The sequence below is a fragment of the Azospirillum aestuarii genome (assembly GCF_016632405.1).
Lineage (GTDB): Bacteria > Pseudomonadota > Alphaproteobacteria > Azospirillales > Azospirillaceae > Azospirillum > Azospirillum aestuarii.
This window is the reverse complement of record NZ_JAEPIV010000001.1, coordinates 739,543-796,551: the sequence shown is the minus strand read 5'-3', so window position 1 is coordinate 796,551 and position 57,009 is coordinate 739,543. Positions and strand designations below refer to the sequence as shown.

The 57,009-nt window shown below is 67.7% G+C and carries 50 protein-coding genes (1 of these 50 only partly in view); 24 read left to right on the top strand and 26 right to left on the bottom strand.

The window, feature by feature from the left end; all coding sequences use genetic code 11:
* Positions 1-141: 141 nt before the first annotated feature.
* Together JJL56_RS03655 and JJL56_RS03650 are read left to right on the top strand one after the other, a co-directional pair.
* Positions 142-2,526, top strand: coding sequence for a Tex family protein (locus JJL56_RS03655; RefSeq protein WP_200484208.1), 2,385 nt, complete (start codon positions 142-144; stop codon positions 2,524-2,526).
* A 107-nt stretch (positions 2,527-2,633) separates the two neighbouring features.
* On the top strand, positions 2,634-3,743 hold the full coding sequence (locus JJL56_RS03650) for a sensor domain-containing diguanylate cyclase (protein WP_145623547.1): 1,110 nt from the start codon (positions 2,634-2,636) through the stop codon (positions 3,741-3,743).
* A gap of 25 nt (positions 3,744-3,768) precedes the next feature.
* On the opposite strand, the gene JJL56_RS03645 is transcribed toward JJL56_RS03650, so the two are convergent.
* From JJL56_RS03645 to JJL56_RS03620, 6 genes are all read right to left on the bottom strand, one after another.
* Positions 3,769-4,404 (bottom strand): LysE family translocator, encoded by a 636-nt coding sequence (locus JJL56_RS03645; protein WP_145623548.1) that lies wholly within the window; start codon positions 4,402-4,404, stop codon positions 3,769-3,771.
* 89 nt (positions 4,405-4,493) lie between these two features.
* Positions 4,494-4,814 (bottom strand): hypothetical protein, encoded by a 321-nt coding sequence (locus tag JJL56_RS03640; RefSeq protein ID WP_145623549.1) that lies wholly within the window; start codon positions 4,812-4,814, stop codon positions 4,494-4,496.
* Positions 4,815-4,853: 39 nt separating this feature from the next.
* Positions 4,854-5,180, bottom strand: a complete 327-nt coding sequence (locus tag JJL56_RS03635) for a hypothetical protein (RefSeq protein ID WP_247889288.1) — start codon at positions 5,178-5,180, stop codon at positions 4,854-4,856.
* Positions 5,181-5,221: 41 nt separating this feature from the next.
* Entirely contained in the window at positions 5,222-6,016 is a 795-nt protein-coding gene (locus JJL56_RS03630) for a hypothetical protein (RefSeq protein ID WP_247889289.1), read from the bottom strand.
* A gap of 31 nt (positions 6,017-6,047) precedes the next feature.
* A complete protein-coding gene (locus tag JJL56_RS03625) occupies positions 6,048-7,004 on the bottom strand; it encodes a YqaJ viral recombinase family protein (RefSeq protein ID WP_200484207.1) in 957 nt (318 codons plus the stop codon).
* Positions 7,005-7,345: 341 nt separating this feature from the next.
* Positions 7,346-7,981 carry an XRE family transcriptional regulator gene (locus tag JJL56_RS03620; protein WP_200484206.1) on the bottom strand — a complete coding sequence of 212 codons (636 nt, stop codon included), beginning with the start codon at positions 7,979-7,981 and terminating at the stop codon, positions 7,346-7,348.
* Positions 7,982-8,202: 221 nt separating this feature from the next.
* On the opposite strand from JJL56_RS03620, the gene JJL56_RS03615 reads away from it, so the two are divergent.
* The gene (locus JJL56_RS03615; RefSeq protein ID WP_014197078.1) at positions 8,203-8,523 is read left to right on the top strand and encodes a heavy metal-binding domain-containing protein; all 321 of its coding nucleotides are present in this window, start codon (positions 8,203-8,205) and stop codon (positions 8,521-8,523) included.
* Between the two features lie 103 nt (positions 8,524-8,626).
* Positions 8,627-9,823: an E22 family MetX-like putative esterase gene (locus JJL56_RS03610; RefSeq protein ID WP_200484205.1), complete on the top strand. Its 1,197-nt coding sequence runs from the start codon at positions 8,627-8,629 to the stop codon at positions 9,821-9,823.
* Positions 9,824-9,871: 48 nt separating this feature from the next.
* Here JJL56_RS03610 and JJL56_RS03605 read toward each other — a convergent pair whose 3' ends face one another.
* The 3 genes from JJL56_RS03605 to JJL56_RS03595 form a co-directional block, all read right to left on the bottom strand.
* Positions 9,872-10,324: a hypothetical protein gene (locus tag JJL56_RS03605; protein WP_200484204.1), complete on the bottom strand. Its 453-nt coding sequence runs from the start codon at positions 10,322-10,324 to the stop codon at positions 9,872-9,874.
* Positions 10,325-10,546: 222 nt separating this feature from the next.
* Positions 10,547-10,951 (bottom strand): response regulator, encoded by a 405-nt coding sequence (locus JJL56_RS03600; protein ID WP_200484203.1) that lies wholly within the window; start codon positions 10,949-10,951, stop codon positions 10,547-10,549.
* A 17-nt stretch (positions 10,952-10,968) separates the two neighbouring features.
* The gene (locus tag JJL56_RS03595) at positions 10,969-12,780 is read right to left on the bottom strand and encodes an extracellular solute-binding protein (protein ID WP_200484202.1); all 1,812 of its coding nucleotides are present in this window, start codon (positions 12,778-12,780) and stop codon (positions 10,969-10,971) included.
* 209 nt (positions 12,781-12,989) lie between these two features.
* On the opposite strand from JJL56_RS03595, the gene JJL56_RS03590 reads away from it, so the two are divergent.
* Entirely contained in the window at positions 12,990-13,610 is a 621-nt protein-coding gene (locus JJL56_RS03590) for a glutathione S-transferase family protein (protein ID WP_345772541.1), read from the top strand.
* 59 nt (positions 13,611-13,669) lie between these two features.
* On the opposite strand, the gene JJL56_RS03585 is transcribed toward JJL56_RS03590, so the two are convergent.
* From JJL56_RS03585 to JJL56_RS03575, 3 genes are all read right to left on the bottom strand, one after another.
* Positions 13,670-14,776 (bottom strand): TRAP transporter substrate-binding protein, encoded by a 1,107-nt coding sequence (locus tag JJL56_RS03585; protein ID WP_145623558.1) that lies wholly within the window; start codon positions 14,774-14,776, stop codon positions 13,670-13,672.
* 167 nt (positions 14,777-14,943) lie between these two features.
* Entirely contained in the window at positions 14,944-16,569 is a 1,626-nt protein-coding gene (locus JJL56_RS03580; protein WP_200484200.1) for an alpha-glucosidase family protein, read from the bottom strand.
* A gap of 74 nt (positions 16,570-16,643) precedes the next feature.
* Positions 16,644-16,955 carry a hypothetical protein gene (locus JJL56_RS03575; RefSeq protein ID WP_145623560.1) on the bottom strand — a complete coding sequence of 104 codons (312 nt, stop codon included), beginning with the start codon at positions 16,953-16,955 and terminating at the stop codon, positions 16,644-16,646.
* Positions 16,956-17,086: 131 nt separating this feature from the next.
* On the opposite strand from JJL56_RS03575, the gene JJL56_RS03570 reads away from it, so the two are divergent.
* The gene (locus tag JJL56_RS03570) at positions 17,087-18,205 is read left to right on the top strand and encodes a DNA topoisomerase IB (protein WP_145623561.1); all 1,119 of its coding nucleotides are present in this window, start codon (positions 17,087-17,089) and stop codon (positions 18,203-18,205) included.
* A 3-nt stretch (positions 18,206-18,208) separates the two neighbouring features.
* On the opposite strand, the gene JJL56_RS03565 is transcribed toward JJL56_RS03570, so the two are convergent.
* Entirely contained in the window at positions 18,209-19,198 is a 990-nt protein-coding gene (locus tag JJL56_RS03565; RefSeq protein ID WP_145623562.1) for a small ribosomal subunit Rsm22 family protein, read from the bottom strand.
* A gap of 178 nt (positions 19,199-19,376) precedes the next feature.
* Here JJL56_RS03565 and JJL56_RS03560 point away from each other — a divergent pair, with 178 nt between their 5' ends.
* Complete coding sequence (locus tag JJL56_RS03560; protein ID WP_200484199.1) at positions 19,377-19,727, top strand: hypothetical protein; 351 nt, start codon at positions 19,377-19,379, stop codon at positions 19,725-19,727.
* Between the two features lie 26 nt (positions 19,728-19,753).
* Here JJL56_RS03560 and JJL56_RS03555 read toward each other — a convergent pair whose 3' ends face one another.
* Together JJL56_RS03555 and JJL56_RS33615 are read right to left on the bottom strand one after the other, a co-directional pair.
* Positions 19,754-21,703 (bottom strand): methyl-accepting chemotaxis protein, encoded by a 1,950-nt coding sequence (locus JJL56_RS03555; protein ID WP_345772540.1) that lies wholly within the window; start codon positions 21,701-21,703, stop codon positions 19,754-19,756.
* A 268-nt stretch (positions 21,704-21,971) separates the two neighbouring features.
* Complete coding sequence (locus JJL56_RS33615; protein WP_200484198.1) at positions 21,972-23,051, bottom strand: transglycosylase SLT domain-containing protein; 1,080 nt, start codon at positions 23,049-23,051, stop codon at positions 21,972-21,974.
* A 341-nt stretch (positions 23,052-23,392) separates the two neighbouring features.
* On the opposite strand from JJL56_RS33615, the gene JJL56_RS03545 reads away from it, so the two are divergent.
* From JJL56_RS03545 to JJL56_RS03535, 3 genes are read left to right on the top strand one after another with little or no spacing between them, the layout of a single operon-like run.
* Complete coding sequence (locus tag JJL56_RS03545; protein ID WP_200484197.1) at positions 23,393-24,052, top strand: TetR/AcrR family transcriptional regulator; 660 nt, start codon at positions 23,393-23,395, stop codon at positions 24,050-24,052.
* A complete protein-coding gene (locus JJL56_RS03540) occupies positions 24,049-25,209 on the top strand; it encodes an efflux RND transporter periplasmic adaptor subunit (protein WP_200484196.1) in 1,161 nt (386 codons plus the stop codon). The genes JJL56_RS03545 and JJL56_RS03540 overlap by 4 nt, the downstream gene beginning before the upstream one ends.
* Before the next feature lie 10 nt (positions 25,210-25,219).
* The gene (locus tag JJL56_RS03535; protein ID WP_200484195.1) at positions 25,220-28,351 is read left to right on the top strand and encodes an efflux RND transporter permease subunit; all 3,132 of its coding nucleotides are present in this window, start codon (positions 25,220-25,222) and stop codon (positions 28,349-28,351) included.
* A 4-nt stretch (positions 28,352-28,355) separates the two neighbouring features.
* On the opposite strand, the gene JJL56_RS03530 is transcribed toward JJL56_RS03535, so the two are convergent.
* The gene (locus tag JJL56_RS03530; RefSeq protein WP_145623568.1) at positions 28,356-29,105 is read right to left on the bottom strand and encodes a sulfite exporter TauE/SafE family protein; all 750 of its coding nucleotides are present in this window, start codon (positions 29,103-29,105) and stop codon (positions 28,356-28,358) included.
* A gap of 101 nt (positions 29,106-29,206) precedes the next feature.
* Here JJL56_RS03530 and JJL56_RS03525 point away from each other — a divergent pair, with 101 nt between their 5' ends.
* Positions 29,207-30,097 carry a LysR family transcriptional regulator gene (locus tag JJL56_RS03525; protein ID WP_200484194.1) on the top strand — a complete coding sequence of 297 codons (891 nt, stop codon included), beginning with the start codon at positions 29,207-29,209 and terminating at the stop codon, positions 30,095-30,097.
* 10 nt (positions 30,098-30,107) lie between these two features.
* On the opposite strand, the gene JJL56_RS03520 is transcribed toward JJL56_RS03525, so the two are convergent.
* Entirely contained in the window at positions 30,108-33,230 is a 3,123-nt protein-coding gene (locus JJL56_RS03520; protein ID WP_200484193.1) for an efflux RND transporter permease subunit, read from the bottom strand.
* On the bottom strand, positions 33,227-34,411 hold the full coding sequence (locus JJL56_RS03515; RefSeq protein WP_345772539.1) for an efflux RND transporter periplasmic adaptor subunit: 1,185 nt from the start codon (positions 34,409-34,411) through the stop codon (positions 33,227-33,229). The genes JJL56_RS03520 and JJL56_RS03515 overlap by 4 nt, the downstream gene beginning before the upstream one ends.
* Positions 34,412-34,574: 163 nt before the next feature.
* On the opposite strand from JJL56_RS03515, the gene JJL56_RS03510 reads away from it, so the two are divergent.
* The 8 genes from JJL56_RS03510 (at position 34,575) to JJL56_RS03475 (ending at position 42,009) form a co-directional block, all read left to right on the top strand.
* Positions 34,575-35,537: a LysR family transcriptional regulator gene (locus tag JJL56_RS03510; RefSeq protein ID WP_145623572.1), complete on the top strand. Its 963-nt coding sequence runs from the start codon at positions 34,575-34,577 to the stop codon at positions 35,535-35,537.
* A gap of 43 nt (positions 35,538-35,580) precedes the next feature.
* Complete coding sequence (locus JJL56_RS03505; RefSeq protein WP_200484191.1) at positions 35,581-36,444, top strand: putative hydro-lyase; 864 nt, start codon at positions 35,581-35,583, stop codon at positions 36,442-36,444.
* Position 36,445: 1 nt separating this feature from the next.
* The gene (locus JJL56_RS03500) at positions 36,446-37,432 is read left to right on the top strand and encodes a TRAP transporter substrate-binding protein (RefSeq protein WP_200484190.1); all 987 of its coding nucleotides are present in this window, start codon (positions 36,446-36,448) and stop codon (positions 37,430-37,432) included.
* Positions 37,433-37,590: 158 nt separating this feature from the next.
* Complete coding sequence (locus JJL56_RS03495; protein WP_145623575.1) at positions 37,591-38,100, top strand: TRAP transporter small permease; 510 nt, start codon at positions 37,591-37,593, stop codon at positions 38,098-38,100.
* A gap of 3 nt (positions 38,101-38,103) precedes the next feature.
* Positions 38,104-39,405, top strand: coding sequence for a TRAP transporter large permease (locus JJL56_RS03490; RefSeq protein ID WP_145623576.1), 1,302 nt, complete (start codon positions 38,104-38,106; stop codon positions 39,403-39,405).
* A gap of 11 nt (positions 39,406-39,416) precedes the next feature.
* Positions 39,417-40,139 carry a 5-oxoprolinase subunit PxpB gene (pxpB, locus tag JJL56_RS03485; protein ID WP_200484189.1) on the top strand — a complete coding sequence of 241 codons (723 nt, stop codon included), beginning with the start codon at positions 39,417-39,419 and terminating at the stop codon, positions 40,137-40,139.
* Positions 40,136-41,233 (top strand): 5-oxoprolinase subunit C family protein, encoded by a 1,098-nt coding sequence (locus tag JJL56_RS03480; protein WP_200484188.1) that lies wholly within the window; start codon positions 40,136-40,138, stop codon positions 41,231-41,233. The genes pxpB and JJL56_RS03480 overlap by 4 nt, the downstream gene beginning before the upstream one ends.
* Positions 41,230-42,009: a LamB/YcsF family protein gene (locus JJL56_RS03475; RefSeq protein WP_145623578.1), complete on the top strand. Its 780-nt coding sequence runs from the start codon at positions 41,230-41,232 to the stop codon at positions 42,007-42,009. Before JJL56_RS03480 ends, JJL56_RS03475 begins: the two co-directional genes overlap by 4 nt.
* Positions 42,010-42,019: 10 nt before the next feature.
* Here the strand turns inward: JJL56_RS03475 and JJL56_RS03470 are convergent, their stop codons facing one another.
* The 7 genes from JJL56_RS03470 to JJL56_RS03440 form a co-directional block, all read right to left on the bottom strand.
* Positions 42,020-42,427, bottom strand: a complete 408-nt coding sequence (locus JJL56_RS03470; protein ID WP_186452812.1) for a response regulator — start codon at positions 42,425-42,427, stop codon at positions 42,020-42,022.
* Entirely contained in the window at positions 42,420-43,997 is a 1,578-nt protein-coding gene (locus tag JJL56_RS03465) for a sensor histidine kinase (protein WP_200484187.1), read from the bottom strand. The genes JJL56_RS03470 and JJL56_RS03465 overlap by 8 nt, the downstream gene beginning before the upstream one ends.
* Before the next feature lie 219 nt (positions 43,998-44,216).
* Positions 44,217-45,824: a peptide chain release factor 3 gene (locus JJL56_RS03460; RefSeq protein WP_145623580.1), complete on the bottom strand. Its 1,608-nt coding sequence runs from the start codon at positions 45,822-45,824 to the stop codon at positions 44,217-44,219.
* 132 nt (positions 45,825-45,956) lie between these two features.
* Positions 45,957-46,262 carry a hypothetical protein gene (locus JJL56_RS03455; RefSeq protein WP_200484186.1) on the bottom strand — a complete coding sequence of 102 codons (306 nt, stop codon included), beginning with the start codon at positions 46,260-46,262 and terminating at the stop codon, positions 45,957-45,959.
* Between the two features lie 61 nt (positions 46,263-46,323).
* Positions 46,324-46,746: a hypothetical protein gene (locus JJL56_RS03450; RefSeq protein ID WP_200484185.1), complete on the bottom strand. Its 423-nt coding sequence runs from the start codon at positions 46,744-46,746 to the stop codon at positions 46,324-46,326.
* 118 nt (positions 46,747-46,864) lie between these two features.
* On the bottom strand, positions 46,865-47,881 hold the full coding sequence (locus tag JJL56_RS03445) for an aspartate-semialdehyde dehydrogenase (RefSeq protein WP_200484184.1): 1,017 nt from the start codon (positions 47,879-47,881) through the stop codon (positions 46,865-46,867).
* Positions 47,882-48,166: 285 nt separating this feature from the next.
* Positions 48,167-50,665, bottom strand: a complete 2,499-nt coding sequence (locus JJL56_RS03440) for a glycogen/starch/alpha-glucan phosphorylase (RefSeq protein ID WP_145623582.1) — start codon at positions 50,663-50,665, stop codon at positions 48,167-48,169.
* A 288-nt stretch (positions 50,666-50,953) separates the two neighbouring features.
* Here JJL56_RS03440 and JJL56_RS03435 point away from each other — a divergent pair, with 288 nt between their 5' ends.
* The 5 genes from JJL56_RS03435 to JJL56_RS03415 all read left to right on the top strand — a co-directional run bounded on the left by JJL56_RS03435 (position 50,954) and on the right by JJL56_RS03415 (position 56,894).
* A complete protein-coding gene (locus JJL56_RS03435) occupies positions 50,954-52,159 on the top strand; it encodes a peptidase C39 family protein (protein WP_247889294.1) in 1,206 nt (401 codons plus the stop codon).
* A complete protein-coding gene (locus JJL56_RS03430) occupies positions 52,159-53,640 on the top strand; it encodes a RimK family protein (RefSeq protein WP_200484182.1) in 1,482 nt (493 codons plus the stop codon). The genes JJL56_RS03435 and JJL56_RS03430 overlap by 1 nt, the downstream gene beginning before the upstream one ends.
* A 537-nt stretch (positions 53,641-54,177) precedes the next feature.
* Positions 54,178-54,585 carry a sigma-70 family RNA polymerase sigma factor gene (locus JJL56_RS03425; protein WP_247889295.1) on the top strand — a complete coding sequence of 136 codons (408 nt, stop codon included), beginning with the start codon at positions 54,178-54,180 and terminating at the stop codon, positions 54,583-54,585.
* 333 nt (positions 54,586-54,918) lie between these two features.
* Positions 54,919-55,146, top strand: coding sequence for an anti-sigma factor family protein (locus JJL56_RS03420; RefSeq protein ID WP_246653896.1), 228 nt, complete (start codon positions 54,919-54,921; stop codon positions 55,144-55,146).
* 263 nt (positions 55,147-55,409) lie between these two features.
* Positions 55,410-56,894, top strand: a complete 1,485-nt coding sequence (locus JJL56_RS03415; protein WP_200484181.1) for an alkaline phosphatase D family protein — start codon at positions 55,410-55,412, stop codon at positions 56,892-56,894.
* Positions 56,895-56,948: 54 nt separating this feature from the next.
* Here JJL56_RS03415 and JJL56_RS03410 read toward each other — a convergent pair whose 3' ends face one another.
* Positions 56,949-57,009, bottom strand: the 3' portion of a protein-coding gene (locus JJL56_RS03410) for a hypothetical protein (RefSeq protein ID WP_109069503.1). It continues 338 nt past the right edge of the window; the window shows 61 of its 399 coding nt (coding positions 339-399); the start codon falls outside the window, past its right edge — the gene reads right to left on this strand; it ends in the stop codon at positions 56,949-56,951.

The following is a 57,009-nucleotide window of genomic DNA, read 5'->3' as shown; positions in this document are numbered from 1 at the left end:
CTTTTTCGCAAGGGCCGGGCTGCGGATTCGCGCGTCCGATCCGGACCGGTCTCCCCACCCTCTCCCAGATCGGCACTGGCCGGGCAGGGCCGCTTCGCGCTATAGGAGGCCCCCTTCCCTTTCACCAGTAACCGGTCCTCCATGCCGTCCACGTCCATCAGCCAACGCATCGCCGACGAGCTTTCGGTCCGCGAATCCCAGGTCGCCTCGGCCGTCAAGCTGCTCGACGAAGGATCGACCGTCCCCTTCATCGCCCGTTACCGCAAGGAGGCCACGGGGGGGCTCGACGACACGCAGCTGCGCACGCTGGAGGAACGGCTGTCCTACCTGCGCGAGCTTGAGGACCGGCGCGAGGCGATCCTGTCCTCCGTCCGCGAGCAGGACAAGCTGACGCCGGAGCTGGAACGGCAGATCCGTCAGGCCGACACCAAGACGCGCCTGGAAGACCTCTACCTGCCCTACAAGCCGAAGCGCCGCACCAAGGCGCAGATCGCCCGCGAGGCGGGGCTGGAGCCGCTGGCCGACCGGCTGCTCGCCGATCCGTCCCGCCAGCCTGACGCCGAGGCCGCCGGCTTCGTCAGCGCCGACAAGGGGGTGGCCGACGTCAAGGCGGCGCTGGACGGCGCCCGCCACATCCTGGTCGAGCGCTTTGGCGAGGACGCTGAACTGGTCGGCCGGCTGCGCGCCGCCATGGCCGACAAGGGCGTGGTGACCTCAAAGGTGATCGAGGAGAAGCGGGCCGAGGGCGCCAAGTTCTCCGACTATTTCGAGTTCGACGAACCCTGGGCGAAGGTGCCCTCGCACCGGGCGCTGGCGCTGTTCCGCGGCCGGACGCAGGGCGTGCTGGACATCCGCCTGGACCTGCCCGTCGAGGAAGGCCAACCCCACCCGGCAGAGCGCACCATCGCCGCCCACACCGGCATCCGCGACCAAGGCCGCCCGGCCGACAAGTGGCTGTCCGACGTGGTGCGCTGGACCTGGAAGCTGAAGATCGGCCCGCATGTCGAGACCGACCTGATGGGCGACCTGCGGGAGCGCGCGGAGGACGAGGCGATCCGCGTCTTCGCCCGCAACCTGCACGACCTGCTGCTGGCCGCCCCCGCCGGCCCGCGTACGACCATCGGCCTCGACCCCGGCATCCGCACCGGCGTGAAGGTCGCCGTGGTCGACGCCACGGGCAAGCTGGTCGACACCGCCACCGTCTACCCGCACCAGCCGAGGAACGACTGGGACGGCTCGATCGCCGCCATCGCCGCCCTGGCGGTGCGCCACAAGGCGGAGCTGATCTCCATCGGCAACGGCACGGCGAGCCGTGAGACGGACAAGCTGGTCGCCGACCTGTTCAAGCGCCATCCGGAGCTGAAACTGACCAAGCTGGTGGTCAGCGAGGCCGGCGCGTCGGTCTACTCCGCTTCCGAAACCGCGGCGGCGGAGTTCCCGAAGCTGGATGTCAGCCTGCGCGGCGCCGTCTCCATCGCCCGTCGTCTTCAGGACCCGCTGGCCGAGCTGGTGAAGATCGAGCCGAAGTCCATCGGTGTCGGCCAGTACCAGCACGACGTGTCCGGCGGCAAGCTCGCCCGTTCGCTGGACGCGGTTGTGGAGGATTGCGTGAACGCGGTGGGCGTGGACCTGAACATGGCGTCCGTCCCGCTGCTCACCCGCGTGTCCGGCCTGAACGAGACGATTGCCCGCAACATCGTGGAGCACCGCGACCGCAACGGCGCCTTCCGCTCGCGCAAGCAGTTGCTGGACGTGGCGCGCCTCGGCCCGAAGACCTTCGAGCAGGCCGCCGGCTTCTTGCGCATCCGCGAGGGCGACAACCCGCTGGACAGCTCAGCCGTCCACCCCGAAGCCTACCCGCTGGTCGAGCGCATCCTGAAGAAGACCGGCAAGGATCTGGGCAGCGTCATCGGCGACGCCCGCTTCCTGCGCGCGCTGAACGCCGAGGACTTCACCGACGAGCGGTTCGGCGTTCCGACCATCGAGGACATCCTGAAGGAACTTGAGAAGCCGGGCCGCGACCCGCGTCCGGAATTCAAGACCGCCACCTTCCAGGAGGGGGTCGAGGAGCTGAAGGACCTCCAGACCGGCATGGTTCTGGAAGGGGTGGTGACCAACGTCACCGCCTTCGGCGCCTTCGTGGACATCGGCGTGCACCAGGATGGTCTGGTCCACATCTCGCAGCTTTCCACCAGCTTCGTGAAGGACCCGCACACCGTCGTGAAGGCCGGCGACATCGTGAAGGTCAAGGTGATGGAGGTCGACATCCCGCGCAAGCGCATCGGCCTGACCATGCGCCTGACCGACGACGCCCCGCGCCTGGAGAAGGGTCAAGGCCGGGGAGAGGGCCAGCGGGGAGACAACCAGCGTGGCGATGACAGGCGCCGGGACGACCGCCGCGGCCCGCCGCCCGGCAAGGGCGGCCCCGCTCCGAAGCCGGCCCCCAAACCCGCCAAGGCCCCGGAGCCGATCAACAACGCCTTCGCCGAAGCCTTCGCACGGGCGCAGGCCGGAAAGAAGCGGTAACGGCTCCGCACACGTGGGGCGGGTATCGGACACACTCCGGTACTCTCCCCATGGACGGTTCGTGCGCCAAAGGCTAGTGTGCACCGACGCCAACCGCACATGCACCCATGCTCACCTCGGCAACCCGAATCGTCGGCCTGTACACGGGCCTCGCCACCGCGTGGGTGGTGGGGTCCGACCGCGTTCTGGACGCCGCCGGGCTGGGCGAAGTGGTCCTGATCCAGAACGTCAAGGGCACGGCCTTCGTCCTGTTCACCGCCCTGGCCCTGTGGGGCTTCCTGCGCCAGGAATTCCAGCGCCGCACCCGGTCGGAGGATGCGCTGCGCTCCACATTGGAGCGGTTGGCCCAATCGGAAGCCGATCTCCGCTCGGTCATCGAGAAGCTGCCGGACGCTTTCTTCCGCACGGACCTGGACGGTCGGGTCAGCATGGCCTCGCCCCAGTTCGCGCGGGAGTTCGGGCTGACTCCCGAGACGGTGATCGGTACCCGCATCGCCGACCATTACGTGGAGGAGGACGGGCGCGCCAAGTTCCTTACGGCTCTGGAGGAATCAGGCGGCGAGGTCCGCGACCACCGCATGCCGATGCGGCGGCAGGACGGCACCACCTTCTGGATTTCAGCGAACGCCTACATCCGCCGCGATCCCGCCGGACGGCCTATCGGGGTCGAGGGGATCGCCCGCAACACCACAGCTCAGCACCATCTGGAGGAGCGGTTGCGCTACCTCGCCGGGCACGACGCGCTGACCGGACTGTGCAACCGCATCCGTTTCGAAGACCGGCTGGAACACGCCATCGCCCGCGCCAGGCGCGAGGACAAGAGCTTCGCCCTGCTTTTCCTCGACCTCGACGGGTTCAAGGAGGTCAACGATACCCACGGGCACCAGAAGGGCGATGAGGTGCTGGTGATCACCGCGCAACGCCTGTCCGGCGCCCTGCGCAACAGCGACACCACCGCCCGCATCGGCGGCGACGAATTCGCCGTTCTGCTGGAAGGGGACATTTCCGTCGAAAACGCCCGGGCCGTGGCGGAAAAGGTCATTGACTCCATCGACCGGCCCATTGCCGGCCTGGACCTGTCGGTGTCGGCCAGCGTGGGCATGGCCTTCTTTCCGTCGGACGGCGCCGATGCCGGCGTTCTGTTGCGCTGCGCCGATCAGGCCATGTACCGCGCCAAGCGCCTGGGAAAAAATCGGCTGGAGCTGGGCACCGCCTGACCCGGACGGGTGGGAACGGAGAGCTTCAGCCTGGTTTGGCGACATCCATCACCAGCCGAATGCCCAGCGCCCCGATGACCGTGGCGGCCAACCGGTCGATCCACGCCTTGGACCGCAGATAGACGGCACGCGGCCGGCCGGCGGAAAAAGCCACGGCGACGATGGCGTACCAGCCGGTCTCGACCAGAAACACGGCGGGCGGCAGGGCCAGCAGAATCCAAGTCGGCGGGGATGCCGGCAGAAGGGCGGCGAAGATGCTGGCGTAGACGATGGCGGTCTTCGGGTTGCTGATCTGCGTCGTCAGACCGATGCCAAAGGAGCGCAAGGTGCCGCGAGAATTGGCGGTCCCATCCGGAACGCGTATCGGCTCCGCCGCGCCCTGCCAGATCCGCACCGCCAGATGAACGAGATAAAGGCCGCCCGCGACTTTCAGGATCAGATGGAGCCACCCGACCTGGATCAGCAGGGCGTGCAGACCGAGGAGGGCCAAGGTGGCGAAGACCACGCCGCCGATGCCCATGCCAAAGGCGGCGGCAAGCCCGGCGCGACGCGACACGGCGATGGAAGTGCGGGCCACCAGGACGAAGCTGGGGCCGGGGCTGATGGCGCCGATGGCCAGGGCGCCGAGAACGCTCAACAGGGAAAGAACGGACCCATCCATGGCTGCGGCTCCGCCGATCGGGAAAGCCGCAGTTTATGGATGGCGAACGGGATCGTCAGCCGGCAAAATGGTCGCGGCGCCCTGCCCGCTCATTCCGCGGCCATCAGAAAGCTCGTGCCATGATGGGTGCGCGGGGGCATGTCAGGGAGGCCGATCGTCCGCCCGACCTCCTCGGTCGTCGGCCGGCGCCGGTAGGTCTCCACATAGCGGTCGAGGGCGGCGAGGCATTCGGCGATCGAACCGGAACCGACCGCCCGGCAGTCCTCGAAGGCGTGCGGGTCGGGGCGGAACCAGTGGGTGATGTAGCCGTCCTCGGTTCCGTTCAGGGTGAGCGTCAGGGCAAAGCGTCCCTCATGCCCGATCCGGGCGTGGGCCGCGCGCAGCCGGGACTGGACCTCTTCGATGGTCATGGCGCGTGCTTCCTTCTTAATCATCAGGCGGCCTTTCGATCACGCGGCGTTGCGGAGCAGCCCGTCTTCCAGGCTGCGCGCCCATTCGGCGTCGCGGGCCAGCGATTCGACCAGCAGACGGGCCGGGCCGGCGGTGTCCGCCGGGGTGTCGGGACGGAGCAGCCCCGCCAGCCGCATGGCCAGCGATTCCGCTTCCGCCTCGACCCAGCGGGCATACTGCTTCCGGCGTTCCGCCTCGTTCCAATACCAGCGCGGAAGCTGGGGGTAGCTGCGCTCCATCTCGCCTTCCCAGGCGCTCATGCGGAACAGACCGCTGGGGGAGCGTTCGGCGTGGGTGTGTTTGGTGGTGGTGCTTGCGGGTGTCATCGGCAGAGCGTCTCCCTTCCACGCCGCAGGACGGGCGTGGATCAGGCGGCCTCCAGATCGCCGCCCTCTTCGTCTTGCTTCAGGATCTCCGCCTTCTTCTGGGCGAAGAGGCTGGTGATGCGGTGCTGGGCCGTGCGATCGACCGTGCCGATCTCGCGCAGGCGCGTGCCGGCGCCGGTGCGCCACAGCTCCTCCAGGTCGTCCAGGTCCAGGCAGGCGCCGAGCCGCTTGCGGATTTCCTCCTCGAAGGCGGCGATGGCGGACGGCTGCAGGTCCGGGTTGGACTTCGCGGCGTAGAAGGCCTCCGCCTCCTCCCGGTACTTGCTGTCGTCGAACTGGCCCATATGCACGTCGGCGGCGAGGCCGAGCTGGACGAGGCATTTGCCCACCGCGTCGGTCATCGACATCTTGAAGCACTCGTCGTCGGGCGCCTCGATGCCGTTGCGGCGGCGGACCATCTCCGTGCCGCCCCACTGCGGACCGGTCCAGCACTTCTCGCCCGTCTCCGGGTCGAGGTACCAGACGCGGGCACAGATGAAGACCATGCGTTCGGCGATGGTCCAGTCCATCTGTTCATAGCCCCAACCCTTGCCGACCGGACCGAACACCTCGGTCATCATCATCAGGCGCCAGGTCGGGTCGATCTGCGTGCCGCGGAAGCCGCCGGAGCGGGTGAAGGGCTTGGTCGCCTTCGGGTCCGTCCGCTTCAGCCGGTTCCACAGATGCATGGGGTCCGGGGCGGCGGGGTCCACGGTGGCGGTCGGGGAACCCGCGATCTTCGGGGCGGCCGTGCTGACGGTCTTCTCGGTTTCGGCAACGGTGTCGGTCTTGCTCATGCGTCCCATGGTCGTCGGGTTCCCCTTTTGGTCAGTAGCGTTCGTCTCTCCCCTCACCCCAGCCGCCGCTGAGCACAGCGTCCAGGCTCGGGTCAGGGGACGGATCGGCCGTGGCGGGCTGCCACGGTTCGGCGGTGTCAAGCGCCCGCCGGGGCGGCGCGCCGTAGCGCAGCGACAGCCGCCCCTCGCGGTCGCGGGCGAGGTACAGGCCACGGCCCGCCTCCTCTCCCGCCCCGTCGGCCATCGTGACGAAGGCGATGCGCGCGTCGGCGGGCATCAGCGCCTTCAGGGCGGCCTCCGCCTCCCGGACGGCGAGGGCAGCGGCGCGGCGGTCCACCAGCTCCGCGGCCAGGGCGGCGAAGCGGTTGTGCCGGGCCATGTCGACCACCCGGCGGGTTTCATAGACCGGCCCCTCCGCCGGCAGCGGGTCGCCGGGCTCCACGTCGTTGGCGACGTGCCACCAGAAGGCATCCAGCGTCTCCATCAGCCGCCCGCAATCCGCCTCCCGCCGCGGCACGCGGACGAGCGTGTGGCCGGTGGGGCGCAGGATCGACAGAATTGCCCGCTCCAGCCCGGTAACCACCAGCTGGTGCTGGACCTGCCAGTGATAGCGCTGGGCCAGTTCCGCGTCCGTTTGGAAGCCGCCGGTGAATTTCGCCTCCACCAGCGTGTCCGGCGCGCCGCTGTCCGTGTCGCCCTCCCAGGTCAGGAAATCCGGGTGCGCGACCATCCAGTCATGCTCCGGATGGACCCAGGTCCGCTCCGCCGGCACGCAGGGAAGGCCGGTGACCTTCTCCACGAACCGCGGGTGAAGATGCTCGGTCGCGATGCCGATCTGCACCGCGGCGAAGAGGTCCAGGTCGGCCGGCGCCGAACGCCCCGTCTTCTCGCGCCACAGGCTCAGCCAGTCGCCCGCCATGACGCGGGTGGTGTCGGAAGACCCGATACGCCCTGCCCGCGCGGCGCGCTGCGCGTCCGTAATCGCCATTCCCCTGCCGGCCCCCAGCCATTTCTCTGCGTCTTCTGGCTTCGAGTCGATGCGTCTTCGCAGCGCTCTCGCCGTTAACCATAACCCGTAGCGTGAATATGGGCTGCGAACATGCAGGATTCAAGAACAAAAAGAGAACCTGCGGCTCGGCCGTAGGATCGAATCTTCAAACCTTTTCAAAAAACTAAGTAGAATGCAGCGTAGCCGCGGTCCCGCTGTGACCGAATCGGGCGACTCGGGACAAATGGGTATGGATTCGTGAGGTCAAAGGGGGGCGCGGAAAAGAATTTCACCGGCCAAATTGGCGGTTTTTCTTTCAGATTCCCGCCAAATACGAGTGATCAAGCGCGCAGGCAGCGCGTGATGTGAACCGCGACACCCGCGACGTTGGCGCGGTCGATGGGCGTCGGGCGGCAACCGGGATCGGTGCTGACCGGCAGCAGATGCGGCGGGAAGAAGCGATAGCCGCACACCGTTCCGTCGCCCACCGTGACCACCACGTCGCCGGCCTGCGGGGCCAGCACGTCCAGCGGTTCCAACACCACGCAGTCGTCCGGGAGGACGCCGGCGGCGTTCAGGCTGGAAGAGGCGATGGTCAGCGCGAAGGCGCGGCGCGAGGCCGGGCGGTCCATGGCGATGCCCCGCGCCCCGCCCGTCAAAGCCGCGGCGATGAAGGTCTCCCCGGCTCTCCGCCCCAATTCCAGAAAGTTCTGCACCTGCTCGACCGACAGCAGCGGCACCCGTGCAACGGCTATGTAGGCGGTCTCATCGAGGAAGCGCGGCTCGGAGCCGGCGACGCGGGCCAAGCGGCCCAGGGTCTCCGCGCTGGGAACGCTGCCCCGCGCCGGGTCCCGCAGGAAGCGCGTGATGTTGGTCGGCGTGACCTCGGCCAGCCGTGCCCAGGCCCCGGCGCTCCACCCCTGGGCCTCCATCACGCCGGTCATCCAGCGCAGGATCGCCCGTCGCGTGTCGTCCATACCGCCGTCCTCCCCGCCGAAAGAGCGCTCTTATAAGAGAGAACGTTGGATGAACGCGCAAGGTTTCTTCGCTTATGTCGCAATTTCGCCGAGGATGCGCTGCGATTTCGCAGTATCGCATCGGACTCACCCTTCCCTCCGGCTGCGCTCTTCCCCCGCCCATTGCGACTCGCCGTGCGCGCCGCCATCTGGAGGGCGCGAAACCACATCCGGAGGAACCAATGATCGTTACCAGCACCGACACCGTCGAAGGCCGTCCCGTCACCCAATATCTCGGCATGGTCGCGGGCGAGGCGATTTTGGGCGTGAACATGTTCCGCGACCTGTTCTCCGGCATCCGCGACATCGTCGGCGGCCGTGCCGGCGGCTACCAGAACGCGCTGCGCGACGCCCGCGAGGCCGCCTTCGCCGATTTGCAGGACGCCGCTCGGGCGCTGGGCGCCGACGCCATTGTCGGCGTGGACATCGATTATGAGGTGCTGGGCAAGGAGAACGGCATGCTGATGGTCTCGATCAACGGAACCGCCGTCCGGCTGGGCTGAGTTCCCCCAACCGTTTAGGCCGATTGCCCGCCTGGACGGGCGGGCGCACCCCCTTACACTCCCTCCCCGCATCGATAGGGACCTGAGAAACGGGAGGGACGACATGCGTTCTCTGGCGAAACGGCTCGGCGGCCTGGCCCTGGCCGCCGGGCTCTTCTGCACGGCGCCAGCTCTGGCCTTCGAAGGCCTCGTGGAGAAGAAGGTGTTCGAGATGCCGTCCTACACCACGGTGGGCGGCGGCACGATCAAGAACGTCCGGATCGGCTGGGAAAGCTACGGCAAGCTGAACGACGCCAAGGACAACGTCATTCTCGTCACCCATTTCTTCAGCGGCAACAGCCACGCCGCCGGGAAGTACAAGATGGAGGACCCGGCCCCCGGCTATTGGGATTCCATCATCGGGCCGGGCAAGCCGCTGGACACCGACAAATACTTCATCATCAGTTCCGACACGCTGGTGAACCTGTCGCCGAAGGACCCGACCGTCGTCACCACCGGCCCGGCCAGCGTCAATCCCGACACCGGCAAGCCTTACGGCATGAGTTTCCCGGTCGTCACCATCCGCGATTTCGTCAATGTTCAGAAGGCATTGCTGGACAGTCTTAATGTGAAATCCCTGCACGCGGTGATGGGCGGCTCGATGGGATCGCTCCAGGCGCTGGAATGGGGCGCGTCGCATCCGGAGATGGTCAAGCGCGTGGTCGCGGTGATCGGCGGGGCCGAGGCCGATCCCTTCCTGATCGGCTGGCTGAACCTGTGGGCGGCCCCCATCCGCGTCGACCCGAACTGGCAGGGCGGCGATTACTACGGCAAGGCGGAGCCGAAGGCCGGGCTGACCGAGGCCTTGAAGCTGGTGACCCTGCACGCCCGTCATTGGAAATGGGCCGATGCCACCTTCGGCCGCGGCTGGGCGGAGGAAGGAAAGGACCCCGCCGCCAGCATGAACAACCAGTACGCCATCGAAGCGTGGCTGGACAAGGCGGCGGCGGCACGCGCCGCGGTCAGCGACGCCAACCACTTCCTGTATCTGGTGAAGGCCAACCAGACCTTCCTGGTGGGCGGCGGTGGGGCGCTGGACGAAGGTCTGGCGAAGATCAAGGCGCCGGTGCTGCTGATCCCCTCCGCCGACGATCTCGTCTTCCCGCCGGAGCGCGCCATGCACCCGCTGAAGGAGCGGCTGGAGAAGCAGGGCGTCGCGGTCACCTACACCGACGCGATCACCACCAGCCTCGGCCATCTTGACGGCATCGCCAACATCGCCAAGGCCGGGGACACGATAGCGGCGTTCATGGCGAAGTAACGAACGCCACCGCCCCGTCTGGCGAGGGCCGCCCGGCGGGGCATTCCGTCAGTGGCCGACGTAATGCGGCATCAGCTTGGCCTGTTCGCCGACAAAGACGTTGCAGCGGCTGTCCTGACCGTCGAAGAAATACACCTGACCGGCCTGGCGCTTATTCTGCGGGTCCGACAGGTTCGCCCCGCCGGAGAAGGCGACGCCATAACGTTTGTCCGGGGTCCGTGCCCAGTAGATCCCGTCCATCTCCTGCCCAAAGGCGCCGCGCTGGCACAGGCGCGACAGGGCGGCGTCGTAGCGGGTCAGCCCGTTCAGCCCCATCGGCAAATTGTAGACCGCTTGGCTGCGCACATGGCGGGTGCGGGGCGGAATGACCTCTTGGGGAATCGAGGAGCGGCTCAAGGCGCGCAAGTGGCTGGGATCGGTGCGCTCCACCCGTATCGTGTCCGCCACCGCGGGCACAGCCAGCAGCCCTAGCAGCAGCGGAACGGCGGCGATGAACTTCATGGGTTGCGTGGTGAAAAGGCCAAGGACGGCAGGACCATAGCACGGATTGCCCATCGGTGAGGAGCGGCTGCCGACCGATAAGCCAACGGCAGATGATGAAATCATTCGTTTTCAAATGACTAAGAGAATTTCCTTAGCGTCGATACGAAGAATTTCGAACGCCTTGCCTCTTCAGGACATGATTTAGAAAAATCCATCAAAACATTGATTTAAAAGAGATTTTCATATTCGTTCCCCTTTGCCATCCAGATAGCGGGTGATCGTCGCCAGGAAGTCCTTCGGCTGGATCGGTTTGGGCACATGCCCGTCGAATCCGGCGCCGGAAAAGCGCAGCATGTCCGTAGGCGTTGACAGGTTGGTGACCGCGACGACCAGCGTGCGCGCCAACGCCCGGTCAGTGCGGATCATCCGCACCAGTTCGACGCCGGAGAGGCCGGGCATCACCACGTCCATGATCACCAGATCGGGCTTCAGCGCGCGCATCAGGTCCAGCACGCCCCGCGGGTCGTCCGTCTCCACGACGCGGTGGCCACCCTCCTCCAAGCAACGCACCAGCAGTTTGCGCATCAGCGCGTTGTCATCGACGACGAGGATGGTCCGCGTCTTGTCGAACGAATAAGCCCCCATCGCTTCCCTCCCGCTCGTCACGGCGTCTTGCCGGTGCCGGCGGACGAGGCGTCCGACAGCCACCAGGAGTCGAAGGAGAGCGAATAGGGCGGCACGGTGTCGGGGCGCTTCAACCGGCTCCAATAGGCCACACGGTAGACGCCGGAGTACCAGTGCGGCACCACGTAATGGCTCCACAGCAGCACCCGGTCCAACGCCGACACCGCGGCCTTCAGATCCTCCTGGCTGTTGGCGCGGACGATCTCGCCGATCAGATGATCGACCGCCTCGCTGCGTACCCCGGCCAGATTCTGGCTTCCCGGACGGTCGGCGAAGGCCGATCCCCAATAGCCGGTCTGCTCGTTCCCCGGCGACAGGGACTGCGGCCAGACATGGACCACCATGTCGAAATCGAAGTCGCGCGTGCGGTTCTCGTACTGGGTCGTGTCCACGGTGCGGATGCTTGCCCGGATGCCAAGCCGCTTCAGATTCTCGATGAAGGGCAGCGTCACCCGCTCGAAGGTCGGGCTGTCCAGAAGGATTTCGAAATCCAGCGGCTTGCCGGTCGCCACGTCGACCCGCACCCCGTTGCGCACGTCGGTCCCCGCCTCGTCGAGCAGCCGCTTGGCTTCCAGCAGGTTGCGGCGCAGCCCGTTCTGGCCCTCCGTGCTGGGCGGGTGGTAGGTCTTCTCGAAGACCTCGGCGGGGATTTTCCCGCGCAGCGGCTCCAGGACCGCCAGCTCACGGCCTTGCGGCAGGTCCATGGACTGGAGCGGCGAGTTCTCGAAATAGCTCTCCGTCCGCTTGTAGGCGCCGTAGAACAGGGTCTGGTTCGTCCATTCGAAGTCGAAGGCGTAGGCGATGGCTTGGCGCACCTTCGGATTCGCGAAGACCGGACGGCGCGTGTTGAACACGAAGCCCTGCATGCCCGCCGGCACCTCGTTGGCGATCTCCTCCTTCACCACCTTGCCGTTGCGCACCGCGTCGAAGTCGTAGCCGGTGGCCCAGGTCTTGGCGACGTTCTCCTGGCGGAAATCGTACAACCCGCCGCGGAAGGCCTGAAGGGCGACGCTGGCGTCCCGGTAATACTCGTAGGCCATGCTGCCGAAATTGTTCCGACCGACATTCACCGGCAGATCCTTGCCCCAATAGTCGGCGACCCGCTCGTAGGTGATGCCGCGGCCCGGATCGAAGGACGCGATGCGATAGGGGCCGCTGCCCAGCGGCGGGTCCAGCGTGGTCGCCTGGAAATCCTTGCCCTCCCAATAATGCTTCGGCAGCACCGGCAGCTGCCCGACGATCATCGGAAGCTCGCGGTTGTCGCCCGGCTTGAAGGTGAAGCGGACGCGGCGTTCGCCCTCCGCCTCGACCTTGTCCACGGCGCCGTAATAGCTGCGGTAGAAGGGATGGCTCTCCGTCAGGATGGCGAAGGAGAACACCACGTCGTCGGCGGTGACCGGCTTTCCATCGTGCCACCGCGCGCCGGAGCGCAGGTTGAAGGTGATGGAGGAGCGGTCCTCCGGCATCTCCACGCTTTCGGCGAGCAGACCGTATTCGGTGAAGGGCTCGTCCGCCGACCCGGTCATCAGCGTGTCGTAGATCAGCGCCGCCCCCGCCGCGGGCACGCCGCGCAGCGTGAAGGGGTTCAGCGTGTCGAAGGAGCCGATGGCCTGGAGGGTCACCTTCCCGCCCTTCGGAGCGTCCGGGTTGACGTAATCGAAATGCCGGAAATCCGGCCCGTATTTCGGTTCGCCATACAGCGCCATGCCGTGCCGCGGCTGCGCGCCCGCCGATCCGGCCACAGCGGTGGCGATCAGCCCGATCAACAGTCCAGCGGCCACACGGCGCATACCCGATCCTCCTATCCTTCGCTCCGGCGCGCTCGGCCCCGGTTCCGCTCTGATAACATGTGGGAGGGGTGAGGCGATGCGAAACCCCCATCCTTATCAACCCGCAGCGTCGCGCCCGGCGATTTGCTCTGGTGTCCCGGTGGGCTTGCGGTCATGGTTTTCGGCAACCCGCGCGGCCAAGCGCGACCAGCATGGAGGGTTCTTCGACCGTGTCCGCCGAATTCACCGTCTACGGCAACCTCAATTCGCAGCCTGCCACCCGCGTCGTCCTGTTCCTGTCGATGGCCGGTGTGCCCTACGCCTACCGCCATGTCGACCTGCGGGGCGGCCAGCAGAAGTCGGCGGATTATCTCGCCATCAACCGCTTCGGCCGGGTACCGACCCTGGTCCACGGCGACCTCAGCATTTCCGAATCGGGTGTCATCCTGACCTATCTGGCGGAAAAGACCGGCCGGTTCGGCGGGCGGGACGAGGCGGAGCGGATCAGGCTGGCGGAGTGGCTGTCCTGGCTGGCCGACGTGCTGCTGCCGGTCCAGCGCGCCCGCGCGGTGCGCAAGTTCAACGGCGACTCCAACGCCCTGCCCTGGATCGACGCCGCGGCGGCCGGCGGGCTCGCCCAGTTCGACCGCCATCTGGCGGGGCGGACCTTCATCGAGGGCGAGCGGCTCACCATCGCCGACATCTTCGCCTTCCCGTGGATCGACCTCGTGGAGGAGTCGAGCATCGACATCGCCACCTACCCCAACGTCCAGGCGTGGCACGCCCGTGTGCTGGCCCAGCCCGGCGCCAAGCGCCAGATGGCGCTGATGCCGCAGCAGGACGTTGGCTGATCCCAAAAAGAAAAGCCCCCACCCGCGGCGCGGATGGGGGCCTTCTCAGACGAAATGTCTTACTTCTTGGTGCCGGCGGACGCGACGAAGCTGTCGTAGGGCAGCTCGGCGACGCGGAACCACAGCTGGGTTTCGTCGAGGAACGGCTTCCAGCTCTCGTAGATCGTCTTGAAGTTCGGGTTGGTCTTCGCCAGCTCGTCGTAATACTCGAAGGCGATCTTGTGCGCCTGCTCCATCAGGTCGCGCGGATAGGCGCGCAGGATGGTGCCCTTGGCGACCAGACGCTTCAGAGCCTTGGCGTTCTCCGAATCGTAACGGGCGATCATGTAGGTGTTCGCCTCGGCGCAGGCGGCCGTCAGGATCGACTGGTAGGACTTGGGGAGCTTTTCCCACTCCTGCAGGTTGACGTAGAGCGAGACGTTCGGCCCGCCTTCCCACCAGCCCGGATAGTAGTAGTACTTGGCGACCTGATGGAAGCCCAGCCGCTCGTCGTCGTAGGGGCCGACGAACTCGGTCGCGTCGATGGTGCCCTTTTCCAGCGCCGGATAGACGTCCGCGCCGGCGATCTGGGTCGGGGTGGCGCCCATCTTCGACATGATCTGGCCGGTGATGCCGGCGATGCGGATCTTCAGGCCCTGGAAGTCCGCGGCGGTCTTGATTTCCTTGCGGTACCAGCCGCCCATCTGGGCGCCGGTGTTGCCCGCCGGGAACTGGATGACGTTGTGGTTCTTCATGAAGGCGCGCATCAGGTCGAGACCGCCGGCCTGGAACCAGGCGGTGGTCTGGCGCGCGTTCGGGCCGAACGGAATGGCCGTGTCGAAGGCGAAGGTCGGGTCCTTGCCGACGTAGTAGTAGCCGCAGGTGTGGCCGCACTGGACCGAACCGTTCTGCACGGCGTCGAGCACCTGGAGGCCGGGCACCAACTCACCACCCGGGAACGCGCGGATCTGGAACTTGCCATCCGTGCTTTCGGCGACGCGGCGGGCGATCAGTTCCGAAGCGCCGAACAGAATGTCGGTGCTCTTCGGGAAGCTCGACGCCAGGCGCCACTGGATTTCCGGCTGCGACTGTGCAATGGCCGGCGCGGCCACGCCGGCCACCGCCAGCCCCGCACCCGCGGCCGCAGCGCCCGCACCCGCCGACTTCAGAAACGCACGTCTTTTCACGATTCTTCTCCCGTGGACTCCGCCTTCCCTTTTCGTTTCAAGCGGCCCGTCGGACCACTTGTTGCGAGGGAATTTTCACAACTGTAACAAAGCAGCGTTTTCGTTCCGATTCATCGCACAAAAGCGCATGACAGGTCTACCCTGGCCCTACGGATTAGGCGTGCGCCTCAGCCGCGCCGTCCCAGGAAGGCCGAGAGCGGCGGCAGGACCAGCGTCCGCCCGTCCGCCGTGACCTCGGGAACCGGCGCGCCCGGCGGACGCGGCAGGTCCAGGGCGACCATCGGCGGCTTGCGTTTCAGCGCGTATTCGGCCGGGTGATCGGACAGGTTGAAGACGGCCAGAAGGTCTTCACCCTCCATCGCGCGCTCGAAGGCCAGGACGCTGCCGGCCTCCTCCACCGCCGCCACGCCGCCCTGGGTCAGCGCCGGATGGCGGCGGCGCAGGCGCAGGGCGTCCCGCCAGACGTCGAGCGGACTGCCGGGGTGCCGCTCCTGCGCGTCGACCGCCAGGGCGTGGTGGGATTCCGCCACCGGCAACCAGGTCTCGACCGCGCTGGAGAAACCGGCGTTGGCGGCGCCGGACCGCCAGGGCATCGGCGTGCGGCTGCCGTCGCGCCCCTGGAAGTCGGGCCAATAGGCGATGCCGAAGGGGTCGCGCAGATCTTCCGCCTCCAGCACCGCGTTGGGCAGTGCCAGTTCCTCCCCCTGGTAGAGGCAGACGGTGCCGGGCAGCGTGGCGAACAGGGTGGCGAGCAGGGCGTTGAAGCGCTCCGGATCGGCACCGGGCGGCAGCCAGCGGCTGGCGGCGCGCTCGACATCGTGGTTGGAGAAGCTCCAGCAAATGGCTTCCGGCTGCGGCGTGCCGGTCAGCGCCCCGGCGAAGTTCTGCGCGGTGAAGGGCTGCTTGGCCAGCGACAGGGTGTAGGCGGCGTGCAATCCCTGCGGCCCGCAATAGGCGGCGATGCGCCGCGCCGCGCCCGGCTGGCTCGACAGCTCGCCCAGCAGCACCCGGTCGGGGTAGCGGTCGACCACCGCGCGCAGCCGGGACAGCACGGTGTGAATGGCCGGGTGCATCATGTCGTGGAGATGCTGCTGCAGAGCGAACAGCTTGGCCGGCGGTTCCGCCCCGCTCCAGGCCGCCGCAGGGTTGGGGCGGAGTTGCGGGTCGTGGGCGAAGAAATCGACCGCGTCGATGCGGAAGCCGTCCACCCCGCGCTCCAGCCAGAAGGCCGCGGTCTCGCCGAGCGCCTGGAGCACCGCCTCGTCATGCAGGTTCAGGGCGGGCTGGCTGGACAGGAAATGATGCAGGTAATACTGGCGCCGCCGCGGCTCCCAGGTCCAGGCGGGGCCGCCGAACACCGACAGCCAGTTGTTGGGCGGCGTGCCGTCAGGGCGCGGGTCGGCCCAGACGTACCAGTCGGCGAACTCCCCGCCGCGCGACCGGCGGCTGTCGCTGAACCAGGGGTGCGCGTCCGAGGTGTGGCCGCAGACCAGATCCAGGATGACCTTCAACCCATGGCCGTGCGCCGCCTCGATGATGCGGTCCACCGTCTCCAGCCGGCCCATGCGCGGGTCGACCGCCCGGTGGTCGGTGATGTCGTAGCCGAAGTCCTTCTGCGGCGACGGGTAGAAGGGGCTGATCCATACCCCCTGCACGCCGAGCGACGCCACATGGCCGATGCCCTCCAGCACGCCGTCCAGATCGCCCCAGCCGTCGCCGTTCCGGTCGAGGAAGCTGAGGGGGTAGATCTGGTACAGCGCGGCACCGCGCAGCCACGAAGACGCCTGGGACATAAGGACCCTCCACACGAGACTCGTGCAAAGGGTCAGCCCATAGCCCTAACGATCGGTTACCGGGCTGCGATTGGTCACGGCTTGCGACCACTCGGCGGCGGCGTCAGGCGCAGCCAGGGCACCCAGACCTGCCGCATGGCGTCGCTCCACATCCGCATCGGCGCCGCCCACAGGGCCAGCATCGGGTTCGCGTTGGCGAAGGCCGGGTTGAGCAGCGGGTTGGCCGAGGCCAGCAGCACCGGCCCCATCATCCCGTGCAGCGCATCGAAGGACGGCGTGGCGGTGATCTGGATGGCGATCGTCTCGGCCCCGCGCTCCGGGTCGTCCCGGTGCAGGATCTGGATGTCCAGGTTCGGCAGGGCGGCGGTCAGCTTGGTCTCTTCCATCGTGCTCATCCCTTCGGTGCCGGCGGGCCTCAAGGCCGGGGCCATGGTCGCCGAATGGCGCTCCCGCCGCAACCATGCAACCAAAACGCGGCGGCGATGTTTCCCCGCAAGCAACAGATGGGGATGCCAGCATGGACGGATTGACGGTCACCGATCCCCGCCCCGACGCTGAAGAGGCTGCGGCCTGCGCCGGGTTGAGCTATGTCTGCGACGACGAGCCGGGCATCCGGCGACGCCGCGCCGGCAAGGGCTTCTCCTACCGCTGGCCCGACGGCACGCGGGTGACCGAGGAGGACACGCTGGAGCGCATCCGCAAGCTGGCGATCCCGCCGGCCTACCGCGGCGTCTGGATCTGCCCGGACCCCGACGGCCATCTCCAGGCCACCGGCCGGGACACGCGCGGGCGCAAGCAGTACCGCTACCATCCGCGCTGGACCGAGATGCGCGAAGGCACGAAGTTCGGACGCATGCTGGACTTCTGCCGCGCCCTGCCGGCCATCCGCCGTCAGGTGGACGGCGACCTCGCCCGCCGCGGCCTGCCGCGGGAAAAGGTGCTGGCCGCCGTGGTGCGGCTGCTGGAAACCACGCTGATCCGCGTCGGCAACGAAAGCTACGCGCGGGAGAACAGCAGCTACGGCCTGACCACCCTGCGCGACGACCACGCCGACATCGAGGGGGCGGAAATCCGCTTCACCTTCAAGGGCAAGTCCGGGAAGGAATGGAACGTCGCGCTGAAGGACCGCCGCCTCGCCCGCGTCGTCCGCGCCTGCCGTGACGTGCCGGGGGACGAGTTGTTCCAGTACATCGACCGCGACGGGCAGCGCCACGCGGTCAGTTCCGGCGATGTGAACGAGTATCTGCGCGCCGTCACCGGACAGGATTTCACCGCCAAGGATTTCCGCACCTGGGCCGGAACCGTCCTGGCCGCCATGGCGCTGCGGGAGTTCGAGACCTTCGACAGCGCCGCCAAGGCCAAGCGCAACGTCACCCACGCCATCGAGCAGGTGGCCGCCCGCCTCGGCAACACCGCCAGCGTCTGCCGCAAGAGCTACGTCCATCCCGAGATTCTGGACGCCTATCTGGAGGGCAACCTGCTGGACTCGCTGACCCGCGAGGTGGAGACCGAGCTGCGCGAGGAACTTCCCGAGTTGGAGGCCGAGGAGGCCGCCGTGCTGGCCTTCCTGCGCAGCCGGCTGGAACGCGAACGCCGGTCCCGCGCCAGCGAGAGCCGACGGCGTCGCGCGGCCTAGGGCCTATGCCTCCGGCTGGTCCTGGGTTGACAGGCCGTCGCCCCAGTCCAATCGGCGGGCGACCTTGAAGGCGGCGCCGTCGCGCTTGCCGAGAACCCGCTCGGTTTGCACACCGTCACGGCCGCAGAGCTTGAAGCCGATGCGCCCGTTCCCGGCGTTCCAGGGTGGTGCGATGATGCGGGCGTCGGGACGCGCGCCTGGCTGGCGGGAGGCGGCGACGTAGACGAACTTCTCGTCCTCCCACGGCACCTCCGCCCCTTTGGCCATGCGGTGCAGGCGGGAACGGGCGACCCGGCGGGAGAAATGGCACCAGTCCGGTGCCGCCAGTGGGCAGGCGGAGCTGTGCACGCAGGGCGCCACCAGATGGGCGCCGGCGGCGACCAGCCTCTGCCGCACCCGGACGACGCGCGCCCAGCCGGCGGGCGTGCCGGGCTCGACGATCAGCAGCGTCCCGGCGGTGAGCGACCACAGCCGGTCGACCAGCCGGTCGCGCGCCGGCTCCGCCAATTCGTCCAGCACATAGGCCAGCGTCACCAGATCGCGTGGTTCCAGGTCCGGCAGGTCCCCGGCGGCGTCGCCGGCCCGCCATTCGATCCGCGCGGGCGCCGCCGCGCCGGACAGCGTTTCGCCGACCGCGCGGATGGCCGGGCTGCCCTCGATCAGCAGGGCGTCGTCCAGGCTCGCCCAGCAATCGGACGCCGCCCACAGCGCCGTCCCCGGCCCCGCCCCGACGTCCAGAGCGGTCACCGGCGCGAAATCGGGAAGCGCCTCGGCCACCGCGTCCATACTGGAGCGGACGGCGGCGAAAGTGGCCGGCAGGCGGGTGGCGAGATAGGCCCGCGCCGCCAGATCGTCCGACAGGTGAAAGCGCCCGTCCCGCACCTCCGCCCGGTAGCGTTGGGAAAGGCGGTCCGCCGCACGTTTGAGGTCGGACAGGGCGATGCCATCGAGCGCGCGGTCCACCGCGCGGCGGAGCGAAATGGGGAGTTCCATGGGTCCGGAGGGGGCAGGCGTGGTCGTCGTTCCGCCTGTTAGCACGCCGCGCCGGCGTTCGGAAACGGACAATGCGTGGACGAGCATCATGCGCATTGCTCCTATCAGGAGAATATATTAATAAATATTCCCCTGTTAGTTAGGCATGCGCGAAGGGGGCTTTGTGAAAATAAACGCCATGGCGCTCGTGACCTGCGTCACGATGCTTGCCGCTTGCCAGACCACCTACGCACAAAAGCCCATCCGCATGGCCCCCGCGACCATGCAGTATTTTGCCGACTGGGCGGCCATCCCCCACGCCAAGGCCTTCGCGGTCAGTGAGAATGGCCGCGCCGTCGGAATCGTCTACTGCCCGGAGTTCGGCGGCTGCGCAGGGCCTTCGGAATCCACCGCCATCAGCATCTGCGAGGCCAACTCGAAGGGCGTTCCCTGCCTGATCTACGGCGTCGATGGAAAGCCCATTCTCGACGATCCCAAGCTGCAAGCGTATCTGGAAACCCACAAGGGCGACCGCTCGAAAATCCGGTGACGGGAGCGCCTCCCGGCGCTCCGGCGTCAGGCCCGCACCTGCCGCAGGAAGTCGTCGACCGCGCCGTTCAGCGTGCCGGCCAGTTCCGACAGGCGGTCGGCGGCCCCCATCATGGCGTCGGCGGAGCGTCCGGTGTCCACCGCCACGCGGCTGACGTCGCCGATGTTCGACGACACGTCGGTGTTCATGCACTCCACGATGCGCACATTGTGGGTGATCTCCGAGGTCGCCTGACGCTGCTGCTCGACCGCCGAGGCAATGCTGCTCACGCTCTCGTCGATCACGCCAATGGTGGAACCAATGCGGGCGATGGCGTCCACCACCCCCGTCGTCGATTGCTGGATGCCGTGGACCAGCGTGGCGATCTCCTCCGTCGAGGAGGCGGTCTGGGAGGCGAGCGCCTTCACCTCGGTGGCGACGACGGCGAAGCCCTTGCCGGCGTCGCCGGCCCGCGCCGCCTCGATGCTGGCGTTGAGAGCCAGGAGGTTGGTCTGCTGGGCGATGGCGGTGATGATGGCGACCACCTCGCCGATCTTCTGGGCGGAGTCCGACAGGCCCTTTGTCAGGCCGTCGGCGCGCCGGGATTCGGCGACGGCGTCCTCCGCCACGCTGCGGGAGTGGGCAATCTGCCGTCCGATCCCGTCGATGGAGGCCGAGAGTTGTTCGCTGGCCGAGGCCACGGCGCCGACGTTGCTGGTCGCCGTGCCGGCGGCGTCCGCGGCGGCGCGGGTGCGCTCCGCGGTGTCCGACGCCATGCCGGCCACCGCGCGGGCGGAGCCGGTGACCTCCGCCGCCGCCACGGACAGCGACCCCGCCACCGCCTGCACGCTGCGTTCCAGCCCGTCCGCCAGCGTCGCCATCAGGGCGCGACGTTCCTCCTCGGCGCGCCGTTCCTGGTCGCGGCGGGTCTCCTCCGCCCTTTGGCGGGCGTCCAGCGCGTCGCGGAACGCCTCGACCGCGCCGTGGATGTCGGCGATCTCGCGCAGGGGCGAGGGACGCAGGGGCACCGCGCCCTCGCCGCGGGTCAGCGCCTGAAGCGCCCGGCTGGCGTCGCGCACCGGCTGCATGATGAAGCGGTAGCCCAGCAGCATATTGAGGCCGCCGATCAGCCCGATCAGCACGAAGGCGCCCAGCGCGATCAGCGTCAGCCGGTCGAGCACCGCGGTCAGCGCCGCCGCTCCCTCCTGGCTGCGCGCGGTCACTGCGTCGGAGGCGGCGTTCATCCCCTGCACCAGCCCATCGACCAGCGTGCGGACCTCCTGGTTGTGGGCGTGGGCGTCGGTGGTCAGGCGCAGCGTTTCGGTGCGCTGCGCGAAGGCCTCGTCGAGCGCGGCGAAGGACGCGATATCGTCGGCGACGCTCTCGAACTCGTCGGCAGACGGCAGATGCCGGCGCAATTCCATGGCCTTGGCCATGTGTTCGCGGAACTGGCGCAGGTCGTTGCCGACCGCCGGCGGGTAGAGCTGGGACGGCAGGCGGGTCAGCAGGAACTTGGCGTCGCGGATCGTCGAGAAGAGCGTGGCGAGCGCCTGCTCGTCCGCCGGTTGCGCGGTCGCGCGCATCGCCGCCGACAGGCCGCGGGCGATGTCGCCCGACAGGCTTTCCGCGCGGCTGATGTTGAAGCCGAATTTCTTGTCCAGCGCCTCGACCTTGGCGCCGATGGCCGCGGCCTCCCGGCTGGCCGCGACCGCCTTGGCGACGGTCTGCGCGATGTCCGGCGCGGCGTTGGCGGACATTCGCGCGGCGTGGCCGTCCAGGCTGGTCAGCGCGTCGGCCCGAGTCGCCGCGTCACCGCTGGCGATCACCGCCTCGCCCAATTTGGCGAGCCGTTCGGCCTCCAGCGCGATCCGCTGATTCTCGGCCACCCGCTGCGCCAGCTCGGCGTTGCCGTCGGCGATCCGCGTCGCCTCCATGGCGGTCATGCCGCCGAACACCGCCAGGGCGGCCACCACGACTCCCGCAATCAGGCAATCCACCACAACGACTTGGAAAGTCGAGCGTTTTGCCCGTTCACTTGCACCGGATACCATCTCCGCACCTCATCCGCAGCGTTCCCCCGAACTCTTCGTTCTTCCGGACGGGCCGCGCGGGGCGGCTCCTCCGGGGCTTTATCGTTTGAGTACCTATATGCTCGGGGAATTGGGGATGAGGCTATTGTGGAAAACCGAAGACGGCGCCCGACCGTCCGGTGGGCGCCGCCTCTGGTTGTTGCCGATGCTGTGAAACGGGAGCGGACGAAGGCCGTTACAGGCCGGCGCCTTCTCCTCCGGCCAAGGCGACGCAGACGCGGTCCCGGCCCTCCAGGCTGCCGCAGCCGCCGCTGCGCTGGGACACGAAGCGGATGACCACCCGCTCTCCCTTGCCGACCGCGTTGGGCGGCAGCATCGCCTCGGCGACCAGGGTTTCCACCGTCCGGGACGGCGTCCGTCCGGAGCGGGCAGTGACCGGCGCGGCGCGGTCGGTGGCGGCGACGAATTCCGCGGGCGGGCGGGCCTCGCCGCGACCCATGGGCTCCACCACCAGAGGCGCCGGGCGCGGCTCCAGAGCGGCCACGGCGACCGGCGCCGGAAAGGCCGGGGTTTGCGGCACCGGCGCTACCGGCTCTGGGACCACCGCGGCGACGGCGACCGGTTCCGGAGCCGCCGGCTTGGTGGCGGGTTTGGCAGCCGAAGCCGTGGATTGCGTCGTAGGGGCGCTCGCCGGAACGATGGCGACCTCGATCGCGCTGGCTCCCGCCGCCTGCGACGGCTCGCGCGGCGCCACGCCGCGCAGCGTCGGCGTCAAGGCGGCGATGTACATCCGGGTTTCCCGCGGCAGCCTCTGCTTGCCCGCGAGGTGCGAGGCGTAGCAGGCCGGGCCGCAATTGTAGGCGGCAAGGAAGCCCGGCGCGCCGAACAGGTCGTACATCTCCCGCAGATAGGCGGTGCCGGCCAGGATGTTGTCGCGCGGGTCGGACGGATCGGAGCCCAGTCCGTATTGCGTGCGCATCATGTCGTAGGTGCCGGGCATCACCTGCATCAGCCCGATGGCGCCGGCATGGCTGGTGATGGTGCGTCCGTTCACGACGGAACGCCCGCCGCTCTCGCGCATCATCACGGCCCTGATCCACTTCTCCGGCACGTCGAACCGCTCCGACGCCTCACGCATGTGGGGGACCCAGCGGCCGAGCGGGTCGTTCGGATCAATCGGGACGACGGCCACCTCCGGGGCCTTGACGGCGAGGTCCGCCGTTTCCGGAGCGTTCGAGGCGCAACCCGCCAAGCCGAGGGCGAGAATCAGGGCGGCACCGGCGGTGCGAGCCGCGGTGAAGTCACGATAAGCCACGAGGAGGGGTCCGTGCTGATTGCACAAAGATCGAAAGCGTTACCCTCTCTTTGCGATGTAATGGTGCCGGCTGTCAAGCAACAAGGCGGGTGTAATGTCCTGATTCCACGGCCTTTCCCTTTTTCATAGCCCATTGGAATGGTTTTCAGGCAAATGCTGTTCATCCGCATTCGCCCTTTTTCTGTCCCATTTGACACTGTTGCGGTCTTTGCCGATGCAGGCGAGAGACCCATTCCTGTCACGCCCTAAACTTGCAGGGCTGACCGCCGCGGCCCCGCAACCGCTTGACTTTTCATAGACCAATTCATATTGAATGAACGTTCATTTATAGACACGCAGCGATGCCCGACAGCTTTCCCCTTCCCCCGTCACGCCGGTCCCGGCGCAAGGAGGCCCGCCCCGCCGAGGTGATCGAGGCGGCGCGCGACCTGTTCATCTCGCGCGGATTTGCCGCAACCAAGCTGGAGCATGTCGCCCGCCGGGCCGGTGTCAGCGTCGGGCTGCCCTACCTCTATTTCGAGAACAAGGAAGGGCTGTTCAAAGCGGTCGTCCGGCAGTCCATCCTGCCGCAGTTCCAGATAGGGGAAGACCTGCTGGACAGCTTCACCGGCAGCAGTGAGGAGTTCCTGCGCATCCTGACTCGCGGTTTCTGGGAGATGGAGCAGAGCCCCAACGCCGGACTGTCGAAGCTGGTCATCGCCGAAGCGCAGAACTTCCCCGACCTCGCCCGCTTCTACATGGAGGAGGTTGTCCTGCGCGGGCGGCGCTTCTTCGCGCGCATCCTGCACCGCGGCATCGAGCGCGGGGAGTTCCGGCCCGTCGACGTGGAACAGATGGCCCGCGTGATCGCCGCCCCGCTCAGCATGCTCTCGCTGTGGAACCACTCGTTGCGCCCCTTCGAGCCGGACCCCGCCGCGGCCTCCGCCGAATCCTACCTCGACGCCTATCTCGACCTCGTCCTCAACGGGCTGAGGGCCGAACCCAAGGACCGTACCCCATGATCGACGCCGCCCGTTCCGATGGTCCCTCCGCCAAGCCGCGGCGCCGTCTTCTGCTGCCCCTGCTGATCGTCGGGGCGCTGGCCGCGGGCGGCGTCGCCTGGAAGGCCACGAGCAGCCACGACGCGGTCCCCCCCGCCGCGGCCGGCCTGCCCCCGGCGGAACGTGCGGTGGAGCTGTCGCCCGTCGAACTGACCCGCATGGCCCCGCGCCGCCTGACCGAGCTGGTGCGGCTCAGCGGCTCCGTGAATCCGATGGAACAGTCCATGGTGAAGTCGGAGGTCGCCGCCCGGCTGATCGAGGTGCCGGTGCGCGAGGGGCAGGCCGTCCGCAAGGGCGAACTGCTCGCCCGCTTCGACACCGTGGAGCTTCAGGCCAAGCTGGACGAGAAGCTGAGCAACCTGGAAGGCGCCAAGGCGCAGCTCGTCCTGGCGGACAAGACGCGCGCCAAGAATCTGGCGCTGCGCCAGAAGGACATCGTGTCGGAAACCAACATGGATCAGGCGCAGAGCACCTTCCGCTTCCAGCAGGCCGCCGTCGCGGCGCTGGAGGCCCAGGTGGATCTCGCCCGCAAGGCGTTGCGCGACGCGGTGGTGGCCAGCCCGATCGACGGCACGGTGGCCGAGCGGGCGGTCAATCCCGGCGAGACGCTGGCGGTCAACACAAAGATGTTCTCCGTCGTCGATCTCAGCCGCGTCGAGGTCGAGGCGGCGGTGCCCGCCGACGACGTGGCCCGGCTGAAGCCCGGCCAGACCGTGCGGCTGCGCGTCGAGGGCTTCGGCGAGCGCGACTTCGTCGGCCGGATCGCCCGCATCAACCCGATGGCCCGCGCCGGCACCCGCGCCATCCCCGTCTACATCGTGCTGGACAACGCCGACGGAGCCTTGCGCGGCGGCATGTTCGCCGCGGGCGACGCGGTGGTCGACGAGGTGGAGGGCGCCTTTGCCCTGCCCCCGGCGGCCGTCCGCCACGACCAGGACGGCGACTTCGTGCTGGTCGTCTCCGGGGGGCGGGTGGAGCGCCGCAAGGTCGAGGTTCTGGGCGCCTGGTCGCGCGGCGATCTCGTTCAGGTGCGCGGGCTGGCCGACGGCGATCTGGCGGTGACCGCCCCCCTGCCCGGCCTGACCGCCGGGCGGACCGTCAAGGTCATGGGTTCGTAAGGGACGCGCCATGCCGATCACCCGCATCAGCGTCGACAACCCCGTCTTCGCCACCATGATGATGGTGGCGCTGATGGTGCTGGGCCTGTTCTCCTACAACCGGCTGGGCGTCGACCAGTTTCCCGACGTGGATTTCCCGTTGGTCGTCGTCTCCACCGAGTATCCCGGCGCCAGCCCGGAATCGGTCGAGACCGACGTCACCCGCCCCATCGAGGACGCGGTCAACACCATCGCCGGCATCAAGACGCTGACCTCCCGCTCCTACGAGAGCCAGTCGGTGGTGATCGCCGAGTTCGACCTGAAGACCGCCTCGACCCAGGCGTTGCAGGACGTGCGCGAGAAGGTGTCGGCCCTGCGCCCCAGGTTCCGGGACGAGGTGAAGGACCCGCAGATCACCCGCTTCAACCCGGACGACCAGCCCATCCTTTCCCTCGCGGTCAAGTCGGACATCCGGTCCTTGCGCGACCTGACCACCATGGCCGACCAGATCGTCCTGAAGCGCCTGCAGAATGTGCGTGGCGTCGGACGGGCGACCATCGCCGGCGGGGTCAAGCGGCAGGTCCAGGTGCGGCTGCGCCCCGAACGGCTGGAGGCGCTGGGCGTCGGCGTCGATCAGGTCCTCAAGGCGATCCGCGACGAGAACCAGGACATCCCGGCCGGCACCGTCTCCGGCAACGGGGCGGAGCGCGTCGTGCAGGTGGACGGGCGGGTGATCAACCCGCGGGAACTTCTCGACATCATCGTCGCGCGCCGCGGCGGCGAGCCGGTGCGGCTGCGTCAGGTCGCCGAGGTGCTTGACGGTCAGGAGGAGCAGGACTCCGTCGCCCTGTTCAACGGGCAGCCGGCTCTGGCCGTCGACGTGGTGAAGATCCAGGGCTCCAACACGGTGGAGGTGGCGCGCGGCCTCTACAAGGCGCTGGACGAGTTGCGCCGCGACGGTTCCCTGCCCTCCGACGTCGCCCTGGAGGTGGTGCGCGACACCTCGCGCGGGATCACCAACTCGCTGAGCAACGTGCAGCGCACGCTGGTCGAGGGCGGCGTTCTGACCATCGCCATCGTCATGGTCTTCCTGGGGTCCTGGCGCAGCACGGTGATCACGGCGCTGACCCTCCCGGTGGCGGTGATGGGCACCTTCGGCGTGCTGGCGGCCTTCGGCTTCACGCTGAACACGATGACGCTGATGGCGTTGTCGCTGGCCATCGGCATCCTGATCGACGACGCCATCGTGGTGCGCGAGAACATCATGCGCCATCTCGGCAAGGGCCAGGGGCACCGGCAGGCGGCGCTGGACGGCACCAAGGAAATCGGTCTGGCCGTCCTGGCGACCACGCTGACCATCGTGGCGGTGTTCCTGCCCGTGGCCTTCATGGGCGGCATCATCGGACGCTTCTTCCTACAATTCGGCATCACCGTGTCGGCGGCGGTGCTGATCTCGCTGTTCGTGTCCTTCACGCTGGACCCCATGCTGTCCAGCCTGTGGTACGACCCGGCGGCCCACGGGCGGCACGGGCGCGGCGTGTTCGGGCGCTTCGCGGCGGGCTTCCAGAGCGCCTTCGACGCGCTGGCGCGGGTCTACGGCCGGACTCTCCGCTGGGCGCTGCGCTGGCGCTGGCTGGTGCTGCTGATGGCGCTGACGATCTTCGTCGGCAGCTTCTTCCTGGTGCCGCGCATCGGCGTGGAGTTCGTTCCCGCCGCCGACCTCGGGGAATCCATCGTCGATGTGGAAACCCCGGTCGGCTCCTCCCTCGACTACACGGCGGCCAAGCTGCGGCAGGTGGAGGCGGCGATCCGCGAGTTTCCGGAGGTCGCCTACACCTATTCCACGGTGAACACGGGCGCGTCGGTCGGCAAGAACCGGGGCAGCGTCTATGTCCGGCTGAAGCCGATCGACCAGCGCACACGCACCCCGAACACGCTGGCCCCGCCGCTCCGCGAGCGGCTGTCGGCGATCCCCGGCGTTCAGATCGGCATCGGCATTCCCGGCGTCGGCGGCGTGCAGAAGCAGATCCAGGTGTCCGTCCAGGGCCGCGACATTGCGGAGTTGGACCGCATCGGCAAGCAGGTGACCGCCGCCATGGCCGGCATCCGCGGCTTCGTGGACGTGGACGTCAGCCTGAAGGCCGCCAAGCCAACCCTGTCCGTGCGGCTGGAGCGCGATCTGGCGAGCGACCTCGGCGTCGGCACGGCGCAGGTGGCGAACACGCTGCGGCCCCTCTTCGCTGGCGACAAGGTGTCCACCTGGAAGGCGCCGGACGGCGAGACCTACGACGTGCTGGTGCGCCTGCCGGAAAGCGACCGGATGGGCCGCGCCGACCTCGACCGCGTCTACCTGACCGGCTCCAACGACGCCGAGGGGGCGCCGCGCATGGTGCCGCTGTCGCAGGTCAGCCGGGTCGAGACGACGCTCGGCGCCTCGCAGATCAACCGCCGCGACCTGTCGCGCGAGGTGAACGTCCAGGCCAACGTCCAGGGCCGCCCGGCCGGCGACGCCGGCAAGGAGCTCCAGGCGGCCATCGCGGAGATCAAGCTGCCGCCCGGCTACCGCATCGTCTTCGGCGGCTCGACCAAGGACATCGCCGAGACGTCGGCCTACGCCACGCAGGCGCTGCTGCTGGCGGTGATCCTGATCTACCTGATCCTGGCCTCCCAGTTCGGCAGCTTCCTGCAGCCCATCGCCATCATGATGTCGCTGCCGCTGTCGCTGGTCGGGGTGTTCCTAGGGCTTCTCGTCGCCGGCTCCACCCTGAACATCTTCAGCGCCATCGGCTTCATCATGCTGATGGGACTGGTGACCAAGAATGCGATCCTGCTGGTCGACTTCGCCAACCAAGCCCGCGCCCGCGGGGTGGACCTGCGCGACGCGGTGGTCGAGGCCGGGATCATCCGGCTGCGCCCCATCGTGATGACCACCATGGCGATGATCTTCGGCATGATTCCGCTGGCTCTCGGCATCGGCGAGGGCGCGCAGCAGCGGGCGCCCATGGCCCATGCGGTGATCGGCGGCCTCATCAGCTCCACCCTGCTCACCCTCTTGGTGGTTCCCGTAATCCTCACCTATCTCGACGCGCTGTCGCGGCGCTTCAAGCGCTGGTTCGCCCACAAGGACCCGGACGCCGTGGCGCACGGCACGGCGGCGGAGTAGCTCCTCACCCCAGATGCTCCAGCATCAGGAACAGCCCGAGCGCGAGAAGGCCGAGGAAGAAGCAGCGCCGGAACACCTCCGCCCGCACCCGCCGGCGGAGGCTCTGGCCGAGCGCCATCCCGGCCAAGGCCGGCAGCAGCGAGGCCAGTGAGCCCCAGGCCAGCGTGCCGTCGAACAGCCCGTGTTGCGCCAGCCCGGCGGCCAGAGCCAGCGTGGACACCGTGAAGGACAGGCCGAGCGCCTGGATCAGCCGGTCGCGCTCCAGCTCCAGCGCCTGGAGGTAGGGCACGGCGGGGATGACGAAGACGCCGGTGGCCGCCGTCACCACCCCGGTCGCCACGCCGACCAGCGGCGACAGCCAGGATTCCGCCGCAGGCGGCACCCGCAGCGGCAGCTTCACCAGCCCGGCCGCCGCATAGAGCGCCAGCGCACCGCCCAGCGCCGCCGCGGCCTGCCCCGACGAGGCCCCGGCCAGCAGCCCCGCCCCGGCCCAGGTGCCCAGCGTGATCCCCAGCATCATCGGCCAGAATCGCTCGACGGTGGCGCCGAGGCCGGGGCCGAAGGCCAGTTGCCAGAGATTCGTCACCAGCGAAGGCACGATCAGGATCACCGCCGCCTCGGCGGGCGGCATGACGAGGCCGAGCAGACCCATGGCGACGGTCGGCAGGCCCAGGCCGATCATGCCCTTGACGAACCCGGCCAGCAGGAAGGTCAGGGCCATGGCGGCGACGATGAGGAGAGGAAGGTCGGTCATCCCCACCACTTGAAGCCTGGCCACGGCTTCCGGCAATGTGGATGTCACGCAGCCAGTCTTCGGATTAGACGAAGGCTAATGCCTCGCCGGAGACCCCGCCCATGCGCTTCGACCTGACCGACCTGCGCCTGTTCCTGAACGTGGCGGAGGCGGAAAGCATCACCCACGGCGCGGAGCGGACGCACCTCGCCCTCGCCTCGGCGAGCGCGCGCATCCGCGGCATGGAAGAGACGCTCGGTGTGCCGCTGCTGGAGCGTGGGCGGCGCGGTGTCCGCCCGACCCCGGCGGGACAGGCGCTGGTCCATCACGCCCGCCTCCTTCTCCAGCAAGTCGAGCGGATGCGGGGCGAGTTGGGCGACTACGCCAAGGGGCTGAAGGGCCATGTCCGGCTGCTCGCCAACACCGCCGCCCTGGCCGAATTCCTACCCGAGGCCCTGGCGCCGTTCCTCGCCGCCCACCCCAACATCGACATCGATCTGGAGGAAAGGCCCAGCCACGAGATCGCGCGGGCGGTGGCGGAGGGTCTGGCCGACGCCGGGGTGGTCTCCGACCACGCCGACCTGTCGGGGCTGGAGGTCTTTCCCTTCCGCACCGACCGCATGGTGCTGGTCACGCCGCACGGCCACCCGCTGGCGAACCGCCGCAGCGTCGCCTTTCGCGAGGTCATGGAGGAGGATTTTGTCGGGCTGGCGTCGCGCAACGCCTTTCAGCAGCACATCAACGAGCACGCCATCCGCGGCGGCCGCCCGTTGAAGCTGCGCGTGCGGGTGCGCGGCTTCGACGGGATCTGCCGGTTGGTCGAGCAGGGGGTTGGGCTCGGCATCGTCCCGGAAGCCTCGGCGAAGCGCTGCCGCCGCTTCACGAAAATCCGCGCTGTGCGCCTGACCGACCCCTGGGCGGTGCGCTCGCTGGTCGTCTGCGTCCGCCGGCTGGACGCGCTGCCCAGCCACAGCCGCGAGCTGGTGAAGCGGCTGGCCGGCAGCGCAAACTAGCCCTTGCCACTCATTCCGCGCCCGGCACCGGATGCGGCGCCTCCGGGGCAACGCCGCCGCGGCGCTTCCACAGGCGGGAGACGGCGTTGCCGGCGTCCTCCATGTAGAGGAACAGCACCGGCGTGATGTAGAGCGTCAGGATCTGCGACACGCACAGACCGCCGACCACGGCGAGGCCGAGCGGCTGGCGAAGCTCCGCGGCGGCGCCGTGGGCGACGGCGATGGGCAGGGTGCCCATGATCGCCGCCATCGTCGTCATCATGATCGGGCGGAAGCGCAGCAGGCAGGCCTGCTCGATCGCCTCGCGCGCGGTCATGCCCTGGTTGCGTTGCGCGTCGATGGCGAAGTCGATCATCATGATCGCGTTCTTCTTCACGATGCCGATCAGCATCAGGATGCCGATGATCGCGATGACGCTCAGCTCCTGCCCGAACACCATCAGCGTCGCCAGCGCCCCGATGGCCGCGGACGGCAGGCCGGACAGGATGGTCAGCGGGTGGATGAAGCTCTCATACAGCACGCCGAGCACGATGTAGATCACCAGCACCGCCGCCAGCAGCAGCAGACCCTGGCTCTTCTGCGCGTCCTCGAAGACCTGGGCGGTGCCGGCGAAGCCGGTGGTGATGCCCGGCGGCAGGGCCATCTCAAGCTCCGCCTGCCGGACGGCGTTCACCGCCTCGCCCAGCGAATGGCCGGGCGCCACGTTGAAGGACAGGGTGACGGCGGGAAGCTGGCCCTGGTGGTTGACCGTCAGCGGCCCGGCGGTGCGCTGCACGCTGGCGAAGGCGTCCAGCGGCACCAGCTTGCCGGAGCCGGAACGCACATAGATGCGCGACAGCGCGTTGTCGTCCTGCTGGTACTTCGGCGCCAGCTCGATCAGCACCTGATAGTCGTTGGTCGGCGTGTAGATGGTGGAAACCTGCCGCTGGCCGAAGGCGCTGTAGAGGGTCGAGCGCACCTGATCGACGCCGATGCCCAGCGTCGCCGCCTTTTCCCGGTCCACATGCACATAGGCCTGCGGGCTGTTGAGCTGGAGGTCGCTGGTCACGTCCTGAAGGATCGGGATGCCGTGCATCGCTCGCTCCAGCCGTCCCGACCAGGCGTACAGTTCCTCCGTGTTCAGTCCCTGGATCGTGTACTGGAACTCGTTCTTGGACGAACGGCCGCCGATGCGCAGATTCTGCACCGGCTGCATGTAGACCGCCATGCCGGGAATGCCGGCGAGTTGGCGGCGGAGCTGCTGGATCACCTCGCCCGCCGGCGGCCGCTCGGCGCGCGGCTTCAGCACGACGAACATCCGGCCGGTGTTGACCGAATTGCCGCCGATGGCGACGGACGAGGTCATGTTGGCAACCGCCGGATGGGCCTGGATGATCCGCGCCACCTCCTGCTGCCGCTCGGCCATGGCCGGGAAGGAGATGTCGGGTGCGGCCTCCGTCGAAACGGTGATCTGGCCGATGTCCTCGGTCGGGAAGAAGCCCTTGGGGATCGCCTGGAACAGCAGGGCGGAGCCAACCACCGTCGCGATCATGACGAGGCCCATCACCGGGCGGTGCTTCAGCGCCAGCCGCAGGGTCACCGCGTAGCCGCGGTGCAGCGCGGAGAAGCCGCCCTCCAGGACGCGCCCGAACCAGCCCTCCTTGGCGCCATGCGGTTCATGGGTCAGCATGCGCGCGCACATCATCGGCGTCAGCGTCAGCGCCACGAAGGCCGAGGCGCTGATCGCCATGGTGACCACCAGCGCGAATTCGTGGAAGACGCGCCCGACCACCCCGCCCATCAGCAGGATCGGGATGAAGACGGCCACCAGCGACACGGTGATGGAGATGATAGTGAAGCCGATCTCCCGCGAGCCCTTCAGGGCCGCCTCGAAGGGCTGCATCCCCTCTTCGACGTAGCGGACGATGTTCTCCATCATCACGATGGCGTCGTCCACGACGAGGCCGACCGCCAGCGTCAGCGCCATCAGCGAGATGTTGTCGATGGAGAAGCCCATCAGATGCATCCCGCCCGCCGTCGCGATCAGCGAGATCGGGACGGTCAGCGCCGGGATCATCGTCGCCGTCAGCCGGCGCAGGAACAGGAAGATGACCAGCACGACCAGCGCGATGGTCAGGCCCAGCGTGAACTGCACGTCCTCCACCGCCTCGCGGATCGAGGTGGAACGGTCGTTCACCACCTCCACCTTCGCGCTGGGCGGAAGCTGCGCGCGGAAGGTGGGCAGCAGGTTGCGCACCCGGTCCACCACGTCCACGGTGTTGGCATCGGGCTGGCGCTGCACGGCCATGACGATGGCGCGGGTGCCGTTGTGCCAGCTCGCCGTGCGGGCGTTCTCGACGCTGTCCAGAACGTTCGCCACGTCCCCCAGCCGGACCGGGGCGCCGTTGCGGTAGGCGACGATCAGGCCGCGGAAGGCGTCGGCGTCGGGGAGCTGCGGGTTTGCGGCGAGGACGAGCTGCTGCCGGGCGCCGGACAGCGTGCCGACCGGGGTGTTGGCGTTGGCGGCGGCCAGCGCCTTCTGAAGCTCGTCGATGCCGATGCCGCGCACGGCCAGCGCGTTGGGGTCCACCTGGACGCGCACGGCGTATTTCTGCGCGCCGTAGATCTGCACCTGGGCGACGCCCGGCAGGGTGGCGACCTTGGGCTGGACCGCGGTTTCGGCGAAGTCGTTCAATGCCGAAAGCGTCAGCGTCGGCGACGAGAGGGCCAGCATCAGGACCGGCTGGTCGGCCGGGTTCACCTTGCGGTAGCTGGGCGCGGTGGTCATCTCCGCCGGCAGGCGGCGCTGGGTGCGGGCGATGGCCGCCTGCACGTCCTGCGCGGCGGCGTCGATGTCGCGTTCCAGAACGAACTGGATGGTGATCGAGGTGTTGCCGAGGCTCGACGTCGAGGTGATCGTGTCGATGCCGGCGATCGTCGAGAACTCGCGCTCCAGCGGGCTGGCGACGGAGGCCGCCATGGTTTCCGGGCTGGCGCCGGGCAGCGTGGCGGAGACGTTGATGACCGGGAAATCCACCCGCGGCAGCGCCGCGACGGGCAATTGGCGGTAGGCGGCGAGGCCCCCCAGAACCAGCGCCGCCGTCAGCAGGATGGTCATCACCGGACGGCGGATGCACAGCTCCGAGAGGGTCATGACGCGCCTCCGGTGAGCGGAGCCTTGCCGTTGGCCCCATCCTTGCCGCCGTTCTTGGCGGCGGCGACCTTGGCGCCGGGATAGAGACGGGACTGGCCGTCCACCACCACACGCTCACCGGCCTGCACCCCGTCGGCGATGACCGCCAAGCCCTCCTGGCTGCGCGCCACGGTGACGTTTCGGATCTCCACCGTGTCGTCCGGCTTGACCACATAGACGAAGCGGCCCTGCTGGCCGGTCTGCACCGCTTCCTGCGGGAGGGTCAGTGCCTGCGGCTCGACCCGCAGGGTCAGGACCACATCGACGAACTGGCCGGGCCACAGCCGGGTGTCGGCGTTGACGAACTGTCCCTTCACCAGGATCGTGCCGGTCTGCTGATCCACTTGGCTGTCCACGAAGCTCAGGACGCCTTCGGCGGGCGGGACGGCGGCGCCGGGAATGCCGGCGGTGACCGCCAGCGTGCTCGTCTCCATCGCCGCGCGGATGGTCGGCAGGTGGCGTTCCGGCACGTTGAAGGCGACGGTGATCGGGCGGAGCTGGGTCAGCGTCACCAGCGGCGTGGCGTCCGCTCCGCGCACCATGGTGCCGGGCTTGGCGTTCACCGCGCCGGTGCGCCCGTCCATCGGGGCCGCGATGCGGGTGAAGCTGAGCGAGACCTTGGCCGCCTCGATGGCCGCCTGCCCGGCCTTAACCGTGGCCTCCAGCGCGTCGGCAGCGGCCACCGCGGCGTCGTATTGCTGGCGGGCGACGGTGTTGGAACGGACGAGCTGTTCGTAACGCTTCACGTCGCCACGCGCCTTGTCGAGATTGGCGCGGTCGCGTTCAAGATTGGCCTGGGCCTGACGGAGCTGCGCCTCCAGCGCGCGGGAGTCGAGGGTGAACAGCAGGTCCCCCGCCTTCACCTCCTGCCCCTCGGTGAAATGGACCGTCTCGACCACCGAATCGACGCGCGCCTTGATCGCGATGGCGGCCACCGGCTGGACCGAGCCGATGGTGCCCAGCCGCTCCGGCACCGCGCGCGTCTCGACCGTCTGGATGACCACCGGAAGGGCGCGCGGTCCCGCCGGGGCGGCGGCCTTCGCCGTCTGCGCGTCGGCCCCGCCCGCCCGGTGCGTGTACCAGTAGCCACCGCCAATCAGCGCGGCCAGCAGGAGCGCAAACAGCGCTATGCGTTTCGTCACATCGAACTCCCGGTGGGGCTGCCCGGTCCGGCCGGAGCGCACCATCCTGCGATAATGCAATGCGGCCCATTATCGCAGGAGAGGCTTTGCAGGTTAATGTCCATCCTACAGCCATTTGGTAACAGACTGTAACAACGGCTATGGGATGCGGGGCGATTCGGCGATGCTGGACCTGAAGAACTTGGAAGCCTTCGTGTGGATCGCCCGTTTGGGCGGCTTCCGCGCGGCGGCGGGTCGGCTGAACACCACCCAGCCGGCCATCTCCGCCCGCATCGCCCAGTTGGAAAAGGAGCTGGGCGTCCAGCTGTTCAACCGCGGCACGCGGCGGGTCACGCTGACGCTGAAGGGCATGGAACTGCTCGACCATGCCGAGCGGATGCTGACGCTTCAGGCCGAGCTGGTGCACGCGGTCGCCGAGTCGACGACCCTGCGCGGGCTGATCCGGCTGGGCGTGGCGGAAACCATCGTGCACACATGGCTGAGCCGCCTGATCGAACGGCTGCACAACCGCTTCCCGCTGGTCAGCCTGGAGATCGAGGTGGACACCTCCATCCATCTGCGCAACGGGCTGCTGGCGCACGACCTGGACATCGCCTTCATGCTGGGACCGGTGGCCGAACCGGACATGCGCAACGAGGCGCTGAGCAGCTACCCCATGGCCTGGGTGGCCAGCCCGTCGCTCGACCTCCCCGCCGGGCGGCTGGGGCTGGCCGATCTGGCGCGCTACCCGGTCATCACCTTCTCCCGGCAAACCAAGCCGTCGGTGGCCATCCAGCAGATGTTCAAGCGGCCCGGCCTGCCGCCGCTGCGCTTCTATGGCAACAGCTCGCTCGCCAGCATCGTGCGGATGACCCTGGACGGCATCGGCATCAGCGCCATCCCACCCGCGGTGATCGAGCGCGAACTGGCGGAAGGGCTGCTGCGGCTGATCCCGGCGGAAGACCCGTTGCCCGACCTCGACTTCACCATCTGCCACCCGGTGGACAGCGACAACCCGCTGGTGCCCATCGTGGCGGACATGGCGCTGGAAATCGTTCGGGCGCAACGGCATGGGGCGCCGACTGATAAACGCCGTTTATCGCAAACGATCAAAAATGAAAATTTGACGGATCGGACGGATGCGTGAACCTTTAGGACGCAACAGTTTGGTCACCGAGGTTTTGCCCGCCATGCAGTCCGTGACCCCAATCACCCCGTTTCCGCCCGGCACCGCTTCCGCCGCCCTGCTGGCGCGTCTGGCGATCCGCCGGGGAGAGCATCGCGGGCCGACCGCCGGACTGGCGCCGGGCCATGTGCAGGCGAACCTCGCCATCGTTCCCGCCGAGGTCGCCTCCGCCTTTGAGCGCTTCTGCCGCGCCAACCCGGTGCCCTGCCCGCTGCTCGCCGTGTCGAAGCCGGGCGATCACCGCTTCGCGGAGCTTGGCGTGGACCTCGACCTGCGCACCGATTTCCCGCGCTACCGCGTCTACCGCGACGGCCTGCTGACGGAGGAACCGGAGGATCTGCTGTCCGTCTGGCGCGACGATCTGGTCGCCTTCGCCATCGGCTGCTCCTTCTCCTTCGAGGAGGCGCTGCTCGCCGCCGGCCTGCCCGTCCGCCACATCGAGCGCGGCTGCAACGTGCCGATGTACGTGACCGGCCGGGACTGCGTGGCCGTCCCGCCCTTCGCCGGGCGCATGGTGGTGTCGATGCGCCCGATGACGCCCGCGCAGGCCGAACGCGCCGCCGCGGTGACCGGGCGCTACGCCGCCGTCCACGGCGCGCCGGTCCACATCGGCGACCCGGCGGCGCTCGGCATCGGCGACCTGTCGCAGCCGGAGTTCGGCGACGCCGTCCCGCTCGCCCCCGGCGAGGTCCCCGTCTTCTGGGCCTGCGGGGTCACCCCCCAGGTGGCGCTCGCCGCCGCCCGCCTGCCCTTCGCCATCGCCCACAGCCCCGGCCACATGCTGGTCACCGACCGGCTGAACGCCGAACTGGAGGGCGTGTCACCTTCGGTCGCGCAACTCTTCAGACAAGAACAGGGAGCTTCATGACATGACCGCGATCACCCTGCGTACCCGCCTCGCCGCCGCCGCCTTCGGCGTCGGCCTCTGCGCCACCCCGGTCGCGGCCTTCGCCGAGACCTGGGACATGCCGACTCCCTACCCCGACACGAACCTGCACACCATCACGGTGCGCCAGTTCGCCGAGGAGGTGAAGGCGGCCACCAACGGCAAGATCCAGATCACCGTCCATTCCAACGGCTCGCTGGTCAAGCATCCGGAGATCAAGCGCGCCGTCCAGTCGGGGCAGGCCCAGATCGGTGAGGTTCTCATCAGCTCCTGGGCGAACGAGGACCCGCTGTACGGTCTCGATTCCGTGCCCTTCCTGGCGACCGACTTCGCCGCCTCGAAGAAGCTCTACGAGGTGTCCAAGCCGTACCTGGAGAAGAAGCTGGAGCGTCAGCGCCTGAAGCTCCTCTACTCGATCCCGTGGCCGCCGCAGGGCCTCTACGTGAAGCAGGAGATCAGCTCCGTCGCCGACCTGAAGGGGCAGAAGTTCCGCGCCTACAACCCGGCGACCACCCGCATCGCCGAGCTGGCCGGCGCCGTGCCGACCAAGATCGAGGCCGCCGAGGTGTCCCAGGCCTTCGGCACCGGCATCGTCACCGCCATGATGACCTCCGCCGCCACCGGCGTTGACACCAAGGCGTGGGACTTCGTGAACGTCTATTACGACGTGCAGGCTTGGTTGCCGCGCAACATGGTGTTCGTCAGCACCGAGGTCTGGAAGGGCCTGGACGACGCCACGAAGAAGGCCGTCGAGCAGGCCGCCGCCAAGGCCGAGGCCACCGGCTGGACCGAGTGGGAGAAGAAGACGGAGGAATTGAACAAGACCCTGTCCGGCAACGGCATGAAGGTGCTGACCCCGTCCTCGGCGATCAAGGACGGCTTCGCCGCCATCGGCAAGACGATGACCGAGGAATGGACCAAGGCCTCCGGCGCCGACGGCGAAGCGATCGTTTCGGCCTTCCGGAAGTAAGCGGCGGCGACGCTGGCCCCCCTCCCAACCTCCCCCCGCTGACGCAGGGGGAGGAGCTATTCCCTCCCCTGCGTCAGCGGGGGGAGGGCTGGGGTGGGGGCAATACGCCCACCACCAAAAAAACTCCCCCGCCCGCTCTACCCGGAGGTGGTCGCGCCATGCGCACCGCATTGACCTTCCTATACCGCGCCGCCGAGGTCCTGGGCGCGGTGTTCCTGGTGCTGATCGCCGTGCTGATCGTGTCCCAGGTGTTCGCCCGGCTGGCCAACCGCATGGTGCCGGGAGCTGACGAGTTGGCCGGCTACTGCATGGCTGCCTCCTTCTTCCTGATGCTGGGACCGGCGCTGCGCCGCGGCGCGCACATCCGCGTCGGCGTGCTGGTCGACCGGCTGCGCGGCGGACCCCGCCGTGTCGTGGAGCTGATCTGCCTCGGCTTCGGCACCGCGCTCAGCGGCTATTTCGCGTGGTACTGGCTGCGCATGACCTACGATTCCTACGATTTCGGCGATCTGGGACAGGGGGTGCTGCCCATCCCGCTGTGGATTCCGCAGGCCGCCATGGGCGTCGGGCTGGTCATTCTGGTGGTGGCCTTCCTGGACGACCTGCTGGCGGTGATCCGGGGGCGCGAGGCGTCCTACCAAAGCGCCGGCATGCAGAGCGAGGGCTGACCCATGGACCAGACGACCGCTTCCATTGTCGTCGTGGTGACGATGCTCCTGATGCTGGGGACCGGCATCTGGGTGGCCCTGGCGCTGGCCGGCGTCGGCTTCGTCGCCATGGCGCTGTTCACCACCCGCCCCGTCGGCATGGTCATGGCGACCAACATCTGGGGCGCCAGCACGAGCTGGACCCTGACTGCCCTGCCCCTGTTCATCTGGATGGGCGAGATCCTGTTCCGTACCCGCATCTCGTCCGACATGTTCAAGGGGTTGGCGCCATGGACGGGCTGGCTGCCGGGACGGCTGATGCACGTCAACATCGTCGGCTGCACGATCTTCGCCGCCGTCTCCGGCTCCTCGGCCGCGACCGCCGCGACCATCGGGCGGATGACCATCCCGGAACTGACCCGGCGCGGCTACGATCCGATGATGATCGTCGGCTCGCTGGCCGGCGCCGGCACGCTGGGCCTGCTGATCCCGCCCTCGATCATCATGATCGTCTACGGCGTGGCGGCGGACGTGTCCATCGCCCGCCTGTTCATCGCCGGCGTCATTCCGGGCATCGTGCTGACCGGGCTGTTCATGCTCTACGTCGGCGGCTGGTCCCTGCTGAACCCCGACCGCGTGCCGCCGCGGGAAGCGCGCCAGAGCTTTGCGGAGAAGATCCGCGATACCGGGTCGCTGATCCCGGTCATGTTGCTGATCGTCGGGGTGCTCGGCTCCATCTACGCGGGCATCGCCACGCCGACGGAGGCCGCGGGCATCGGCGTTCTGGGATCGCTGGTGCTGGCCATGGTCACCGGCACGATGAGCTGGGCGACCTTCCGCGACAGCGTGATGGGGGCGGCGCACACCTCCTGCATGATCGGCTTCATCCTGGCGGGGGCGGCCTTCCTGACCGTCGCCATGGGCTACACCGGCATTCCGCGCCTGCTGGCGGAGTGGATCACCTCCATGCAACTCTCCACCGCGTCGCTGCTGGTCGTGCTGACCCTGTTCTTCATCGTCATGGGCTGCTTCCTCGACGGCATCTCGATGGTCGTGCTGACCACCTCGGTCATCCTGCCGATGGTGCAGAACGCCGGGATCGACCTGCTGTGGTTCGGCATCTACATCATCATCGTGGTGGAAATGGCGCAGATCACCCCGCCGGTGGGCTTCAACCTGTTCGTCCTGCAATCGATGACGGGCAAGAGCATCTTCACCGTCGGCAAGGCCAGCCTGCCCTTCTTCCTGATGATGATCGTGATGGTGGCCCTGCTCTGGATATTCCCGGGCATGGTGACGTGGCTGCCCTCGCTGATGATCGGGTGAGGAGCGGCATCATGGACGTCCGTTTCACCACGGCGGGCGACACGGCCTTCAACGTGGAGTTTGGCGAGGGCATCGACCGCCCCACCAACGCCCGCGTCATGGCTCTGCACGCCCGCCTGAAATCCGCCGCCCCGCCGGGCCTGGTGGAGACGGTGCCGACCTTCCGCTCGCTCCAGGTCGTCTACGACCCGATCGCGACGAGCCGCCGGGAGGTCCAGGCCGCCGTCGAGGCGGAACTGGCCCACGCCGATGAGGCGCCGGCCGCAGGAGCCCTGTGGCGCCTGCCCGTCTGCTACGATCCCGATCTGGGGCCGGACCTTGTGGAGCTGTCCGCGTCGCTCGGCCTGTCGGCGGAGCGGCTGATCGCCCTCCACGGATCGACGGAATATTTCGTCTACATGCTGGGCTTCATGCCGGGCTTCGCCTACATGGGCGACCTGCCGGCGGAGCTGGAGAAGCCGCGGCGCAGCGAGCCGCGGGTCCGCGTGCCGGCGGGGTCGGTCGCCACCGCCGGGCGGCTGACCACCGTCTATCCGTGGGAGAGCCCCGGCGGCTGGCATCTGATCGGGCGCTGTCCGGTGCCGCTCTACGACGGCTCCCGCCCCTCCCCGGTCCTGCTCGCCGCGGGCGACCGGGTGCGGTTCGAGGCGGTGGACCGCGCCCGCTTCGACGCCCTGTCGGCCGAGGCCGCCGCCGGCCGCTTCGATCCCGACACGCTGAGGGCCACGTCATGATCGCGCCCTCCCTTGCGCCCTGCCTCACCGTCGTCCGGCCGGGGTTGTTCGCCACCATCCAGGACCTCGGCCGCTTCGGCCATCAGGAACTCGGCATGCCGGTGGCCGGCGCGCTCGACCCCATCGGCCTGCGCCTCGCCAACGCGCTGGTCGGCAACCCGGCGGGCACGGCGGGGGTGGAGATCGCCCTGCTCGGCCCGGCACTGAAGGTGGAGGCCGACGGCGTGCGCGTCGCCGTCGTCGGCCCCATGGCGCTGAGCCTGGAGCGCGAGGGGCAATCGCCCCAGCCTCTGGAATCCCACCGCAGCCACACGCTGGCGCGTGGCGACGTGCTGAAGCTGGGCGCCGTCACCGGGGCGGCGGTTGCCTATCTGGCGGTGGCCGGCGGCTTCGCTCTGGAGCCCTTCCTGGGCAGCCTGTCCACCTACGTGCGCGCCGGCATCGGGCCGCTCGGCGGCAAGCCGTTGGGCGACGGGACGCGCCTGCCGCTCAACCGCAGCGACGCCCCGCCGGGCGCCGACGTGGAGTTGCCGGAGCCGCCGGACTATGGCGGCGGGCCGGTGCGGGTGGTCCTCGGCCCGCAGGAGGACCGCTTCACGGCGGCGGCGGTGGAGACCTTCCTGTCGGCGACCTACCGCGTCGGCAAGGACGCCGACCGCATGGGCCTGAGGCTCGACGGCCCGACGCTGGCCCACACCGGCTCCGCCGACATCCCGTCGGACGGGCTGGTCACCGGCTCCATCCAGGTGCCGGGCAACGGCCAGCCGATCCTTCTGCTGAACGACCACCAGACGGCGGGCGGCTACGCCAAGATCGCCACGGTGATCTCCGCCGACCTGCCCCGCGTCGGCCGGCTGAGCCCCGGCGGCGCCCTCAGCTTCCGCGCCGTCACGGTGGAGGAGGCGGAGGCCATCCGGCGGCGCCTGGAACAGACCATCGCGGCCTGGGTCCGCGCCATCCGTCCGGTGCGCCCGGCGGGCGGCGTCGATCTGGAGGCGCTCTATACGGAAAACCTCGTGTCCGGGGTCGTCGACATCGTCAACGGCAACGGCGACATCCTGAACCAAGAACAGATGTGCGGGAGGGCACCATGACCATCACCGTGAACCTGAACGCCGATTTGGGCGAGGGGTTCGGCGCCTACGACATCGGCGACGACGACTCCATGCTGGGCATCGTCGCCTCCGCCAACATCGCCTGCGGTTTCCACGCCGGCGACCCGCTGGTGATGACGCGGACCGTCCGGAACGCGGTGGCGAAGGGCGTGAGCCTGGGCGCCCACCCCTCCTACCCCGACCTCCAGGGCTTCGGCCGCCGCCCCTTGCGGATGTCGGCGGCGGAGGTGGAGGCGATGGTCGCCTATCAGATCGGCGCGCTGATGGGAATCGCTGCCGCCGCCGGCGGTACGGTCAGCCATGTCAAGGCGCACGGCGCGCTGAACAACATGGCGGCGGTCGACGAATCGCTCGCCATGGCGATCGGACGGGCGATCAAGGGCGTCGATCCCAGCCTGATCTACCTCGCCACCGCCGGCTCGGAGATGGCGCGGGCCGGACGGACGCTGGGCCTGCCCACGGCGGAGGAGGTCTTCGCCGACCGCGCCTACGACGACAACGGCAACCTCGTGCCGCGCGGCCAGCCCGGCGCGATGGTCCACGACCCGGACGTAGCGGCCGCCAACGTTCTGCGCATGCTGGAGGAGGGCGTGATCCTGTCGGTCACCGGCACACGCATTCCCTGCACCGTCCATTCCGTCTGCGTCCATGGCGACGAGCCGAGCGCGGTCGCCATGGCCGGCAACCTGCGCCGCACGCTGGAGGCGAAGGGGGTCCGCATCGTTCCTCTGCCGGAGTTGCGGGACCGCTTTTAGGAAAGGGCGATCATGCGGGCCGCAGATTCGCCGCTTCGGCGAGGCTGGTGAGCGTGTCGAGGATGACCTGTGGGCTGACCGGCTTGCGCAGCACCACCAGCGGCTGCCAACGGTCGGACGTCAGGTCATCCTCGCCAGCCTCCATCGACAGGAAGCCCGTCATCACCAGGATCGGCAGTCCGGAGGCCCTGATCCGCAGTTCGCGGATCAGGGCGCGGCCGTCCATCCGCGGCATGCGCAGATCGGTGATGACGAGGTCGGCGGGATCGGCGCTGTAGCGCTCAAGCCCCTCCTGCCCGTCCTGGGCCAGGGTCACCCGGAATCCCTTGCGGGACAGGAAATCCTCCAACGCCATGGCGGCGAGGGCCTCGTCCTCGGCCACCAGGACATGCAACGGAGCGGTGACGGGGTCAGGCATGAGCGCGCTCCACGTCCTGAACGGAGGGATGGGACACCGGCACGGTGATGGTGAAACGGACGCCGCGGCTTCCATCGTCGTGGGTCACGTTCGCCGCGTCGATCCGCCCGCCCATGGAATCGATGATGCCATAGCCGATGGAGAGGCCGAGACCGGACCCTTTCCCGACCTCCTTGGTCGTGAAGAAGGGGTCGAAGATGCGCGGCAGAATGTCCGGATCGATTCCGCCGCCATCGTCGGCGATCGTGATGACGGCCCGCCCGGCGGTCAGGTCGCAGCCCATCCCCACGGCGATCCGCCCGGCGGCGGGCGACCCGTTGGGGTCGGCGCGCCATTCCAGGATGGCGTCGCGTGCGTTGGACAGCAGATTGACCAACACCTGCTCCAATTGCAGGGGGCGACCGCGCGTGACGCAGTCGATGGCCGGGATGTCGATCACAACCTCGATGTTCTCCAAGGCGAACTGATTGGTCACCAGCTCGACGGCGGAGCGGACGCTGGCCGCGGGGTCGAAGCGCTGGGTGGCGCCGTCGCGGCGGCTGAAGGTGCGCATATGGTCGATGATGCGGCCCATGCGCTCCGCCTGTTCCGAGACGATGGTCAGCACCTTGTCCAGGCGCGTGGCGTCGGTATCGCCGTCGCGCAGGCGGGACAGGGCGTTCTCGGCCCAGATCCGGATGATGTTCAGGGGCTGACTCATCTCATGAGCCATGCCGGCGGCGAGCGTGCCCAGCGTCGCCAGCTTGGAGGTCTGGACCAGCTCCTCCTGAAGCCTCTTGCGGTCGGTGATGTCGCGGGAGCTGCCCAGGATCTGGACCACCCGCCCCTCCTCGCCGCGCACCGGTACCAGGACGGTGTGCCACGTGCGCCGCCCGACCGGAAGGTCGAGAGTCTCCTCGTAATCGATCGGGTGACCCGCGGCGACGCAGGCGCTGTAGCGTTCGACCACCGCATCGGCGGTTTCCGGCGGAACGGCGTCGCGGACCAGCCGACCGCGCATGGTTTCCGGGTCGATCCCCGTCGCCCGCGCGTGGGCGGGGTTCAGCGTGTCGAACACGAAGTCCCCGTCCGGCAACACCGTGACGACGAACAGCCCCTCCGCCAGATTGTTGAAGAAGCTGGCGTAGCGCAGCTCGGCTTGGCGCCGGATCTCGATCTCGCGCTGAAGGGCTCCGTTGGCGTCGGCGAGTTGGGTGGCGCTGGGCAGGGCAAGGGCCTTGGGCATCTGCACCCACAGGGCGACGGCGGTCAGCACGGACACCAGCGCGGTCAACGCCTTGACGATGCCTTCCACGGCATAGTCGGGATGCCACAAGGTCCACAGGCTGAAGAAATGCGTCGTGCCGCAGGCCAGGATGAAGGCGGCGAACAGCCAGACGATCCAGGTGAAGGCAACGTCGCGGCGCTTGACTACGAAGTAAAGCAGCGCCACCGGAATCGAGTAATAGGACAGTCCGGTCAACACATCGGACACGATGTGCAGGGTCAGGATTTCCGGACGCCAGAACAGGCATACGCCGTGAGGCAAGTACGCGCTGGTGTCGAAGAAGGCTTCTACGCCACCGAACATGCCGCCCCTCTTTTATTCGGTCACCGTCCGCGGTCCAGCCGGGTCCGGAAACGCCGCCGTTTCTCTGATCTCGCCACAAAACCTTAAAGCACAACGCCTTGTGGCACCATGCCAAGATGGCTGCGTCAGCAAACGCTACTCGAATCAGACAGGAGGAGCAACACGCGGAACGCGATGCCAGCGAATGGTCAGCGCGCTCCGCATGGCTTTGGATGAACGTTACGCGGCGGTGTGCACCTTGCGGTTTTGCTCGCGGGTCTTCAGGAAGCGCAGGGCCGGAAAATCCTCCTGCGTGCGGTTCAGATGCCAGGCGTTGCGGGCCAGGAACACCAGCGCTCCGTCATGGTCCTCCGCCGCCGCCGAGCGGTTGAGGTCCAGGAACTTCTTGAGCTGGTCCTCGTCGTCCGTCTCGATCCAGCGGGCTGCGTCCACCCCCGCCCCCTCGAAGCGGGCGGCGAGGCCGTATTCCGCCTCGATGCGGGCGGCCAACACCTCGAACTGGAGTTGTCCAACCACGCCGACCACCCAATCCGCTCCCGTCAGCGGCTTGAACACCTGGGAGGCGCCCTCCTCCGCGAAATGTTCCAGCGCCTTGCGCAGATGCTTCACGCGCATCGGGTCTTCCAGGCGGACTCGCTGAAGCAGTTCCGGCGCGAAGCTCGGCACGCCGGTGAAGCGCAGATCCTCGCCCTCGGTCAGCGTGTCGCCGATGCGCAAGCTGCCGTGGTTGGGAATGCCCATGATGTCGCCGGGCCACGCCTCTTCCGCCAGCTCGCGGTCGCGGGCCAGGAAAAGCACGGCGTTGTTCACCGCCATCAGCTTGCCCGAACGGACATGCTTCAGCTTGGCCCCACGCTTGAACTTGCCGGAGCAGATGCGCACGAAGGCGATGCGGTCGCGATGGTTGGGGTCCATGTTGGCCTGGACCTTGAACACGAAGCCGCTGAACTTGCCCTCGTCGGGCTGAACGGAGCGCTGCTCCGCCGGCTGCGGGCGCGGCGGCGGGGCGTTCTCGGCCAAGCCCCGAAGAAGCTCGCGCACGCCGAAGTTGTTGATCGCCGAGCCGAAATAAATCGGCGTCAGGTGACCGGCGCGGTAGGCCTCCAGGTCGAAGGGCGGCATCAGCCCGCGGGCCATCTCCACCTCCTCGCGCAGCTTCGCCACCGCGTAAGCCGGCAGCAGCTCGTCGAGGCGCGGGTCGTCAAGGCCGTTGCACTCGATGCCGTCGTCGATCTCGTCGCCCTTGGTGCGGTCCATCAGGATCAGGCGGTCGCGGATCAGGTCGTAGCAGCCCAGGAAGTCGCGACCCATGCCGATGGGCCAACTCGCCGGGGTGACCTCCAGCGCCAGCGAGCTTTCGATCTCGGAGATGAGGTCGAAGGGGTCGCGCGCCTCGCGGTCCATCTTGTTGCAGAAGGTCACGATGGGCACGTCGCGCAGGCGGCAGACCTCGAACAGCTTCAGGGTCTGACTTTCGATGCCCTTCGCGCCGTCGATGACCATCACGGCGCTGTCCACCGCGGTCAGCGTCCGGTAGGTGTCCTCCGAGAAGTCCTCGTGGCCCGGCGTGTCCAGCAGGTTGAAGGTCCGTCCATCGTAATCGAAGGTCATGACGGAGGCGGTCACGGAGATTCCGCGCTCGCGCTCCACCTTCATCCAGTCCGACTTGGCGCGGCGCTGCTCGCCGCGGGCCTTCACGGCGCCGGCCATCTGGATGGCGCCGCCGAACAGCAGCAGCTTTTCGGTGAGGGTGGTCTTGCCGGCGTCGGGGTGCGCGATGATCGCGAAGGTTCGACGCCGGGCAACAGCGTCCAGAAGTTCGGACATGCGCGTTCCCGTAACTCAGCGGTGCAGACAACGGCGAAGAGGGCCGGGAGGCGGAACGCCCCACGGCCCTCTTCGTTCGGACTTATAGATAGCAGCGATGGCAGCTCTACGCCAGAGCCTCCCTTGCGCGGATCAGCACTTGTTGAACTTGGCCAAATTGCTCAGGACATCCTGCCGTTTTTGAAGAGTGCTGATCAATTCGCGTTCGTCAATTTCCGGTTTGACGGCAACCAATGCCGGCAGAAAAATCACGCTTCCAAAATAAAGAGCCGCCTGATTTCGTTCACGGTTTGCCAGTATATCGTCTTGAATCCTGACAATGACACGAGCATTCTCTTTTGATTCCACCTCAATCATCTCGCAACTCCGCGTCAAATCCTCCGACGCAAAGTCGTCATGGCGCAAATTGCGCTCGCGGTTGAGCGACGTCGTGTCCATTGGAAGTGGCGGTGCCCCGGTTGTGCAAGCCGCCATCGCCAGACAGAGCACCAAGGCTGCCTTACTCGAAGACAACGGCGCGCCCCTTCCCATCAATAGATCCCCAGCTCATGAAGCTGATGCCGACGGTGCCGTAACGAGCCAAGACAACGGCGTCCGCCCCCAGCTTTGCCGCCTCCTCCTTCAAACGCTCCTCAACCAATGCCGGCGTGGGATCTTTATCGAAAATGGTTGTCTTATTCACCGTCACATTGATGTCGCCAAGTCTGCGGTAGTTGCGGTCGGTGATGTCTTTTTCCGTAACGATGATGTCGGCCGGAGTCTTCACCTTGGCGGGGATGCTGGCCGCGCTTCCGCTTGCAGCCGGCTTGATGTCGGCCATCGAATAGGTCCCGCAGGACGCGAGTAGAAAGCTGAAACCAAGAGCAATGATGGAGCTGCGCACGATTCCTCCGCCAAAAAACGGGTTGATGGCGAAGTTCATACAAAAATGCGATAATCCTCTCAACAACTTCGAAACGCAGAGGTTGTGACATTGCGCCACAACGCTAAAAGGGGCGCCTTATTCAGGCACCCCCTTTCCGGTTCTCGGCTGTTTCCGATCAGTTCAGCGACAGCTCCGCAATCTGGACCGCGTTCAGCGCGGCACCCTTCAGAAGCTGGTCGCCGCAGACGAACAGGTCCAGACCATGGTCGCCGAAGATCAGGCTGGTGCGGATGCGGCCGACCTCGACGTCGAACTGGCCCGTGGCGTTCAGCGGCATCGGGTAGACGCCGTCCGCCGGCACGTCCTTCACCACCACGCCCGGCGCGTCGGCCAGTACGGCGCGGGCGGCGTCCGGGGTGACCGGCGACAGCGTCTCGACCGTGATCGCCTCGGAATGGGCGCGGTAGGTCGGGATGCGCACCGCGGTGCAGCTCACCGGCAGGTCCGGGATCTCCAGGATCTTCCGGGTCTCCCAGGTCACCTTCATCTCCTCCTTCGTGTAGCCGTTCTCCTGGAAGGCGTCGATCTGAGGGATCAGGTTGAAGGGGATCGGGTGACGGAACACGCTGTTGACGACCGGCTTGCCGTCGAGCTGGTTGCGGGTCTGCTCCTCAAGCTCGGCCATGCCCTCCGCACCGGCGCCGCTGGTCGCCTGATAGGTGGAGACGATGACACGGCGAAGGCCGAACGCCTTGTGCAGCGGACCGAGCGCCACGACGGCGATGGCGGTGGTGCAATTGGGGTTCGCGACAAGCTTGGCGTCGCCCATGGCGTGGGCGTTGATCTCCGGCACGATCAGCGGGACGTTGTCGTCGTAGCGGAAGGCCGATGAGTTGTCGATCACCAGCGCCCCGCCCGCGGCGATGGCCGGCGCGTGCTCCTTGGCGAAATCACCGGACACGGCGAGCAGGACGATGTCGTAGCCCTTCACCTTCTCGACGTCGAACGCCACGAGGGTCTTCTCGCCGAACGGGGTCTCGACCGTGCGGCCGGCGCTGCGCTCCGACGCGAACAGGCCAAGTTCCGCGACCGGGAACGAACGGCGGTGAAGAACATCGACCATCTCGCGGCCGACGGCGCCCGTGGCACCGACGATGGCGACGCGGCGGGGAGAAGGAGAAGAGGTGCTCATGGGTGTGGTCCGTCCTTTGGTCTTGCCCGGATCGAGCGTGGACGGCGGCCCCGGATGCACCAAGGCCCCGTCCGTGTCCGGCGGGGCCTTCGTGGTGGGTGAAGCGTCTTACTCGATCAACGCACGCCACCATCCGACGGCCCGCCGGAGCGGGTCGTTTTGGTAGTGGTGGTGGTGATGGCGAGCGAGCGATTCATAACCCGCTAGATAAACGAAAGGCGCGGGGCTTGTAAAGCGCCCGCGCCTTCGCGGCACAATTTTTGTCCGGTTCCGGATGGGGCCGCGTCAGCCCTCGGTTTCGGCGGGATGCTCCGGCTTCACGGGATGCACGTCCCAGATTTCGGTCGCGTATTCCATGATGGTGCGGTCGGAGGAGAACCAGCCCATGTTGGCCGTGTTCAGAATGGCCTTGCGGGTCCATTCCTCCTGGTCGCGGTACAGGTCCATGGCCTCCTGCTGCGCCTCGCAGTATTCGGCGAAGTCCGCCGTCACCAGGAAATGGTCGCCGCCGTCGGTCAGCGCCTGGAGGATCGGGTGGTAACGGTGGGGGTCGTCCGGCGAGAAGACGCCGGTGGAGATCATGTCCAGCGCCCGCTTCAGGCTGGGGTTGGAGGCGATGACCTCGCGCGGGTTGAAGCCGCCGCTGGCCCGCAGGTCGTTCACCTCCTCGGCGGTCAGGCCGAAGATGAAGATGTTGTCGTCGCCCACATGCTCGCGGATCTCGACGTTGGCGCCATCCAGCGTGCCGATGGTCAGCGCGCCGTTCAGGGCCAGCTTCATGTTGCCGGTGCCCGACGCCTCCATGCCCGCGGTCGAGATCTGCTCCGACAGGTCGGCCGCGGGCATGATGATCTCCGCCGCCGTCACGTTGTAATTCGGCAGCAGCACGATCTTCAGGTTGTCGTGCACCGACGGGTCATGGTTCACCACCTTCGCCACATCGTTGATGAGCTTGATGATGAGCTTCGCCATGTGATAGCTCGGCGCCGCCTTGCCGGCGAAGATCTTGGTCACCGGAACCCAGGAGACGGTCGGGTTGTCACGCATCTCGTTGTACAGCGCGATGGCCTGAAGGATGTTCAGGAGCTGGCGCTTGTACTCGTGCATGCGCTTGACCTGCACGTCGAACAGGCTGTCGACCTGCACGTCCACCCCGGTCTGGCGCGCGATGTAGGCGGCCAGCCGCTTCTTGTTCTTGCGCTTGGCGCGGCGGAACTCCTCGCGGAAGACCAGATCGTCGGCCTTCTCGGCGAGCGCCTTGATCTGGCCGAGGTCCTTGATCCAGCCGTTGCCGATGCGGCTGGTGATCAGCGCGGCCAGCGGCTGGTTCGCCTGATGCAGCCAGCGGCGCGGCGTGATGCCGTTGGTCTTGTTGTTGATGCGCTCCGGGAACTCCGCGTGGAAGTCGGCGAAGACGGTCTGCTTCATCAGTTCGGTGTGCAGGGCCGACACGCCGTTGACCTTGTGCGAGCCGAGGAAGGCCAGATTGCCCATGCGCACCCGGCGGTCACCGCGCTCGTCGATCAGCGACAGGCGGGACAGCCGCGCGTTGTCGCCCGCCGCCCGCGCCTTGGAGCGGTTCAGGAACTTGGCGTTGATCTCGTAGATGATCTGCATGTGGCGCGGCAGCACGCGTTCCATCATGCGCACCGGCCACGCCTCCAGCGCTTCCGGCAGCAGAGTGTGGTTGGTGTAGGAGAAGGTCGCGCGGGTGATGTCCCACGCCTTGTCCCAGAGCACGCCGTGCTGGTCCACCAACAGCCGCATCAGTTCGGCGATGCCGATGGCCGGGTGCGTGTCGTTGAGCTGGATCGCCGCCTTGTCGGGCAGGCTGTCGAAGTTGGAATGGTGCTGCAGATAGCGGCGCAGGATGTCCTGGAGCGAAGCGGAGGTGAAGAAATACTCCTGCTTCAGCCGCAGCTCCTTGCCGCCCTCCGTCGCGTCGTTCGGGTAGAGGACGCGGCTGAGGTTTTCCGTCAGAACCTTCTGCTCGACCGCCTTCATGTAGGCGCCGTCGTTGAAGTGGCCGAAGTTGAAGTCGCGGGTGGCGCGGGCCGACCACAGACGCAGCGTGTTGATCGTGTCCCCGCCATAGCCGACCACCGGCGTGTCGTAGGCCATGGCCAGCACGCGCTCGGCATCGACCCAGCGGTAGGCGCGTTCGCCCACCGAATCCCGGAACTCCTCGACGCGGCCATAGAACTGGACGGGGTACAGAACCTCCGGACGCGGGAATTCCCACGGGTTGCCGAATTGCAGCCACTGCTCCGGATATTCGACCTGCCAGCCATGCTCGAAGCGCTGCTCGAACAGGCCGAACTCGTAGCGGATGCCGTAGCCGTAGCCGGGCAGCGCTTCCGACGCCATGCTGTCGAGGAAGCAGGCGGCCAGACGGCCGAGGCCGCCGTTGCCGAGCGCGGCGTCCGGCTCCGCCTCCACCACGTCGTCGAGGTTCAGGCCGATGCGGTCGAGCGCCTGCCGGCACTGGTCGGTGATGCCGAGGTTGGCGAGGCTGTTGGTCAGCAGGCGGCCGATCAGGAACTCCAGCGAAAGATAGTAAACGCGCTTGGCGTCCTGCTGGTAATAAGTCCGCGTCGTGTCCATCCAGCGGTCCACGAGGCGGTCGCGCACGGCGAGCGCCACGGTGTGGAACCAGTCGCGCCGGGTCGCCGCCCGCGCGTCCTTGCCGACGGAATAAACCAGCCACTCCAGAAACGAGCGCTTCAGCCCGTCGACATCCAGACTGCGGCGTTCGATCTCGCGGGACTTATACCGAGCGTCCATGTCTTGACTTTCTTCTTTCGAGGGCCAACTGGAGCGGCGGATTCTTAGCCGGTCTTCCATCGGCGGCAGTTTCCGGGGTCCATGGTTAAGCAACGTTTAAGTCGCTGCGGCCAACCAGTCGAAACGGCTAGGCCGTTCGTACGGAGCAACAGCCGGGGCTTGCCCTTGTGCCAGACGCGCTGTGTCAAAACGAAGGCGACCTCCGCAGCGCGCCCATACCGGTAATCGCTGCGAAGCTCCGCTGGAGGGAGTAAGATGGCGTCCGTGTCAGCCTCTTTGAACCTCCCGATGCTCGACAATACCGTATCCTCGGACTCCCGCCAGGGCCTGCCCGGCGACGCCACCATTCTGCTCCGTCAGGCCCAGCCGGCGGACATCCCCGCGCTGCTGGCCATCGAGGAACGGTGCTTCGCCACCGATCGACTGACCCGACGTAGTTTTCATTATTTGCTGACGAAAGCCAAGGCCACTGGCCTTGTGGAAGTCCACAGCGGCACGGTCGTCGGCTACGCCCTGGTGTCCTTCCACTCCGGCACCTCGCTCGCCCGGCTCTACTCCTTCGCCGTCGATCCCGGCCACCGCGGCCAGGGCGTCGCCAAGCGGCTGCTCGCCGCGGCGGAGCAGGCGGCCCGCTCGCGGGACTGCATCTATCTGCGGCTGGAGGTGCGGCGCGACAACGCCGCGGCGATCGACCTCTACAAGAAGGCCGGCTACCGCGAGTTCGGCGTCTACACCGACTATTATGAAGACCATATGGAGGCGCTGCGGCTGGAGAAGCGCCTCGGCCACAGCGGCCCCAGCGCGCCGCTGGGCGGCCCCCTGGTTCCCTACTACCAGCAGACCCTGGACTTCACCTGCGGCCCGTCGGCCCTGATGATGGCGATGAAGGCGCTGAAACCCGCGGAGATCGAACTGGGGCGGAAGCTGGAAATCCGCCTGTGGCGGGAATCGACCACCGTCTTCATGACCTCCGGCCATGGCGGCTGCGGCCCCTTCGGGCTGGCGCTGGCGGCGGCGCGGCGCGGCTTCGCGGTGGACATCCACATCAAGGACAACGCCACCCCCTTCCTGGACAGCGTGCGCAGCGACGAGAAGAAGGAGGTCATGCGCATCGTGCACGAGGACTTCCTCGACGAGTTGGAGGGCAGCGGCGCAACCGTCCGCCACAACACCCTGAGCGCCCAGGACATGGCCGACGCGGTGGCGGGCGGGGCCATCCCCATCGTGCTCATCAGCTCCTACCGGATCTATCACGAAAAATTTCCGCACTGGGTCGTCGTGACCGGTGCCGATGACCGCTTTCTCTATGTTCATGATCCGCTTGTGTACGATCGTCACCACGCTCACATCGACCGGATGAACATGCCGATCCCGAAAGCCGACTTCGAGCGCATGGCCCGCTACGGAAAAGCCCAGTTGAAGGCCGCCCTCCTCCTCCGTCCCCAGCTCTCTGATCGGGCCGCCGATGGATCTGCCGATGGGTCCGCCGACTGATGCCGGCGCATCTTCTCGTCGTCGACCGCCGGGCGGACGTGAAATGGGCGAAGGACGGTTTGCCGGTGGTCAGCGCCCGCGACTACATCGCCCACCCGGAGCAGGCGCCACGCGGCGCGCGGGTGCTGAACATGTCGCGCAGCTACCGCTATCTGGGCACCGGCTACTACGTCTCGCTGCTGGCGGAGGCGCGCGGCGAGCGGGTGATCCCCTCCGTCCGGACCATCCTGGATTTGTCGCAGAAAGCCTTTTACCGCGCCCAGCTGGCCGAGGTGGAGGAGGCGCTGCGCAAGGCGATCAAGCGGATGGACCACCCGCCGGAGGCCTCCTTCAACCTCACCGTGTGCTTCGGCCACGCCGACGACGCTCGCTTCCAGGACATCGCCCGGACGGTCTTCGACCGGTTCCGCTGCCCCCTGCTGAAGATTCAGGTGCGGCTGAAGGAGGGCTGGACCGTCCATGCCCTGGAGCCGCTGTCGCTGGCCGACCTGCGGCCAGACCAGGAGCCGCTGTTCCAGACGGCGCTCGACGCCTACACCCGCACCTCCTGGCGGGAGCCGGCGGCCAAGGCGCCGCCGCGCTACACGCTGGCCATCCTGCACAACCCGAAGGAGGAACTTCCTCCCTCCAGCCCGCGCGCGCTCCAGAAGTTCGTCAAGGCCGGTGAGAGCCTGGGCATCGCGGTGGAGCTGATCGAGAAGAAGGACTACACCCGCCTCGCCGAGTTCGATGCGCTGTTCATCCGCGAGACGACAAATCTCGACCACCACACCTACCGCTTCGCCAAGAAGGCGGAGAAGGAAGGATTGCCGGTGATCGACGATCCGAATTCGATCCTGAAATGCACCAACAAGGTCTATCTGGCCGAGCTGCTGCGCGCCAACCGCATCCCGGCGCCGAAGACGGTGATCTTCGACAAGCGCGGTCTGGCGACGCTGGACCGGGAGATCCCCTACCCCATCGTCCTCAAGATCCCGGACGGCTCCTTCTCCCGCGGCGTCTTCAAGGTGCAGACCCTCAGCGAGCTGGACGCGACGGCCGAAAGCCTGTTCGAGCAGTCCGACGTGATCCTGGCCCAGGAATTCATGTACACGGAGTTCGACTGGCGCGTCGGCGTGCTGAACCGGCAGCCGATCTATGTCTGCCAATATCTGATGGCGAAGAAGCATTGGCAGATCGTCAAGCACGGCGGCAACGGCCGGGCCGAGCAGGGCTCCTCCCGCACTCTGTCCATCGAGGAGGCGCCGCGCGAGGTCATCGAAACCGCGGTGAAGGCGGCGGGACTGATCGGGGACGGCCTCTACGGCGTCGACCTGAAGCAGAATGACCGCGGCGTCTTCGTCATCGAGATCAACGACAACCCCAGCATCGACCTCGGCGTCGAGGATGCCAAGCTGAAGGACGGGCTGTACCGCCTCATCATGGGCGAGTTCCTGCGCCGGTTGGAATCCCGGCCCCGCAAGCTCGGCTCCGGAACCTGACGCCCCCGTTCGGGCAGTTCCCCCATCCGTATGGATGCCCCCCGGATTCCAAACACTTCTCCTCCTAAGATGTTTTCGGCTGTGGCCGCCGGGGAACAAGCCCCTTCCCCCCGCGTTATGAAATCAACGTCACCACGAACGGGAGCAACACCGAAGCGTTTCAGAGCTTTGGGGTTGCCCAGGCTGGAGAGCGGGAGACCGTTGATGACGACGAACTGCTCGATGTGCTGCGCCGGACCGACGCCCGGACACTGCTAGGCAGCACCACCGGATTTTACGCCACCAACACGAATCACAGGACCGACGCGGCCAACCGGCCGGCGCCGGAAGGGACCACGCGTCGATAAAGCGATCGTCTCCCACCGAAATCCCGGGAGCTGAAATCTCGGGAATTGAAATCTCGGGACTGGGGCGCCGTCACCACGGACCGGCAGCCCCGCCGAATGAAGAGAAGCTGGAGGAAGAGCAACAATGGCGTATTGTTTCGAATCCGAACTGATCCGTTGCATGCCGAACCTGCAGCGTTATGCATGCAAGTTGACGCGCGACGTCAGCGCCGCCGAGGATCTCACCCAGGACTGTCTTGCCCGCGCTCTGTCCCGCCAGCATCGTTTCGAGCCCGGTACCAACATGCAGGCCTGGCTGACCACGATGCTGAAGAATCTGCATTTCAACAACCTCCAGCGTGAAAAGCACGTCACCAAGGTGGAATTGTGGGACGGCGCCATGTCGGTCGAAGCCTCGCAGATCGCCCGCCTCGTCTTCCGCGACGTGGACCGCGCCTTCGGCGCCCTCACCCCCAGCCAGCGCAAGGTCGTCAAGTTGGTGGCCATCGAGGGCCGCCCCTATCAGGAGGCCGCGGAGAAGCTGAACGTCTCCATCGGCACGATCCGTTCTCGCCTGTGCCGCGCCCGCGAGCGTCTGAACAACCTGATGGCTGCCTGAGGCGCGGCGGTGAATGCGCGGTGGGGTATGGCAACCGTACAACAGGTTGATTTTTCCATCGCATCCGGACGATCCGGCGCCGGAACAACCGATGGAAGCGGCTGTTACATCCCGCGAGCGAAACGAGTATGGCTGTTGCGGGAGTTGCCGAGCATCCACGGGGGACGAACGGATACGATCCGCCTACCACTTGGCGGTATCGGCGTCATCCCCATAAGAAGAGGTAGGACACCACTCCCGACGCCGTGCCCGCCGCACTATATTGAACTCTGCGTCGCGGATCGTTTCCGTCTCAGGGGGATGGCCTCCGGAGACGTTCCGGGATCAAAAGATATGAAGCGTGTGACGATGAACCATATCAACGCATATCTTGACGGTGCCTTGGACGATAAGGAGCGTCAGGAGTTCGAGCAGTCCGTAGAGGACGACGCCGACGCGAAGGCCGTGGTGACCTTCCACAGAAGCCATGTGGAGGAACTTCACCGCCTTTACGATCCTGTGCTGGAAGAACCGGTACCGGCGCGCATGCTCGAACTGCTGAGGCAACGCCGCAAAAGCTAGTCCCCCGATTCCCGTGTTCCATCGTCACACGAGGGGCGACCGGGCGACCCGGCCGCCCGCTTTTTTTGTCCGTACCCCGGGCTGGACCCTGTTTTCCCCGCCGCCGCCGCGGGTTCTTCCGCATTTCCACACGGCCTCTCCCTTCGGATCAACGCTTGCCCCTTTTACAGACCGGCGGCCTTTCCCATAAACAGGAGCCGCGGAAACGGAAGCTGGGCCATGGGCGCCCGGACCGGCGGGAACGAAGAGGAAGAACAGCGTCCATGGCGCGCGGCAGGCCGGCACCGAACATCATTCTGGGTCCCGTCCTTTATTTCCGGGGAGAGCAAGGCGACCGCTGGTGGCTGTCCGCCCTCTTCGTTCTGGACGGCGACGCCGAACCCTACGATCTGCGGGTGGACGGCGTGACACTGCCCGTCCCGCCCCGCCACCTCGCCCAATGGCGCAACCGGCACGTCTGGCGGTTCGATTTCGCCATTCCGCGCGGCGCGCGGGATGTAGAGGCCGCCTATGGCTTCACCGACGGCGCGTTGCCCGGTCACACCTGGGCGGTGACGGTGCCGGGGCGCTCGTCGTCGCCGCGGATCGCCTACGTCTCCTGCAACGGGGCGGAGGATGAGGAGAAGATCACCGGGCTGAACGCGCCGCGCAACGCCCTGTGGGGTGATCTGCGCCGCCGCCACGAGAGCGAGCGCTTCCATCTGCTTCTGCAAGGCGGCGACCAGCTCTATGCCGACGCGGTGTGGCGCCGGCCGCCGCTGCTCAGCGCCTGGAGAAAGCGGACGGACGCCGCCCGCCTGGACGAGCCCTTCACCCCCGCGATGGCGGAAGAGGCGGCGGACTTCTACTTCGACCTCTATCTGCGGGTCTGGGGCCAGCCGGAAACCGCGGCGGTGACGGCCCGCATTCCATCGGTGATGATGTGGGACGATCACGACATCTTTGACGGCTGGGGCTCCCACCCGGACGAAGAGATGACGTCCCCGGCCTGGCGCGGCGTCTACACGGCTGCCCGCCGCCATTTCTCGCTGTTCCAACTGGCCGCCATGGAGGACGCGCAGCCGGAATGCGTGTGGGGCGCGCCCTTGAATTCCTTCAGCCAGGGGTTCCGGCTGGGCGACGTCGGCGTTCTGGCGCTGGACATGCGCAGCGACCGCACCCCCCGCCGCGTTCTGTCGGACCGGGTGTGGGACGCCCTGCCGGAGTGGCTGGAGCGCTTCAAGGGCTGCCGGCACCTGATCCTGATGTCCAGCGTGCCGCTGCTCTACCTCGACACCGGGGTGATGGAGCGGGCGGTCGGCCTGTCACCCGTCCGCGTCGGGATCGAGGACGATCTGCGCGACCAATGGCGCAGCCCGGCCCATGCCGAGGAGTGGCTGCGCCTGATCGGCCTGTTGGCGGAGTTCTCCCGGCGCACCGGTTGTCGCGTCACCTCGGTGTCGGGCGAAATCCACGCGGGCGCGCGGGCGGTTCTGCGCGGCGGCGGCGTGGAGATGTGGCAGCTGATCGCGTCGGGGGTCGTCCATCCGCCGCCCGCCAAGGCCACCACCGTCGCTCTGGAATGGCTGGCCGGCCGCAAGGAGACCCTGCCCAACGGCTATGTCTTCGAAATGCCGGCTTTCCCCGAATCGGGCAAGCGCATCATCCGGCAGCGCAACTGGCTGTCGCTGATCTTCGACAGCAAGGGCCAGATCCACGCCCGCTGGTCCGCCGAAGGCCAGCCGAACCGCTACACCCAAGTGATCTGACCCCGTGATCTGACCCCAGGGTGTTTGACCCCGGAACGATCGGACGCGGCCGGCTCACTCCGACTGGGGCGACCGGCGGCGGTTGCGCAGATTGAGCGCGTTGAGGAAGCTGGTG

Bases quoted from the DNA above. Each gene is read 5' to 3' on its own strand.
- JJL56_RS03655 (WP_200484208.1), top strand. From the start codon at position 142: ATGCCGTCCACGTCCATCAGCCAACGCATCGCCGACGAGCTTTCGGTC.
- JJL56_RS03650 (WP_145623547.1), top strand. From the start codon at position 2,634: ATGCTCACCTCGGCAACCCGAATCGTCGGCCTGTACACGGGCCTCGCC.
- JJL56_RS03645 (WP_145623548.1), bottom strand. From the start codon at position 4,404: ATGGATGGGTCCGTTCTTTCCCTGTTGAGCGTTCTCGGCGCCCTGGCC.
- JJL56_RS03640 (WP_145623549.1), bottom strand. From the start codon at position 4,814: ATGACCATCGAAGAGGTCCAGTCCCGGCTGCGCGCGGCCCACGCCCGG.
- JJL56_RS03635 (WP_247889288.1), bottom strand. From the start codon at position 5,180: ATGACACCCGCAAGCACCACCACCAAACACACCCACGCCGAACGCTCC.
- JJL56_RS03630 (WP_247889289.1), bottom strand. From the start codon at position 6,016: ATGAGCAAGACCGACACCGTTGCCGAAACCGAGAAGACCGTCAGCACG.
- JJL56_RS03625 (WP_200484207.1), bottom strand. From the start codon at position 7,004: ATGGCGATTACGGACGCGCAGCGCGCCGCGCGGGCAGGGCGTATCGGG.
- JJL56_RS03620 (WP_200484206.1), bottom strand. From the start codon at position 7,981: ATGGACGACACGCGACGGGCGATCCTGCGCTGGATGACCGGCGTGATG.
- JJL56_RS03615 (WP_014197078.1), top strand. From the start codon at position 8,203: ATGATCGTTACCAGCACCGACACCGTCGAAGGCCGTCCCGTCACCCAA.
- JJL56_RS03610 (WP_200484205.1), top strand. From the start codon at position 8,627: ATGCGTTCTCTGGCGAAACGGCTCGGCGGCCTGGCCCTGGCCGCCGGG.
- JJL56_RS03605 (WP_200484204.1), bottom strand. From the start codon at position 10,324: ATGAAGTTCATCGCCGCCGTTCCGCTGCTGCTAGGGCTGCTGGCTGTG.
- JJL56_RS03600 (WP_200484203.1), bottom strand. From the start codon at position 10,951: ATGGGGGCTTATTCGTTCGACAAGACGCGGACCATCCTCGTCGTCGAT.
- JJL56_RS03595 (WP_200484202.1), bottom strand. From the start codon at position 12,780: ATGCGCCGTGTGGCCGCTGGACTGTTGATCGGGCTGATCGCCACCGCT.
- JJL56_RS03580 (WP_200484200.1), bottom strand. From the start codon at position 16,569: ATGTCCCAGGCGTCTTCGTGGCTGCGCGGTGCCGCGCTGTACCAGATC.
- JJL56_RS03575 (WP_145623560.1), bottom strand. From the start codon at position 16,955: ATGGAAGAGACCAAGCTGACCGCCGCCCTGCCGAACCTGGACATCCAG.
- JJL56_RS03570 (WP_145623561.1), top strand. From the start codon at position 17,087: ATGGACGGATTGACGGTCACCGATCCCCGCCCCGACGCTGAAGAGGCT.
- JJL56_RS03565 (WP_145623562.1), bottom strand. From the start codon at position 19,198: ATGGAACTCCCCATTTCGCTCCGCCGCGCGGTGGACCGCGCGCTCGAT.
- JJL56_RS03560 (WP_200484199.1), top strand. From the start codon at position 19,377: ATGGCGCTCGTGACCTGCGTCACGATGCTTGCCGCTTGCCAGACCACC.
- JJL56_RS03545 (WP_200484197.1), top strand. From the start codon at position 23,393: ATGCCCGACAGCTTTCCCCTTCCCCCGTCACGCCGGTCCCGGCGCAAG.
- JJL56_RS03540 (WP_200484196.1), top strand. From the start codon at position 24,049: ATGATCGACGCCGCCCGTTCCGATGGTCCCTCCGCCAAGCCGCGGCGC.
- JJL56_RS03535 (WP_200484195.1), top strand. From the start codon at position 25,220: ATGCCGATCACCCGCATCAGCGTCGACAACCCCGTCTTCGCCACCATG.
- JJL56_RS03530 (WP_145623568.1), bottom strand. From the start codon at position 29,105: ATGACCGACCTTCCTCTCCTCATCGTCGCCGCCATGGCCCTGACCTTC.
- JJL56_RS03525 (WP_200484194.1), top strand. From the start codon at position 29,207: ATGCGCTTCGACCTGACCGACCTGCGCCTGTTCCTGAACGTGGCGGAG.
- JJL56_RS03520 (WP_200484193.1), bottom strand. From the start codon at position 33,230: ATGACCCTCTCGGAGCTGTGCATCCGCCGTCCGGTGATGACCATCCTG.
- JJL56_RS03510 (WP_145623572.1), top strand. From the start codon at position 34,575: ATGCTGGACCTGAAGAACTTGGAAGCCTTCGTGTGGATCGCCCGTTTG.
- JJL56_RS03505 (WP_200484191.1), top strand. From the start codon at position 35,581: ATGCAGTCCGTGACCCCAATCACCCCGTTTCCGCCCGGCACCGCTTCC.
- JJL56_RS03500 (WP_200484190.1), top strand. From the start codon at position 36,446: ATGACCGCGATCACCCTGCGTACCCGCCTCGCCGCCGCCGCCTTCGGC.
- JJL56_RS03495 (WP_145623575.1), top strand. From the start codon at position 37,591: ATGCGCACCGCATTGACCTTCCTATACCGCGCCGCCGAGGTCCTGGGC.
- JJL56_RS03490 (WP_145623576.1), top strand. From the start codon at position 38,104: ATGGACCAGACGACCGCTTCCATTGTCGTCGTGGTGACGATGCTCCTG.
- pxpB (WP_200484189.1), top strand. From the start codon at position 39,417: ATGGACGTCCGTTTCACCACGGCGGGCGACACGGCCTTCAACGTGGAG.
- JJL56_RS03480 (WP_200484188.1), top strand. From the start codon at position 40,136: ATGATCGCGCCCTCCCTTGCGCCCTGCCTCACCGTCGTCCGGCCGGGG.
- JJL56_RS03475 (WP_145623578.1), top strand. From the start codon at position 41,230: ATGACCATCACCGTGAACCTGAACGCCGATTTGGGCGAGGGGTTCGGC.
- JJL56_RS03470 (WP_186452812.1), bottom strand. From the start codon at position 42,427: ATGCCTGACCCCGTCACCGCTCCGTTGCATGTCCTGGTGGCCGAGGAC.
- JJL56_RS03465 (WP_200484187.1), bottom strand. From the start codon at position 43,997: ATGTTCGGTGGCGTAGAAGCCTTCTTCGACACCAGCGCGTACTTGCCT.
- JJL56_RS03460 (WP_145623580.1), bottom strand. From the start codon at position 45,824: ATGTCCGAACTTCTGGACGCTGTTGCCCGGCGTCGAACCTTCGCGATC.
- JJL56_RS03455 (WP_200484186.1), bottom strand. From the start codon at position 46,262: ATGGACACGACGTCGCTCAACCGCGAGCGCAATTTGCGCCATGACGAC.
- JJL56_RS03450 (WP_200484185.1), bottom strand. From the start codon at position 46,746: ATGAACTTCGCCATCAACCCGTTTTTTGGCGGAGGAATCGTGCGCAGC.
- JJL56_RS03445 (WP_200484184.1), bottom strand. From the start codon at position 47,881: ATGAGCACCTCTTCTCCTTCTCCCCGCCGCGTCGCCATCGTCGGTGCC.
- JJL56_RS03440 (WP_145623582.1), bottom strand. From the start codon at position 50,665: ATGGACGCTCGGTATAAGTCCCGCGAGATCGAACGCCGCAGTCTGGAT.
- JJL56_RS03435 (WP_247889294.1), top strand. From the start codon at position 50,954: ATGCTCGACAATACCGTATCCTCGGACTCCCGCCAGGGCCTGCCCGGC.
- JJL56_RS03430 (WP_200484182.1), top strand. From the start codon at position 52,159: ATGCCGGCGCATCTTCTCGTCGTCGACCGCCGGGCGGACGTGAAATGG.
- JJL56_RS03420 (WP_246653896.1), top strand. From the start codon at position 54,919: ATGAAGCGTGTGACGATGAACCATATCAACGCATATCTTGACGGTGCC.
- JJL56_RS03415 (WP_200484181.1), top strand. From the start codon at position 55,410: ATGGCGCGCGGCAGGCCGGCACCGAACATCATTCTGGGTCCCGTCCTT.